Annotated in this window: 53 protein-coding genes, 1 tRNA gene and 1 pseudogene (1 of these 55 running past the window's edge); 34 read left to right on the plus strand and 21 right to left on the minus strand. The window is 64.5% G+C overall.

Annotation, left to right across the window (positions count from 1 at the left end; translation table 11 throughout):
- From C481_RS17555 to C481_RS17565, 3 genes and pseudogenes are all read left to right on the plus strand, one after another.
- Positions 1–484: pseudogene (locus C481_RS17555) on the plus strand (ATP-dependent sacrificial sulfur transferase LarE); the annotation flags it as partial.
- A 259-nt stretch (positions 485–743) separates the two neighbouring features.
- Complete coding sequence (locus C481_RS17560; RefSeq protein ID WP_006110667.1) at positions 744–1,100, plus strand: hypothetical protein; 357 nt, start codon at positions 744–746, stop codon at positions 1,098–1,100.
- A gap of 157 nt (positions 1,101–1,257) precedes the next feature.
- Entirely contained in the window at positions 1,258–1,638 is a 381-nt protein-coding gene (locus C481_RS17565) for a hypothetical protein (RefSeq protein WP_006110668.1), read from the plus strand.
- A gap of 82 nt (positions 1,639–1,720) precedes the next feature.
- Here C481_RS17565 and C481_RS17570 read toward each other — a convergent pair whose 3' ends face one another.
- The 3 genes from C481_RS17570 to tatC form a co-directional block, all read right to left on the minus strand.
- Positions 1,721–3,505: a nitrite/sulfite reductase gene (locus C481_RS17570; RefSeq protein ID WP_049904746.1), complete on the minus strand. Its 1,785-nt coding sequence runs from the start codon at positions 3,503–3,505 to the stop codon at positions 1,721–1,723.
- A 376-nt stretch (positions 3,506–3,881) separates the two neighbouring features.
- Entirely contained in the window at positions 3,882–6,026 is a 2,145-nt protein-coding gene (nasA, locus tag C481_RS17575) for an assimilatory nitrate reductase NasA (protein ID WP_241434714.1), read from the minus strand.
- Between the two features lie 377 nt (positions 6,027–6,403).
- Entirely contained in the window at positions 6,404–7,396 is a 993-nt protein-coding gene (tatC, locus tag C481_RS17580; protein ID WP_006110671.1) for a twin-arginine translocase subunit TatC, read from the minus strand.
- A 175-nt stretch (positions 7,397–7,571) separates the two neighbouring features.
- Between tatC and C481_RS17585 the strand changes: the two genes are divergently transcribed.
- Both C481_RS17585 and C481_RS17590 read left to right on the plus strand, forming a co-directional pair.
- Positions 7,572–9,986: a twin-arginine translocase subunit TatC gene (locus tag C481_RS17585; RefSeq protein ID WP_006110672.1), complete on the plus strand. Its 2,415-nt coding sequence runs from the start codon at positions 7,572–7,574 to the stop codon at positions 9,984–9,986.
- Positions 9,987–10,036: 50 nt separating this feature from the next.
- Positions 10,037–10,213, plus strand: coding sequence for a ribbon-helix-helix domain-containing protein (locus tag C481_RS17590; protein ID WP_006110673.1), 177 nt, complete (start codon positions 10,037–10,039; stop codon positions 10,211–10,213).
- 58 nt (positions 10,214–10,271) lie between these two features.
- On the opposite strand, the gene C481_RS17595 is transcribed toward C481_RS17590, so the two are convergent.
- Positions 10,272–11,048, minus strand: coding sequence for a 23S rRNA (uridine(2552)-2'-O)-methyltransferase (locus tag C481_RS17595; RefSeq protein ID WP_006110674.1), 777 nt, complete (start codon positions 11,046–11,048; stop codon positions 10,272–10,274).
- 120 nt (positions 11,049–11,168) lie between these two features.
- Positions 11,169–12,077: a putative sodium/potassium/calcium exchanger gene (locus tag C481_RS17600; RefSeq protein WP_006110675.1), complete on the minus strand. Its 909-nt coding sequence runs from the start codon at positions 12,075–12,077 to the stop codon at positions 11,169–11,171.
- 177 nt (positions 12,078–12,254) lie between these two features.
- Here C481_RS17600 and C481_RS17605 point away from each other — a divergent pair, with 177 nt between their 5' ends.
- Entirely contained in the window at positions 12,255–12,998 is a 744-nt protein-coding gene (locus C481_RS17605) for a DNA polymerase sliding clamp (RefSeq protein WP_006110676.1), read from the plus strand.
- A gap of 206 nt (positions 12,999–13,204) precedes the next feature.
- Complete coding sequence (locus C481_RS17610) at positions 13,205–13,585, plus strand: HalOD1 output domain-containing protein (RefSeq protein WP_006110677.1); 381 nt, start codon at positions 13,205–13,207, stop codon at positions 13,583–13,585.
- Here the strand turns inward: C481_RS17610 and C481_RS17615 are convergent.
- A complete protein-coding gene (locus tag C481_RS17615; protein WP_049904747.1) occupies positions 13,582–14,565 on the minus strand; it encodes an alpha/beta fold hydrolase in 984 nt (327 codons plus the stop codon). The genes C481_RS17610 and C481_RS17615 overlap by 4 nt on opposite strands.
- A 257-nt stretch (positions 14,566–14,822) precedes the next feature.
- Here C481_RS17615 and priL point away from each other — a divergent pair, with 257 nt between their 5' ends.
- On the plus strand, positions 14,823–16,016 hold the full coding sequence (gene priL / locus C481_RS17620; RefSeq protein WP_006110679.1) for a DNA primase regulatory subunit PriL: 1,194 nt from the start codon (positions 14,823–14,825) through the stop codon (positions 16,014–16,016).
- 26 nt (positions 16,017–16,042) lie between these two features.
- On the opposite strand, the gene C481_RS17625 is transcribed toward priL, so the two are convergent.
- Both C481_RS17625 and htpX read right to left on the minus strand, forming a co-directional pair.
- A complete protein-coding gene (locus tag C481_RS17625; protein WP_006110680.1) occupies positions 16,043–16,303 on the minus strand; it encodes a DUF7472 family protein in 261 nt (86 codons plus the stop codon).
- A gap of 97 nt (positions 16,304–16,400) precedes the next feature.
- Entirely contained in the window at positions 16,401–17,288 is an 888-nt protein-coding gene (gene htpX / locus C481_RS17630; RefSeq protein ID WP_006110681.1) for a zinc metalloprotease HtpX, read from the minus strand.
- 422 nt (positions 17,289–17,710) lie between these two features.
- Here htpX and C481_RS17635 point away from each other — a divergent pair, with 422 nt between their 5' ends.
- The 5 genes from C481_RS17635 to C481_RS17655 all read left to right on the plus strand — a co-directional run bounded on the left by C481_RS17635 (position 17,711) and on the right by C481_RS17655 (position 26,587).
- A complete protein-coding gene (locus C481_RS17635) occupies positions 17,711–19,327 on the plus strand; it encodes an outer membrane protein assembly factor BamB family protein (RefSeq protein ID WP_006110682.1) in 1,617 nt (538 codons plus the stop codon).
- A 196-nt stretch (positions 19,328–19,523) separates the two neighbouring features.
- Entirely contained in the window at positions 19,524–20,672 is a 1,149-nt protein-coding gene (locus C481_RS17640; RefSeq protein WP_006110683.1) for a 60S ribosomal export protein NMD3, read from the plus strand.
- Complete coding sequence (locus C481_RS17645; RefSeq protein WP_006110684.1) at positions 20,669–21,964, plus strand: class I SAM-dependent methyltransferase; 1,296 nt, start codon at positions 20,669–20,671, stop codon at positions 21,962–21,964. Before C481_RS17640 ends, C481_RS17645 begins: the two co-directional genes overlap by 4 nt.
- Before the next feature lie 342 nt (positions 21,965–22,306).
- A complete protein-coding gene (locus tag C481_RS17650; RefSeq protein WP_006110685.1) occupies positions 22,307–25,480 on the plus strand; it encodes a S8 family serine peptidase in 3,174 nt (1,057 codons plus the stop codon).
- A 132-nt stretch (positions 25,481–25,612) separates the two neighbouring features.
- Entirely contained in the window at positions 25,613–26,587 is a 975-nt protein-coding gene (locus C481_RS17655) for a cohesin domain-containing protein (RefSeq protein WP_006110686.1), read from the plus strand.
- Positions 26,588–27,082: 495 nt separating this feature from the next.
- Here the strand turns inward: C481_RS17655 and C481_RS17660 are convergent, their stop codons facing one another.
- Positions 27,083–28,942 carry a helicase C-terminal domain-containing protein gene (locus C481_RS17660; RefSeq protein ID WP_006110687.1) on the minus strand — a complete coding sequence of 620 codons (1,860 nt, stop codon included), beginning with the start codon at positions 28,940–28,942 and terminating at the stop codon, positions 27,083–27,085.
- A gap of 180 nt (positions 28,943–29,122) precedes the next feature.
- Here C481_RS17660 and C481_RS17665 point away from each other — a divergent pair.
- Positions 29,123–29,222: transfer RNA gene (locus tag C481_RS17665), tRNA-Gly, on the plus strand.
- 242 nt (positions 29,223–29,464) lie between these two features.
- Here the strand turns inward: C481_RS17665 and C481_RS17670 are convergent.
- Positions 29,465–29,734, minus strand: coding sequence for a DUF7561 family protein (locus C481_RS17670; protein WP_006110688.1), 270 nt, complete (start codon positions 29,732–29,734; stop codon positions 29,465–29,467).
- 111 nt (positions 29,735–29,845) lie between these two features.
- Between C481_RS17670 and C481_RS17675 the strand changes: the two genes are divergently transcribed.
- The gene (locus tag C481_RS17675) at positions 29,846–30,895 is read left to right on the plus strand and encodes a YkgJ family cysteine cluster protein (RefSeq protein ID WP_006110689.1); all 1,050 of its coding nucleotides are present in this window, start codon (positions 29,846–29,848) and stop codon (positions 30,893–30,895) included.
- Positions 30,896–31,045: 150 nt separating this feature from the next.
- On the opposite strand, the gene C481_RS22315 is transcribed toward C481_RS17675, so the two are convergent.
- Complete coding sequence (locus tag C481_RS22315) at positions 31,046–31,219, minus strand: DUF5786 family protein (RefSeq protein WP_006110690.1); 174 nt, start codon at positions 31,217–31,219, stop codon at positions 31,046–31,048.
- A gap of 130 nt (positions 31,220–31,349) precedes the next feature.
- Here C481_RS22315 and C481_RS17680 point away from each other — a divergent pair, with 130 nt between their 5' ends.
- Complete coding sequence (locus C481_RS17680) at positions 31,350–32,357, plus strand: DUF5784 family protein (protein ID WP_083860933.1); 1,008 nt, start codon at positions 31,350–31,352, stop codon at positions 32,355–32,357.
- Between the two features lie 5 nt (positions 32,358–32,362).
- Here C481_RS17680 and hisG read toward each other — a convergent pair whose 3' ends face one another.
- Positions 32,363–33,217: an ATP phosphoribosyltransferase gene (gene hisG / locus C481_RS17685; protein ID WP_006110692.1), complete on the minus strand. Its 855-nt coding sequence runs from the start codon at positions 33,215–33,217 to the stop codon at positions 32,363–32,365.
- Positions 33,218–33,284: 67 nt separating this feature from the next.
- The gene (locus tag C481_RS17690) at positions 33,285–34,133 is read right to left on the minus strand and encodes a stage II sporulation protein M (RefSeq protein WP_241434707.1); all 849 of its coding nucleotides are present in this window, start codon (positions 34,131–34,133) and stop codon (positions 33,285–33,287) included.
- Positions 34,134–34,308: 175 nt separating this feature from the next.
- Between C481_RS17690 and C481_RS17695 the strand changes: the two genes are divergently transcribed.
- The 7 genes from C481_RS17695 to hjc all read left to right on the plus strand — a co-directional run bounded on the left by C481_RS17695 (position 34,309) and on the right by hjc (position 41,495).
- The gene (locus C481_RS17695) at positions 34,309–34,734 is read left to right on the plus strand and encodes a hypothetical protein (protein ID WP_241434708.1); all 426 of its coding nucleotides are present in this window, start codon (positions 34,309–34,311) and stop codon (positions 34,732–34,734) included.
- A 381-nt stretch (positions 34,735–35,115) separates the two neighbouring features.
- Entirely contained in the window at positions 35,116–36,414 is a 1,299-nt protein-coding gene (locus C481_RS17700; RefSeq protein WP_006110695.1) for an amidohydrolase, read from the plus strand.
- Positions 36,415–36,574: 160 nt separating this feature from the next.
- Complete coding sequence (locus tag C481_RS17705; RefSeq protein ID WP_049904770.1) at positions 36,575–37,330, plus strand: hypothetical protein; 756 nt, start codon at positions 36,575–36,577, stop codon at positions 37,328–37,330.
- A gap of 251 nt (positions 37,331–37,581) precedes the next feature.
- Positions 37,582–38,865 (plus strand): adenosylhomocysteinase, encoded by a 1,284-nt coding sequence (locus C481_RS17710; protein WP_006110697.1) that lies wholly within the window; start codon positions 37,582–37,584, stop codon positions 38,863–38,865.
- Positions 38,866–38,965: 100 nt separating this feature from the next.
- Positions 38,966–40,018 carry a hypothetical protein gene (locus tag C481_RS17715; RefSeq protein ID WP_241434709.1) on the plus strand — a complete coding sequence of 351 codons (1,053 nt, stop codon included), beginning with the start codon at positions 38,966–38,968 and terminating at the stop codon, positions 40,016–40,018.
- Positions 40,019–40,088: 70 nt separating this feature from the next.
- The gene (locus tag C481_RS17720) at positions 40,089–40,916 is read left to right on the plus strand and encodes a CPBP family intramembrane glutamic endopeptidase (RefSeq protein ID WP_006110699.1); all 828 of its coding nucleotides are present in this window, start codon (positions 40,089–40,091) and stop codon (positions 40,914–40,916) included.
- A gap of 57 nt (positions 40,917–40,973) precedes the next feature.
- Positions 40,974–41,495, plus strand: a complete 522-nt coding sequence (hjc, locus tag C481_RS17725; protein ID WP_006110700.1) for a Holliday junction resolvase Hjc — start codon at positions 40,974–40,976, stop codon at positions 41,493–41,495.
- A gap of 9 nt (positions 41,496–41,504) precedes the next feature.
- On the opposite strand, the gene C481_RS17730 is transcribed toward hjc, so the two are convergent.
- Both C481_RS17730 and C481_RS17735 read right to left on the minus strand, forming a co-directional pair.
- Positions 41,505–43,337, minus strand: coding sequence for an acyl-CoA dehydrogenase family protein (locus tag C481_RS17730; protein ID WP_006110701.1), 1,833 nt, complete (start codon positions 43,335–43,337; stop codon positions 41,505–41,507).
- A gap of 89 nt (positions 43,338–43,426) precedes the next feature.
- The gene (locus tag C481_RS17735) at positions 43,427–44,059 is read right to left on the minus strand and encodes an SWIM zinc finger family protein (protein ID WP_006110702.1); all 633 of its coding nucleotides are present in this window, start codon (positions 44,057–44,059) and stop codon (positions 43,427–43,429) included.
- 233 nt (positions 44,060–44,292) lie between these two features.
- Here C481_RS17735 and pspAB point away from each other — a divergent pair, with 233 nt between their 5' ends.
- From pspAB to sufU, 5 genes are all read left to right on the plus strand, one after another.
- Complete coding sequence (gene pspAB, locus C481_RS17740; protein ID WP_006110703.1) at positions 44,293–44,898, plus strand: PspA-associated protein PspAB; 606 nt, start codon at positions 44,293–44,295, stop codon at positions 44,896–44,898.
- A gap of 432 nt (positions 44,899–45,330) precedes the next feature.
- Positions 45,331–46,572 (plus strand): aminotransferase class V-fold PLP-dependent enzyme, encoded by a 1,242-nt coding sequence (locus C481_RS17745; RefSeq protein WP_006110704.1) that lies wholly within the window; start codon positions 45,331–45,333, stop codon positions 46,570–46,572.
- Between the two features lie 189 nt (positions 46,573–46,761).
- The gene (locus C481_RS17750) at positions 46,762–47,406 is read left to right on the plus strand and encodes an HD domain-containing protein (RefSeq protein WP_006110705.1); all 645 of its coding nucleotides are present in this window, start codon (positions 46,762–46,764) and stop codon (positions 47,404–47,406) included.
- A gap of 105 nt (positions 47,407–47,511) precedes the next feature.
- Positions 47,512–47,760, plus strand: coding sequence for a hypothetical protein (locus C481_RS17755; protein WP_006110706.1), 249 nt, complete (start codon positions 47,512–47,514; stop codon positions 47,758–47,760).
- A gap of 117 nt (positions 47,761–47,877) precedes the next feature.
- Positions 47,878–48,297, plus strand: coding sequence for a Fe-S cluster assembly sulfur transfer protein SufU (gene sufU, locus C481_RS17760; protein WP_006110707.1), 420 nt, complete (start codon positions 47,878–47,880; stop codon positions 48,295–48,297).
- 247 nt (positions 48,298–48,544) lie between these two features.
- Here the strand turns inward: sufU and radA are convergent, their stop codons facing one another.
- The 5 genes from radA to C481_RS17785 form a co-directional block, all read right to left on the minus strand.
- Positions 48,545–49,576: a DNA repair and recombination protein RadA gene (radA, locus tag C481_RS17765; protein ID WP_006110708.1), complete on the minus strand. Its 1,032-nt coding sequence runs from the start codon at positions 49,574–49,576 to the stop codon at positions 48,545–48,547.
- Positions 49,577–49,707: 131 nt separating this feature from the next.
- Positions 49,708–50,910 (minus strand): outer membrane protein assembly factor BamB family protein, encoded by a 1,203-nt coding sequence (locus tag C481_RS17770; RefSeq protein ID WP_006110709.1) that lies wholly within the window; start codon positions 50,908–50,910, stop codon positions 49,708–49,710.
- A gap of 77 nt (positions 50,911–50,987) precedes the next feature.
- The gene (locus C481_RS17775) at positions 50,988–51,866 is read right to left on the minus strand and encodes a hypothetical protein (RefSeq protein WP_006110710.1); all 879 of its coding nucleotides are present in this window, start codon (positions 51,864–51,866) and stop codon (positions 50,988–50,990) included.
- Between the two features lie 109 nt (positions 51,867–51,975).
- Positions 51,976–52,269, minus strand: coding sequence for a DUF424 domain-containing protein (locus C481_RS17780; protein ID WP_006110711.1), 294 nt, complete (start codon positions 52,267–52,269; stop codon positions 51,976–51,978).
- A 116-nt stretch (positions 52,270–52,385) separates the two neighbouring features.
- Positions 52,386–53,225 (minus strand): tetratricopeptide repeat protein, encoded by an 840-nt coding sequence (locus C481_RS17785; protein WP_006110712.1) that lies wholly within the window; start codon positions 53,223–53,225, stop codon positions 52,386–52,388.
- 176 nt (positions 53,226–53,401) lie between these two features.
- Here C481_RS17785 and thpR point away from each other — a divergent pair, with 176 nt between their 5' ends.
- From thpR to C481_RS17810, 5 genes are all read left to right on the plus strand, one after another.
- Positions 53,402–53,962 carry an RNA 2',3'-cyclic phosphodiesterase gene (gene thpR / locus C481_RS17790; protein ID WP_006110713.1) on the plus strand — a complete coding sequence of 187 codons (561 nt, stop codon included), beginning with the start codon at positions 53,402–53,404 and terminating at the stop codon, positions 53,960–53,962.
- Positions 53,963–54,112: 150 nt separating this feature from the next.
- Positions 54,113–55,162, plus strand: coding sequence for a hypothetical protein (locus C481_RS17795; RefSeq protein WP_006110714.1), 1,050 nt, complete (start codon positions 54,113–54,115; stop codon positions 55,160–55,162).
- Between the two features lie 109 nt (positions 55,163–55,271).
- A complete protein-coding gene (locus C481_RS17800) occupies positions 55,272–55,424 on the plus strand; it encodes a 50S ribosomal protein L39e (RefSeq protein ID WP_004267621.1) in 153 nt (50 codons plus the stop codon).
- 4 nt (positions 55,425–55,428) lie between these two features.
- Positions 55,429–55,707, plus strand: a complete 279-nt coding sequence (locus C481_RS17805) for a 50S ribosomal protein L31e (RefSeq protein WP_006110715.1) — start codon at positions 55,429–55,431, stop codon at positions 55,705–55,707.
- Between the two features lie 9 nt (positions 55,708–55,716).
- Positions 55,717–56,382, plus strand: a complete 666-nt coding sequence (locus tag C481_RS17810; RefSeq protein ID WP_006110716.1) for a translation initiation factor IF-6 — start codon at positions 55,717–55,719, stop codon at positions 56,380–56,382.
- Between the two features lie 386 nt (positions 56,383–56,768).
- On the opposite strand, the gene C481_RS17815 is transcribed toward C481_RS17810, so the two are convergent.
- Positions 56,769–57,080: an ASCH domain-containing protein gene (locus C481_RS17815; RefSeq protein WP_049904749.1), complete on the minus strand. Its 312-nt coding sequence runs from the start codon at positions 57,078–57,080 to the stop codon at positions 56,769–56,771.
- A gap of 105 nt (positions 57,081–57,185) precedes the next feature.
- Between C481_RS17815 and C481_RS17820 the strand changes: the two genes are divergently transcribed.
- Positions 57,186–57,671, plus strand: partial view of a DUF6159 family protein gene (locus C481_RS17820; protein WP_006110718.1) — the 5' portion only. It continues 465 nt past the right edge of the window; only the first 486 of its 951 coding nucleotides appear in the window; its start codon is at positions 57,186–57,188; its stop codon lies beyond the right edge, outside the window.

The raw sequence follows: 57,671 nt of genomic DNA on the forward strand, positions 1-57,671 counted from the left end.
CTCAGAGATGTGTATAAGAGACAGCCCAGGTGCCGGCCACCGCCCCGGCCTGCAGGCCGTCGACGAACTCGACGTGCACTCGCCGCTGCTCGCCCACGACATCGCGAAGGACGAGGTTCGAACGATCGCCGAACACTACGACCTCTCGGTCGCCGACAAACCCTCGATGGCGTGTCTCTCCTCGCGCATCCCGACCGGGCTCGAAGTCACCGACGACCGACTCACGCGCGTCGAACAAGCCGAAGCCCTGCTTCGACAGTGGGGCTTTGACCAGTTCCGCGTGCGCGATCACGACGGCCTCGCCCGCATCGAGGTCGCCCCGGACGAACTCGACCGTGCGCTCGAGCGCGAGTTCGTCGAAACGGTACGCGACGCGCTCTCGGACCTGGGTTTCGAACACGTCACGCTCGACCTCCACGGCTACCGAACCGGGAGCGTGAGTCCGGCGACGGACGCCGCTGCCACGACCGAATCCGACGACTGACTCCCCGTCTCGGACGATCTGCCGTACTGGTTTCCCGGCCAACCGCAGACGGCCGCGGGTGCGCCGGAACCGACCGCCAGCGGTCCGTCTCGGACGAGATTACTGATCTGACGAATCGAGCGAGGACAATCGCACGTTCGACCACAATATAATCCGATTCTCTCTCCGTAATACACCAATAGTACAGATACTGCGAGAGGGACAGACAATATTGCACAATACGATACGAACGTAGCATCTCCCCGAGTATCACGGATCGATGGCTGCCGACGTACCGCCCGACTGGACCGTCCACGTCTCCCGGACGTACACGCCCGCCGACACCGACCGAGAATTAGAATACCGTATCTACCGCCACGAATCGGACGACCTGCGGGTAAAGGTCGCCCCCGCCTCCCTCGACGGCGACGACCGGCCGGGATACGCACTGACGGCCACGAGCTACCCCGAACTCGAGTTCAGCGAGACACACCGGATCAGGACCGTCCTGACGTTCGAACGCTGCGCTGAACTCGCGCGGGATTTCATGGTGCTGTTTTCGACCAGTTACGACGGGGCGGGGTCGCTCGAGACGGCGCGAGAGTATGCGGCCGAGCGGACGCGGTCGCATCGTTGAGATCCCGCTCGGGGAGGGATCGACGGCGATTCCTGACGGTCAATCGCCAGTGGTAGTGCCGGATCGGAGACAACCACGAGCGCGCAATTGTCCCGTGTGCGAACGGTTCGCAACACCGAGAGACTTTTTACTCATAACCGAGTAAGCGATTACGATGATGGAAATGATGTGGCAAGATCTGGTCTTTCTCGCAGGGAGCGTTCTCTCGATCATCTTCCTCGCACCGACAGTCAAAGATACCTCCGCACGCGTCCCGCTCGGATCAAGCATTCCGTCGATGACGATCGGCGCGATCTACGCGCTTACGTACGGTACGATGGGGATGACGTTCTCGGCCGCTGGTTCGTTCGGCGTCGCCACCATGTGGTCGCTGGTCGCGTGCTATCGCTCGCCCGGCGAGCAGAAAGGCGTCCTGAACATCCTGCGGTTTGCTCGAACGATGACCCGGCGCCTTCGCGATCTCGTGGGCACCGCCGTCCCCGGACTCGAAGGCGGACGGAGCAACGCGCAGTCGGGCCACCAGCAATCCGCTGACTGACGCTCGTTGCACGTTACGATCTTTTCCCTTCGAACTCGCGAATCGATCGCGCGTTCGAACTCTCGACGGTATCCCGACGACGTTAATCGTCCGACGATACCGGGGTTTCACTCGCCGCGGATGACCCCGCCTCCGCGAACGGATACCACGCCTGTTTCCCGTCCGTCATATAGGGAGCCTCGAAGTCGGTCTCCTCGGGCTCGCAGAACTCGACGAGTTGTTCCTCGGCCGTCGCGTCGACCCACTGGCGGAACGTCTGTCCCCGAGCGGTTTCCGTTTGCGAACTCTGTTCGCGATGAGCCGCGTAGGCCTCGAGCAGGTTCCGGATCGCGCCGGGAGCCTCGTCGGCCGGCACGCGTTGACGCACCCAGTCGATGAAGGACGGATCTTCGCCGACACCGCCGCCGACGCCGATGTCGAAGGCCTCGACCATCTCGCCGTTCTTCCGGGCGCGCATCCCCTGGAGTCCGATGTCGGCGGTCATCGCCTGTCCGCAGTCGGCGGTACAGCCGGAGTAGTGTATCTTGATTTTACCGACGTCGTCGGGGAGGTCGACGGTCTTGTTGAACCAGCGCAGCATCCGCGCCATCCGCCCCTTCGTCTCGGTCAGCGCGATCGAACAGAACTCGGTGCCGGTACAGGCCATCGCACCGCGCTCGAACGGACTCGGCTCGGCGGGGTACGCCTCGAGCAGCGGTTCTGCGAGCAGCCCCTCGAGTTCGTCGTCGGCCACGTCGACGATGACGGGGTTCTGCCGGCGGGTGAGCCGTACCTCTCCGGAACCGTACTCGGCGGCGAGGTCGGCCAGTTCGACGGCATCGTCGGCCGGCAGGCGACCGACGGGGACGCTCAAGCCGACGTAGTTGCGGCCGTCCCGCTGGTCGCCGACGCCGACGTGGTCGTGCTGGCCGTCTTCGACGGGGCGACCGGCGTTGTAAGTGTACCCCGTCCGGAAGTCCTCGCCCGCGGTGTGCATCTCGAAGCCGACGTACTCGTCCTGAAGCGTCTCGCGGATCTTCTCCATACCCCAGTCCTCGGCGAAGAACCGGGCGCGGTTCTTCGAGCGGTTCTGGCGACCGCCGTACTCGTGGTAGAGTTCGACGAAGCCGCGGCCGACCGCGTAGGCGTTTTCGGGTCGGACGAACACGTCGAGCGGGGTCGCCGCGCGGGGCTGACGACCGCCGAGACCGCCGCCGATGCGGACGTTGAACCCGCGGACCCGCTCGCCGTCTAACTCCTTGATCGCTGGCTCGAACCCGATATCGTTGATCGAATCCTGTGCGCAACCGACCGTACACCCCGACACGCTGATGTTGAACTTTCGGGGCATGTTCGCGAGTTCGTCGTCGCCGCGCAGTTCCTCCTCGAAGCGCTCGAGGAGGGGCCCCGACTCGACGAACTCCTCGGCCTTGCCGTGGAGCGGACAGCCGGAAATGTTGCGCATCGTGTCCCCGCCCGAAGAGCGCGTGTGGACGCCCACCGACTCGAGCGTCTCCCAGATTTCGGGGACGTCTTCCAGATCGATCCAGTGCAACTGGACGGACTGGCGCGTCGTCAGGTCGAGCCACCCGTTGCCGAACTCGGGGTTCTCGACCGGGCCCGTCGCGTAGTCGCGGGCGACCTCGGCGATCGCGCGCAACTGTCCCGGTTCGAGGACGCCGCTCGCGTTGGTCAGGCGCATCATGAAGTACGATTCCTGGCCGTCGCGCTGGTGGAACAGCCCCCAGAACTTGAAGCGGGTGAACCACTCCTCGCGCTCGTCCGCTGGAATCGCCTCGAAGCCGCCGTTTGCGGCGAACTCGAGGATGTGCTCGCGGACCTCGTCGCCGTAGCATCCCTCCTTGATTCCCTCCTTCTTATGCGCCATCGCAAACCACCGCCGGAGGAATTGAACGATCGAACCCGACGACACGGGATTTGTCACCAAACATATTTCGAGTCACGGTAGAACGACACGATAGTGAGGAATATAATGCTAATCGTTGACATACATCTCTTTTTCGCCCCGTTTAATCGAATAGCGCAGATGTTCAATCGAATATGGTCTGTATTAGGGTGTATATCCGAAGGAAGTGGCCCACTCTTTTGGGATTGGGCAGCACTCGCCACGTGGCGAATACGCCTCGTTGGACGGAGAACGCGACACCTATCGACGGAAAGATCCACTCACGAGAACGGTCGGTTCGGAAGCGACAGTGGAGACACGTCCCCGTCGAAAACCGGCCCGCAGTAACGGACGATCGCTATCGTGAACTCGGCGTCGCAACCGGCCTGTTCTCGCGAGTTCGCGCTGGTTCGAGTCGCACCGCACACTGTTTGAAGTGGGGTTCCTTCGAGCGCGGATCGACGACCGGCAGCGTGAGGTCGTTGACCGCCGGGTGATGAATAGGAAGCCAGACGACACCGTCGGGAATCGACTCGTCGGGTTCGAGTCTGACGCGGACCGACGCACGCCGCGAGACGACGCGGCCGTCCTGAGCGGAGAGAACCGCGTCGTCCGCGGTCGTTGCGTCGGCTTCCGTCGAGGCTTGTCCCTCCTCCCCGAGTTCAGTCGCGAACGCGAGCGCCGTCGCGGGACTGACGCGGGCGACGGGGGCGTCCGCGTCGGACGAACGGGTGCGAACGCCGGTGTTGTACGCGTCGGGCTGCCGGCCCGTCGTCAGCGTGAGCGGGAATTCTTCATCGGGCGGCTCTGGAACGGGAGCAGTCTGGCCAGCCGAAAATCGTGCGCGTCCAGACGGCGTCGGGAACGACCACGATTCCGCGACACCGTCCCGGTCATTGGCCGACAACTCGGATTCGTAGTACCGATAGCCACCCGCCGCGTCCGTCTCGGGCGCGGGCCAGCGGACCGCCACGTCTCGCTCGAGGCGCTCGTAGCAGATCCCCGAGAGATCGGCGTCGGTTCCCGCGGTCAGTGCCGCGAGTTCGTCGAAGACCGTTTCGGGTGTCGGCGACTCGTCGAACAGGCCGGGCGCGAGTCGCGACGCGAGCGTGCCGATCAGGTCGAGATCGGATTTGACGCCGGCGGGCGTCTCCGTTGCGGCGCGGACGCGAGAGACGGTCCGTTCCATGTTCATCGTCGTCCCCTCGGACTCGCCCCAGGTCGCCGCCGGCAACACGACATCTGCGAGTTCGACCGTCTCGCTGCGGAAGGCGTCCTGAACGAGGAGGAACGACTCTGCAAGCCGCTCGCGAACGCCCGTCGCGTCGGGCATCCCCGCGGCGGGGTTCGTCGCAACGGCGTAAACGGCCGACACATCCTCGCCGATCGCATCGGCGATGCCGACGGGCCCCGGCCCGGGATCGTCCGGGAGTCGCGAGAGGGGAACGTCCCAGGCGTCGGCGACGAACTCGCGGTGCTCGGGCGCGTCGAACGGCCGGTGGCCGGGCCAGGACCCTTTCGACGAACACACGCGCGTTCCCATCGAGTTCGCCTGGCCGGTGAGCGAGAACGGACCCGACCCGGGCCGGAGGTTCCCCGTCGCGAGACAGCAATCGATCAGCGCGCCCGCGGTCGCGGTGCCGTTGACGCTCTGGTTGACGCCCATCCCCCAGTAGACGAGCGTCGACGCGTCGAACGCCGCCGCGAGTCGATCCACGTCGGCCGTCGAGACGCCCGCGCGCTCGGCTGCCGCGGACGCATCGGGAAGGCGCTCGCGGAGCTCCTCGAATCCCGCCGTCGCCCTCTCGATGAACTCGTCGTCGAGGCGATCAGTTTCGACGAGTCGCACGAGAACTGCGCGAGCGAGGGCGAGATCGCCGCCGGGGTCGGGTGCGACGTGGCAGTCGGCAACGTCGGTCGTCTCGCTTGCGACCGGATCGACGACGAGCAGTTCGGAGTCGTCCTCGTCGACCGATTGCTGAATCCAACGAAACAGAACCGGGTGCGCAGCAGCGGGGTTTGCGCCCCAGACGAGGTGCGTCTGAGCTGCCGGGACGTCGTCGTACGTCGGCGGCGGCGCGTCGCTGCCGAAAGCGTCGTAGTAGGCGGTGACGGCCGAGGCCATACACAGGGTCGTGTTGGCGTCGTAGTATCGGGTTCCGAAGCCGCCGCGGGCGAGTTTCCCGAGCGCGTAGGCGGCTTCGTTGGTCTGTTGCCCGCTGCCGAGGACCGCGACGCTGGCGGCGTCGTTTTCGAGCGCTTGGCCGAGTCCGGCCGTCGCGCGCTCGAGGGCGGTCTCCCAGGTGGTCGGGACGAGTTCACCGTCGCGGCGGACGAGCGGGCGGGTGAGCCACTGGCCGTCGGGATCGGCAGTCTCGCGGATGCCGCGCTGGCAGGCGAGGCCGCGGTTGACCGGGTGAGCCGGATCGCCGCGGACGATATCGAGTCCGTAGCCCTGTTCGACCGGTTGCTGGACGTGTCCACAGCCGACGGCACAGCGCATACAGGTGGTTGGAACCGGGTCGGTCACGCCGCCCACCTCGCGGGGCGACGAGGCGTTCGTCCGCGTCCCGAAAGGGGAGACGCGGAGTACCCCCGTCGGTTCACAATCTCGTACATAGGAACGGAAAGATAGTATAGACACAACACCTAAACGGTATTCGTTTACAAATGATTGGTTTTGGTGCTATAAGACACATATCCATCGATATAGAAACGGATACCGAGAATATAAGGGGCGAAATCAGACGAAGGCTGCCGATGACTGACCGAACGGGTACCAGCGGGCGCGTGGGCTGGCGAGAAGAACGTAGAGAAGATGTAGCGTAGGCGCGACTAAACGTCGACTGAAAGGCGGAAAAACGGGACGACCGACCGATCTCACTCGGTCCCGACCCACTTCAGGATGAACAGCGTTCCCTCGAACAGGAGGATCATCGTGATCCCGACGATAATGGGGGCCATCCCCGTCGGGTCGAACGTGAACATGAACGCCAGTCCGAAGAAGGCCGCCCAGAAGTACAGCCGCTTGCTGACGAGCCAGCGACGGGTCGTCACGCCCATCATAATCGCGAGCATTATAAAGAGCGGAATCTGGAAGACGACGGCGAGAAAGCCGATTAGCGTGATTATCAGGTCGAACGTATCACCGAGTGCATAAGCGATCTCTGCACTGCCTTCCGCGTAGAACGTGAAGTACTCGAAGAGCACCGGCAACACCAGCACGTAGGAGAACAACATCCCGACGCCGGCAAGAACCACGCTCGTCGGGACAGCCGCGAGGTAGTACTTGCGCTCGTGCGGATACAGCCCCGGTTTCATGAAGCGATAACACTGGTAGACGAACATCGGCAGCGCTGCCATGATCCCGAGCAGCGTAGAGACCTTAATTCGTGTCAACCACAGTTCGAGCGGCTGGTAAATATGGGGTAACGGCACCTCCTCTGCCGCGTACGGGAACACGTTGTACCAGATGTGCTCGATCGCCCACGAGGCACCCAGTAACCCGATCGCCGTCCCCGCAGAACCGAAGAGCAGGACCACGGCAAATCGGAGCACCATCTCCTCGATGTGGTCCGCAAGCGGCATTTCCTCGTCGTCCGGGGGCGTCGAGATTCCGCCGACATCGTCGTCCGGATCAGGGTACTCGGGGTTCCCCGTTCCCGATCCGGTCCCCGTCCCCGAGTCGTGGCCACCGCCGACGACTCCCTCACCGTCGGTTTCGACCGGCGGATTGGCATCGGTCCCGGTCGACGCCTCGGGTGAACTCGAAGGCGACGCTTCCGATGGCGGGTGCTCCTCGTCGGACCCGCCGTCTTCACGTGGTTCGTCGGGGTCCACACCGTCCCCCGTCTCCGCCGACTCGTCCGGCATCTATCGGGATATAGATAGGCGGGCGGTTATAGGCCTTTTTCTTGTGTGCACTGGGTCATGGTACCAATAGGCACATTTATCAGCGTCGGTCGCCGTCGAATACGGTGAACGAGCACGACGCGCGGTAGGAGACTCGAAAGGTTGATAACTGGATGTCAGTTACCCATGGTAGTAAATGAGTTCTGCCGTCGACGAGGATACCGCCCGTGCGATCAATACCGGGCGCGAAACTCTTGGTGCGATGCTCTCGAGCGTGCAGACACACCTTCAGAAGGTGTTTATCGTCTTCGTTATCGGCTTTATTGGCTCGTTCTACGCGTTGCGCGTCTTCATCTGGGACTTTCTCAAACAGACTGCAAAGGCGGAAATGTCGCCGTACATCGCCGATTCGACGGAGCTTATTACGCGGACTCCGTTCGAGGTTATCCTCTTGCAGGCCAAGATCGGGATGCTCGTCGGTATTGTCATGGCGATTCCCGCGTTACTGTACTTCTCGAGGGATAAGTTGCGCGAACGCGGCTACGACACCATCGTGCCCATCTCTCGGAGCTATATTGTGGGCTTCGTCCTGACCGCGATCACGTTGTTCTGCCTCGGGGTCGTCTACGCCTATGCGGTGTTCTTTCCGTATACGTTCGACTTTCTCGCCGGAAACGCCGTCAGCGCCCACGTCAAACCGAGCTTCGGAATCACCGAGTTCACCGAGTTCATCGCGCTGTTGACGCTCTCGTTCGGACTGGCGGCCCAGTTGCCGCTGTTCATGGGTGTCCTCTCGTATACCGAGATCGTCCCCTACGAGACGTTTCGGGACAAGTGGCGGCACGCGATCGTCGGGATTACCGTCTTCGGCGCATTGTTCTCGCCGCCGGACCCGTTCACACAGATCATGTGGGCGACGCCGATGGTCGGTCTCTACATCATCAGTCTCAGCCTCGCAAAGGTAGTTGCAAACATCCGCCGGCACGGTGCGGCCGAGAGCGACGGGACCGGGGCCGATCATATGAAACGAGTCGTCCTCCGATTCGTCGGCGTTCTGGCTGTCGTCGCCATCGGAACCGGCGCGTTCGTGAATCGGGGTGGATTCGACTACCTCGGGGAAGCGGTCTACCCCGGCCTGCCGGCGTGGCTTCAACCCGGTCCCGAGGGCCCGTTCGGACTCGAATCGCTCGCTGCCGAGTACGGACTCCTCGGTGAGGCCGCTGTTGGCCTTACCATCGCTGCAGGTGTCGGCGTGCTCATCCTGTTCGCCTATACGATCAAAGTGCTCCAGGCTCCGATCTACCCGCGGGAGGGAGCCATTCGAACGGCCGAATCGCCCGACGATGTCGACTTCGAGATGCTCACCGCCGAGGACGTCGAGGAAGTGCCAGCGTCCGTCTTCCTCCAGATGGAAGAGGAACAGGCGCTCGAGGTTTCTCGACGGGCGATGTACGACGACAACCGGGAGAAGGCTCAGGCGATCTTGAACCGGTTCGACTCGCTGCAAGAACAACGGGCCGAGGCGGCCCAGAACGACGGCGCAACCGGCGACGGCGAGAGTTCAGCACTCACCCAGACCGATGCCGGTGGCGCTGCCGAGGAGGAGGAAGGTAGCTTCCTCGCGGGCACGGCCGCCGGGATGCTCGATCCCTTCACCGAGGAAGAGACGACCGAGGACGACATCGGTGGCTACGCCTACGACATCGCCTTCATCCTCAACAGTCTCACCTCGAAGATGTTCCGCATCGTCGGCGTGTTTATGCTCGTCATGGGCGGAGCCTTCTTCTGGCTTTACCAGGGTGGGATCGGCCAGGTTCTCACGACGTTCCTCCATCGCGTCCCCGAACCGATCCTCCACGAGGTGGCCGTCCGTAACGGGGTCGACCCGGCCGGGATGACGCTCCAGGAGCTCATCACGGAGATGGACATCGTCATCGCGCTCCATCCCGTCGAAGTGCTCATCTTCGAGGTCAAAGTGAGCGTCATCGCGGGGATCATCGCCGCGCTCCCGCTGGTGCTGTACTACGGGTGGCCCGCGATGAAAGAGCGCGGACTGGTCCGGGGCGACCGCCGCATCTTCGTCGTCTGGGGAGGGTCGCTGCTGGGTGGGTTCGCGTTCGGAACCTACCTCGGCTTCTTCTGGGTCGCACCGGCGGTCATCTCCTATCTCGTCTCCGACGCGATCGCCAACGGGATGGTCGTCTCCTACCGGATTAGTAGCTTCTTCTGGATGGTCATCTTCACGACCCTCGGCATCGGCTTCCTGTTCAACATCATCGTCACGATGGCGCTGTTCCACGTTGGCGGCATCCTCAACTACCGGACGATGCTCCGGCGCTGGCGGCCGGCCGTCGTCGGCATCTTCACCGTCGCGGCCATCGCCAGTCCGAAGGGCGTTCTCACCATGCTGATGGTCGCCATTCCGATCGCCCTGACCTACATGCTCGGCCTCGGCGTCCTGTATATACTCACCGGCGGCGGGCGGCTATTTGGCGGCAGCGGTGGCGGTGGCGGTGGGAGTGGCGAACCAAACGATGCAGACGCCGCCGGTACCGCTGCCACTACTGAGGGCGATACCGGCTCCGGACCCCAACCCGACCCGACCACGTAGCGAACTCGTCCGACGGCTTAAGATGGGAGGCATGCGAACGCGTCCCTACGATGCCAAAGATCAGCGTCGAAATCCCGCAGGAACTACTCGAGGACTTAGACGACCACGTCGGCGACGACGGCAAATTCGTCAACCGAAGCGATGCGATCCGGGCCTCGATCCGAAAAACGCTCGACATTCTCGACGAAATCGACGACCGACACGATCGACTCGATTCCGACGAATAAGTCCGTATTCACCCGGAAACACGACCGACTAGCAACAGGTCGTTACACGACGTACCGCTCAGTCTCGATCGATCCGTTGTGCGAAGCCGAAATTCGGCTTCACGTCCTCGACTCGAACCGTCACAACATCTCCCGCCTCCGTCGCCGGAACGAACAGCCTGTAGCCATCGACCGATGCGATACCGTCACCCTCGTTCCCGACATCGGTGATCTCGACCTCGAGTTCATCGCCCGGTCGCACCGATGCGGTGAGTCGTCCCTTTCCGATAAAGTAGAGTTCGGAGGATTCGTCCCGTGAAGCCTTCGGACTCGTGGCGCGAACGTACTGAAACTCCTCTTCGACGTCCGCTCTGAACTCGTCGACGTCGGGGCCTTCGAAGATCTTCACGACGAAATCGCCGTCGGTGTCGAGGAGTTCGAGTGCGGTTTCGAAGGCCTGGCGCGCGAGGTGGAGCGAGCGGGCCTGGTCGAGCGAGTACTCGCCGGACATGTTGGGGGCCATGTCGGACAGAACAGCGTCGACCTCGCCGCCCGCGGCGTCGATGACCCGGTCGCGCGTTCGTTCTTCGGTCATGTCTCCGCGGATGGTTTCGATGGTGTCGTGGTCCTCGATATCTTTGATGCGCTGAAGGTCGACGCCGATCACCTGCCCGTCGGGGCCGACGGCTTCGGCGGCGACTTCGAGCCAACCGCCGGGCGCGGCACCGAGGTCGACGACGGTATCGCCGCGCGAGAGGACGTTCTCGAGTTCGTCGAGCTGCTTGAGCTTGTAGGCGGCTCGGCTCCGGTAGCCTTCCTGCTTTGCCTTGTTGTAATAATGGTCCTTTCGTGCCATCTCGGATAGTCAGTTGGCTGTGGTACACGGCGAAGACGGATAGGTGTCGCGAAGAGGAGTCACGCGTTGTGCGCGTGAAGTCGTTGCGTCGGACTTGCGGAGGCGTCCGGACGAGGCGCGTTATCGGGACTCCGAGTCGCCGTCCGCTGTGTCGGTATCGTCATCGTCGGCTGCGTGCTCGGCGCTCGGATCCGCATCCTCGGTACGCTCTCGTTCCTCGAGATCGGTCTCCTCGTCGACGCCGGCACCCGCTCCGACCTCGGAGTCGATCCGCTCCGGATCGACGGCCGCGTCGTCCCGTCGGCGTTCGTCGATGTTTCCGGGGGCGAGTTCGGCGTCCGAGCGCTCATCGAGTTCCATCTCGGGTTCGACTTCGGCGTCCGTGCGTTGGCCGACATCCTCGTCCGGGTCGAGTTCAGCGTCGGGATCGCGGCCGGTCAGTTCGGAGGGGTCGACCTCGAGCCCGCGGCCGGCTTCTTCCTCGATCGTGTCCGTTTCGTCGGCCGCGGTATCGGCGGTCGGTTCCGTCTCGTCCGGTTGCTCGTCCGGGTCGATCCGTGGTTCGTCCTCGAGGTCGTCGTAGAACTCGTCGTCGAGCATCGGCTCCGAGCGGTCGCGCGCCGTCGATCCGGGGCCTTTTTCGGTCCCGTCGACGCCGGTTTCGGATTCGGTGCTGGTTCCCGTGACTGGGTCGCCAGGGGTGTAGTTGGCGTCTCGTGGGTGTGACTTGCCCGTCGCGTCTGACTGCCCGCCCACGCGTGCCTCGTCGCTCGCGAGACTTTCTTCGGGGAACGCCGTCTCGAGTCGAATCGTCTCGTCGGTGATTTCGGTGACGGCGTCGTCGGTGAGTGGCACGGGCTCCTCGGTCTCGTTGCCCCAGTCGAGCGTCGCTTTGATCGAATCGGTAACGCCGGGATCGGGGTCGACGTACACGGTTTCTGGCTCGACGGAAACGACGACACCGAGCGGGGCACCGTTCGAACTTTCGACGGTCTTGCCGGCATCGTCGGCGGTGAACGTGGGACACATGGATGGGCGTAGCGGCGACGGCGGGAAGCCACTCGTGCCTGCACACCACGGCAGAAAGAATCGAGACGGTCGAGTAGATATCGGGACCGACGGGAGGACAATCGACTCCACGAGCAGCCACCGAAGACCGATCGTAAAGGGTGCCTTTTTATGCCAACCGTTCGTACCCCGACGCATATGTTCAAGGCCATCGTGAGCGCGGAAACGCTCACCAGCGCGCTCGATTCGATCAGCGTGCTGGTCGACGAGTGTAAGATCCACCTGGAGGAAGACGGACTCGAAATTCGAGCCGTCGACCCCGCCAACGTCGGGATGGTCGACCTCTCGCTCGACGCGGCTGCCTTCGAATCTTACGAAGCCGACGGCGGGCTGATCGGCGTCGACCTTTCTCGACTCGAGGACATCGCAGGTATGGCCGAATCCGGCCAGCTCATCCAGTTCGAACTCGACGAGGAGACCCGCAAGCTCCACATCCAGATCGACGGGCTCGAGTACACGCTCGCGCTCATCGACCCCGATAGCATCCGACAGGAGCCGGACATTCCGGATCTGGATCTGCCCGCTGAGGTCGTTCTCGAAGGCAAGGATGTCAACCGCTCAGTTACCGCTGCAGATATGGTCTCGGACCACATCGCACTCGGCGTTAACGAAGGCGACGACGCGTTCTACGTCAATGCAGAGGGCGACACCGACGACGTTCACCTCGAACTCACCCAGGAGGATCTGATCGATCTGCAGCCCGGTCCCGCTCGCTCGCTTTTCAGTCTGGACTACCTGAAGGACATGAACAAGGCGATCCCCTCGAACACCGAAGTTACGCTCCACCTCGGCGAGGAGTTCCCCGTGAAGATTTACTTCGGATTCGCGGAGGGCCAGGGACAGGTCACGTACATGCTCGCGCCACGGATTCAAAGCGACTGAGTCCCGGCCACCCTGGCTGGCGAACTGCAACGGATTCACGCCGATCGGCCGGCGTGTGGTGGGACTACAACGGCCCCTCTTTCCTCGACCGCAATCTTGCCAGTTTTGGCGAAACGTGTTGGGTGCCGAACACTCTCTCGAGTCGGAAATAAAGCCTGCACAGCGACAGGACAGTCATTACGTGGCCACTACTGGAGGACCGGAGTATGCCCTCCAACGATGATACGCCAGATAGCGCGATCGCTGCAGAGACCGACATCGCGGACGCACCGCACAGGAACGCCAGTTCGTCGCTGGACGACCTCGACTACACAACCACGTTCGACCCGACCGTCGACCGTGCAAGCGAAACGGTGATTATCACCGTCGCCGCCCTCACCGACTCGACGCCGGTCGATCTTCCGGCACTCGCACGCGTTATCGACCCCGATGCGCTCGATGCACTGCTCGATCGCGCGGCACGGGACGACGATCGTGGCGTTCAAGAACTCTGGTTTACGTACGCTGGGTTCGATATCGGGCTCCGAAGCAATGGCAAACTCAGAATAACGCGGGCGACTACGTCGACGAATACAACGACGGCTTAGGTATTGGTGCTAACCCGAGCGCGAGTCCGTGAACGGCTCCGAGTTCCGGTATCCTGCTCGGCGAGAAACGACACCAGCGCATCAGAGACGGCGTCGGCCTGTTCGATACACGCCAGGTGTGAGCCGCCCTCGATCAGTTCGAGTCGAGCATCGGGAATCGCCTCCTCGAGTAGCCGCGCGTTCGACGACGGAACCACCGCGTCGTCGGTTCCGTGGATCACCAGCGTCGGGACGCGAATGCGATCGAGTTCGGCGCTGGCGTCGAACGCGAGGGTCGCTCCGAGTTGGGCTTCGATCGCCGGTTCGGTCGCGTCTTGCTCGCGTCGCCACTCGATGATTCGATCCATCAGGTGCGGGTTCCGGTTGGTGAACGACTCGCCGAAGACGGGACGCATCCGGTGGCGGAGCGTTTCCCGTTCGTTCGCGCCCGAGGGCGTTTCGAGCAGCCGACCGGGAACGTCCGCGGGAATCGCCATCGCATCCGGACCGCCGTGGCTCGTCGCACACAGCGTCAGCGACGCCGCGCGGTCGTGCCGGATCGCGTACTGCTGGGCGACCATTCCGCCGAGACCGATCCCGACGAGGTGTGCACTTCGAACCCCAGCATCGTCGAGAACCGCCTCGAGATCGGCCGCCAATCCATCGACCGAGTAGCCGGCCGGCTTTCGAAGGAGCGGCGACCGAATCCGACCCGGAAGTCGCGGAACAAGCGGTGGAAGTCCGGCATCCGAGCGGCCGGTCCCCCGCATGTCCGGCGCGATCACGGGCGCGCCGAACTCGCGAGCGACGGCCTCGCGCTGCCAGCGCCACAGCCACCGCCCGTAGCCGACGTCCTGAAGGAAGACGACCGGCGTCTCGCTCGTGTGACTCTCATTTCCACCCTCTCCTCCATCCCCATCGGCCGGGTCGCGCGTATCGCGCTCGTCGCGCTCGTCGAACTCGTAGTAGATAGACACGCCATCCCGCATCGCCCGTGGCATACTCGACCCAACGGTCCGGTCCCTCTTGAAATCGAGCCTCCCGTTCCCGCACGTGCACCATCGGACGGGATGCCTGCGAACGATAGTCGCCGTTGAAAGTCAGTGCACAACTCTCGTACGAGAGCCGTGCAACCAGTGTACGCAGTTCCGGTCGGTACTGTCGCAACGGCGATAGGCGGTAATCATGTCTTATCGACACTATCGCACTCGATCGACAATCAGTGGACTTAATCCATCAGAGCAGCTTTCAATTACCGATGCAGCGACTGCACGCTCGGTACCCGTTTCTCGAAGCCGCCCGCGAAACCGTGGCGACGGAGACGGTCGATTTGGCAACCGTCGTCGAGCAGGAGCGGGCAGTCGTCGAGCGCGCACGGAAACGCGTGATTACCGCGCTCGAAGACGGCGAAATCGGCGAGCCACACCGCGATCCCCGTACCGAACTACTCTCTTACCCCGTCGCTCGCGTCCTCGTCTCGATGGTCGACGAACGCGTCCTCGTCCGCAAGTACGCCCGCGCCGAGGCGGCCACCGCTCACGAGCGGTTTACCGCCGACCTCGAATCGACGACCGAACTCAAAAGCGTCGAGTCGACCGGCCTCGAACTCGAGACCGTCCTTGACGAGTTCAGCCTACAGGAGGCGGTGACTCCCGCACCCGCGAGTGCTTCCCGCGGGGCTGGGACCGCCGCCGCGGCCGCCGACGGCGACGACGTCGATGACGTCGACGAGTTCAGGATCGATGTCGGCACCTACCTCCCGCTGGCTGCGGACCTCTGGGACGACGAGTGGGGGCTGGTCAATCAGCCGCTGACGAACGGCGAGGTCCCGGTCGCGCGAGACGACCTCCTCGTGCTGTTACGGGAGGCCATCCGCGACCGAATCGAAGAGGGTCTTCCCTTCGAGGTTCCCGACCCGATCGCGACGAGGCTCGAAGACGACGTCGCCGCCGTCCGGGACGTCCTCGCCGACCTCGATCTCACGCGCGACATCGATACCGTCGTTCCCGAACTCTTCCCGCCGTGTATGCAGGCGCTGTTGGATCAAATCCAGAAGGGCGAGCACCTCCCCCACCACTCGCGGTTTGCGATTACGGCCTTCCTGTCGAGCATCGGGATGACGACCGACGAGATCGTCGAACTCTATCGCGTGAACTCGTCGTTCGGGGAGGAGATGACCCGTTATCAAACCGATCACATCCGCGGCGAAACGTCGCCGACGGAGTACTCGCCGCCGTCGTGTGCGACGATGCAGTCCTACGGCGACTGCGTGAACAAGGACGACCTCTGCGAGCGCATTCCCCATCCGATGGCCTACTACGAGGAACGGATCGACGAGGCCGACGAGGACGAACTCGAAGACTGGCGCACGGAGGACGCAGAGGCGGACGCAGACGGGAGCGGGAAGCGCGAGGAGAGAAGCGAGGGGACGGGAACGGTCAACAGCGACTGAGAGCGGCCGGCCACCACCGCTCGTACTTAAATAGCGTTCTGTGTCTCGAAGTCGTTGTCGTCATCGCCGTCCTCGGGGTCGTTCAGCATGTAGGCGACGCCGAATCCCGCCGACGTAATCACGAGAATAAAGCCGACGATTGCACCGACGAGCAACTGTGCGCCGCTGGGGGAGAGAGTCCCATCATCACCGCCGTACATCATTCCGATGGCGATCATCGTACCGAGCAATAGCAAAACGGCGGAGACGGCAACGACCAGTTCGATGAGACGCTCACGCTCGAGCATTACTGCTACTTTTATCGGGGCCGTCAAAAGCGCTTCGAAGGGGCAACGGGGAGAGCGCGACGAGCGCCCGACCGGGTCGTGATTCGACGCGGATCGGTTACGCCGTTGCGACCGTTCGCTCGAGGTCGCGCAACTGTTCGATGCGGCGTTCCGTCGAGGGGTGAGTGCTGAACAGGCGACCGACGATGCCGGACTTTAGCGGGATGATAAAGAAGGCGTTCATCTCGGCTTCCTCGCGCAGGTCCTTGTCGGGAACGTTGTCGACCTCGCCCGAGATTTTCAGGAGTGCGGAGGCGAGGGCGGACGGATTGCCGGTGATCGCCGCAGCGCCGCGGTCGGCGGCGAACTCGCGGTAGCGCGAGAGCGCGCGGATGAGCAGGTAGCTGATGATCCAGACGACGAGCGAGACGAGGATGGCGACGAAAATGCCGCCACCGCCGCGGTTGCCGCCGCGGCCGCGACCGCCGCCGAAGAACGCGCCCCAGCGGACGATCATGAACGCGATGGTCGAGAGGAACGAGGCGATGGTCATGACCATCATGTCCCGGTTTTTCACGTGGGCGAGTTCGTGTGCGAGGACGCCGTCGAGTTCGTCGCGGTCGAGGGTGTTCAGGAGACCGGTCGTGACGGCGACGACGGCGTTGCGCTGGTTGCGACCGGTCGCGAAGGCGTTCGGAACGTTCGAATCGACGACGGCGACCGACGGTTTCGGGAGGTCGGCCTGTTGGGAGAGGCGTTCGACCGAGCCGTGGAGTTGCGGGTACTCGTCGGCCGAGACCTTCTTCGCACCCATACTCCGGAGTGTGAGCGTGTCGCTGAAGTAGTACTGGACGAGCGAGAAGCCGCCGAACAGCAGCGCGATCATCCACAATCCGCCGTCGATGTACAGCGTGAGTACGCCGGCGAAAACGATGTACAGTGCAAACAGCAGGAACATCGTCAGGAACATTCGAGCGCGAAGCCCCCAATCCGACTGCCAGTTCATAGCCTCCCCTAGGGGCTCTGACGAAATAAGTATCATGACCGTGATGGGCGGTTCGTCGGTCGAGTCGAACTAAACGTGTTACTGACAGGGCCGCGAAACGGACCGCCGCTGCAACCCCTTCGTTTCGCATGGAAACCCTGCGACGGAGGCCGTTCGATCCGAAGGGACCAGACGGCCGTCTGACGGGCGACTGACGCCGCACGTGAACTCGTCGAACCCCCTCGTTTCGTGTCGAGTTTTCACACCGTGAGATGCGATTCGGAAATTCCCAAAAGGAAAGACGGGGCGTCACAGTGGAGTGTACTGCAATCGTCGGTCGACAACGCTTGTGCCTACGCGAACGGAAGCCGCCGGCTGTTCGGGCAGAGAAACGGTACTACCGATCGGATAGAAAAGTGGCGACCCGTCCGAGAACGGGTCACATGGTCGAACATGATCGGCGGAACGTCCTGAAGTACGCCGGCCTTGCGATGACCGGCGGAGCGCTCGCAACTGGCGGTGCAGTTGCTGATACCACTGGGTCCGGGACCGGGGTTACCGGGACCGACGGACCGGCGGCTGAATCGCGCGGCTGGTCGTCGATCGGCGGGAACGCGGGCAACAACCCGGTCGTTTCGGCGGGCGATGCGCCCGAGACGCCGGTTACCGTCGCCTGGGAGTACGACCAGGGCGGGCCGACGGCGGTCGTCGACGGTACCGTCTACCTGACGACCGACGGCGAGGTCCACGCCCTCGACGCGGCCGACGGCGAGGTCGAGTGGCGGACGGACGCCATCGGCGCGAGCGGTACACCCGCCGTCGCGGACGGCACCGTCTACGTCGGCGGCGAGCGCCTCACGGTGATCGACGCCGCAAACGGCGACCTCTGCTGTCAACACGATCTGGGCTACGACGAGGACATCGCCTCGCCCGTCGTCGCGAACGGCCGCGTCCTCACCGTCGGGGACGGAACGCTGTACGCGCTCGACGCCGCCGAACGCGAACTCGCCTGGGAGTTCACACCCGACGGCGACCCGCTGTACGAGCAACCCGTCGCCGTCGGCGGCGACGCCGCGGTCGCCGTCAGCGAGTCCCGGGCGTTCGCACGTGAACTCGCGGACGGAACCGAGCGCTGGCGTCTCGACGAACCGGTCGGCGACGACGAACACGGTCGGTTCGCGAAGCCGAGCCATCGCCAGACGAGTTTCCCCGTCGCGACCGACGACGTGGTGGCGATCGGCAGCGCGGATACGGAGCCGGAAGCGATGTGGCCGCTCGGCTATACGACGCTGTACGACGTGGAAACGGGCGAGCGACGCGTGAGCAGCGAGCGTGCAGCGTTCGATCCGGCAGCGATCGCCGACGATGAACTCTACGCGCTTGAGTCGCACAACGTTCGGGGGCACGACCGAGAAACCGGTGACGAGAACTGGGACACGGCGGTCAGCACGTATCAGGTGTCCTCGCTGGCTATCGGCGACGGCACCGTCTATGCGGGCTTGACGATCGACGGAGAGGGATACGGTCCCGGCGAGGCACCCGAAGACGAAAACGGCGTGTACGCCTTCGACTCGGAGACCGGCGAGGTCGAGTGGAGCGTCGGAACAGACGAAATTCCGACGATCGCAGTCACCGACGGGACGATCTACGCCAGTTCCGGGACCCTGGTCGCCATCCGATCCGAGAACGACGGCCGCGACGCGGAGTCGGCCGACGAGGAAGGGAACGAAGACGAGACAAACGGCGAAAGCGACGGAGAGACGACCGATAACGGCACCGAATCCGGCGACTCTGGCTCCACCGGCGGAAACGATACCGACGAATCGGCGACCGGCGACTCGAACGAATCGGCGTCCGGAGCCGGGAACGGGAATGAAACCGGGGACGGAGGCGGAGATGGCAACTTGGGCGAAGGAAACGTCGAATCGGAAGCCGACTCGAACGAGGAGAGCGAGGGAATGCCCGGTTTCACCGCCGGTGCAGGTGTCGTCGGTGCCGCGGCGGGGATCGAAGCCCTCCGCCGCCGAACCGACGCGGACACGGACGACACGGACGCGTAATCCGAGACGCTGCTGCTATTTTCGGTTCCCCTCCCTCGTCCGCCGCTCAGTACTCACTGCCCGCCGCCCACCGCTTACCGCTCACTGCGTCGGCGGCTTGCTGGACAAACGGGTCGCCGAGTCGACGGCTCGAGGACTCGACCGTCCACACGTACAGAGCGCGCCGTTTAACTCTCCCAGCCACTAATCGGGGATAATGAGTGATTCTCGCGCGTTCTGTCCCCGATGTGGGGACCCCGTTCCCGAGCGATCGGCCGACGACGCCGACGCCGACGCCGCCGACCCACTCCGCCCCGGCAGCGAGGTCGATCTCTGTGATTCCTGCTATTTCGACGAGTTCGACTTCGTGGACGCGCCGGACCGAATCGACGTGCGCGTCTGCGCCCGTTGTGGGGCGGTCTACCAGGGGAACCGCTGGGTCGACGTGGGGGCACAGGACTACACGGATATCGCGATCGAACAGGTGAGCGACGCGCTCTCGGTGCACGTCGATGTCGACGATGTCGCCTGGCAGGTCGAACCCGAACAGGTCGACGAGAACACGATCCGAATGCACTGTTTTTTCACCGGTGTCGTGCGGGGAACGCCGGTCGAAGAGCAGGTCACGGTCCCGGTCAAGATCGCCCGCCAGACCTGCACCCGCTGCGGCCGGATCGCCGGCGACTACTACGCCAGCATCGTTCAGATCCGCGCTGAGGGACGCACTCCGACGAGCGAAGAAACCGAGCGAGCGGAGGAAATCGCCCACGACATCGTCGCCGACATGGAGGCGACGGGCGACCGCAACGCCTTCGTCACCGAAATCGGCGAGACCGACGACGGCCTGAACATCAAGGTCTCGACCAACAAGATCGGCAAGAAAATCTCGAACAAGATGGTCGAAGAGTTCGGCGGCACGATCAACGACGCCGAAACGCTCGTCACCGAAGACGAGGACGGCAACGAAGTCTACCGCGTCACCTTCGCCGTTCGCCTGCCGCCGTACACGCCGGGCGACGTTATCGAACTCGATGACGACGACGAGGGACCGGTCCTCGTCCGCAGCGCCCACGGGAACCTCAAGGGTATTCGGGTGACGACCGGCGAGCGCTACGAGGCCGATTACGAGGAGGGGGCTTCGCCCGACGCCCGCAAACTCGGGGAACACGAGGATGCCGCGGAGACGACCGTCGTCACCGTCGAAGACGAGAACGCCGTCCAGGTACTGGACCCCGAAACGTACCGGGCCACGACCGTCTCCCGGCCGGACTACTTCGATCCCGCCGCCGAGACGGTGCCCGTCCTGAAGAGCCGCGCCGGACTGCACATTCTGCCCGACGAGGGCGAGACGGAGGAGGCGACGTGACGGACGACACTCCCGACGGCGGCCCGCGGAACAGCGACGCCGACGAACTCCTCGACCGAATGACCGCCGACGCGCCGCTCGCCGCCATCGTCGAAAAGCCGCGTGCGGAGACTGCGATCGAATCACTGCGCGCCGAGGGCGTCTACGACGACTCGCGACGCGTTCGCGAGACCGATACCGAGAGAATCGCGCTGCCGATCACCGAGCCGCCCATCGAGACTGCCGTGCTCGATGTCGTCCGACAACTCGATCCCGACCCGCGCACGACCGACCTTTCCGACCTGCTCGCCGAGCGCGGCTGGAGCGAGGCCGAACTCGAGTCAGCTCCGAACTCGTGGGCCGTCATCGGCTCGGTGATCCAGGTCACGGTTCCGGAGGGGGTTCCGGACGACCAAGACGGAACGCGAGAGCGAGAACAGGGACGGGAACGGAAACGGGACCGAGAACGGGAACTCGGCGAAGCCCTCCTCGAACTCCACGGCGAGGCCGACAGCGTGATCGCAGACGAAGGCATCGCCACCGAGGGCGAGGCGGGCCGCGTGCGCGAACCGCGAACGCGACACCTCGCCGGCGAGCGCGATACGGAGACGATCCACACGGAACACGGCACGAAGTACGGTCTCGATCCGACGGCAGTCATGTTCTCGCCGGGCAACCAGGCCGAGCGCGTCCGGATGGGTGAACGCTGCGCACCTGGCGAGCGCGTCTTCGACATGTTCGCCGGGATCGGCTACTTCACGCTGCCGATGGCCCGCGCCGGCGCGCAGGTGACAGCAACCGAGATCAACCCCACCGCGTTTCGCTACCTGGTCGAGAACGCACTCTTGAACGACGTGAGCGAGCACGTCGACGCCTACATGACCGACTGCCGCGACCTGGCGGGCGAAATCGACGCCGACCGTGTCGTTATGGGCTACTACGGCAGCGGCGGCCATTCAGATGGGGGAACGAAAACGGGAACGGAAACGGAATCGGGAACGAACGCGGAATCCACCTCCGAACACGAACCCTATTTCGAATCCAAAGTCGAAGCCGAACCCGAACCCGAGTTCACCGCGAGAACAGACGCCGCCCACACGTTCCTCGACGACGCCCTCGACGCCCTCGTCTCCGGCGGGACCCTCCACTACCACGAAGCGACCCCCGAAACACTGCTCTGGGAGCGGCCACTCGAGCGCGTCGAAACCGCGATCGACGCCGCCGGCCGAACGCTCACTGAACTCGAGCGCCGCCGCGTCAAGAGCCACAGCGCCGGCGTCGACCACGTCGTTCTCGACGCGACCGTCGAGTGAGGGTCCCGCGGGACGTGCTGTCGCTTCTGGTGTAACGCTCGCTGCTGACCCTGAACGGTGCAGTGAGGCTCAGCTACATATCCGAAAACCGAGTTTCTAGAGACGGAGTAATGGCTTGAGCGAGATGAGCGGCTGAAAACGGGAGTAGGCGGTCAGTAACGCGAATTGTTCGCGCGTTTAACCTTATAGCACATATACTTTTTGGCCGATTTCTACCGCAGATAATGGTTATTACCATTTAACGAGATATTCATTGGAGTGTGACTGTGTCGCAAAAGGAAACGATGCGACACGAACAGAGACATGAGTCGACACACATCGAAATCAGCGGTAATACGGAGTATGGCAGTCGTCTTTGCCCTCCTCATGATCACGTCGGTCCCGGCGATGGCGGGGATCAGCGGATCGAACGGGGCAACGGAGACAACACAATCAGCACCAGCGGATGCTATCGAAGAGTCGCTCCGCACGGCGGACGGGACGACCGAGATGATCGTCCGGTTCGAGAGCGCTGACCCCGCCGCTGCGACGAGTTCAGCCGATGCCATCGAGATGATGCAATCGCAGGCGGACGAGTCGCAGACGAAAGCCCAGAAGTGGGCGGCAGAGACCGACGGCGTCGAGTTCGTCGAGAGCTTCTGGATCGCGAACGCGGCGCTCCTGGAGGTCGACACGGACGAAGTGTCGCCGAAGGAGGTGCTTCGGTACACCGGTGGCGAACGCCTTCACGAGAACTTCGAGCTGTCGCTCCCGGAGAGCCAGTCCGACGCTGACGAGAGCTACTCGCCGGCCAACGAGAGCGCCAACGTCACGTACGGACTCGACATGATCAACGCGACCGAGGTCTGGGACGAACACGGCACCCAGGGCGAGGGCGCTGGCGTCGCCGTGCTCGACACCGGCGTCGACGGCGACCACCCGGACATCGACATCGCCGACGAGAACTGGCAGGAGTTCGATAGCAACGGCGAGCCGGTCGACTCCGAGCCGAACGACGGCCAGGGTCACGGGACGCACGTGAGCGGCACGGTCTCCGGATCGGACGATCCGGCCGGTGACGTTCCCGCCTTCGGCGTCGCACCCGACGCTGAACTCTACCACGGGAAGGTGCTCGACGACAGCGGCGGCGGTACGTTCGCCCAGATCATCGCCGGGATGGAGTGGGCAGTCGACGACACCGACGCCGACGTGGTCTCGATGAGTCTCGGCGCGGCCGGCTACGACAGCCAGATGATGGAGCCGTCCGAGAACGCCCGCGACGCGGGCGTCGTGCTCGTGACGTCCGCCGGCAACTCCGGTGACGGCGTCAGTGGCACGCCCGGAAACATCTATCCGAACTTCGCCAGCGGTGCCGTCGACGCGGAGCACAACGTCGCCTCGTTCTCGAGCGGCGAAGAGATCGAGACGGCCGAAGCCTATCCCGACGCGCCCGAGTACTGGCCCGACAACTACACGGTACCGAACGCGGCAGCGCCCGGCGTCGACGTGCTGAGTTCGGTGCCCGGCGGCGGCTACGACGACACCTACTCGGGAACGTCGATGTCCGCACCGCACCACGCGGGAGCGTTCGCGCTGATGATCGCCGCCTCCGGCGGCGACGCCGACCGCGAGATGCTCTACGACGCGATGGAGGAGACCGCCTGGAAGCCCGCCGACTGGGACGAACCCGACGACGAGTACGACACCCGCTACGGCATGGGTATCATCGACGTCGCAGCCGCGACGAACATGGTCGCACTCGACAGCGGAATCGACGGCACCGTCACGGACGCCGCCGGTGAGCCGATCGACGGCGCAACCGTCGCCATCGAAGACGGTATCGAGACCGAAACCGACGCGAACGGTGAGTACAGCCTGGTCGCTCCGGCCGGCACCCACACCGTCACCGTCGACGGCTTCGGCTACGAGTCGACCGGCGCCGACGTGACCGTCACCGAAGAAAACACCACCGTCCAGGACTTCGAACTCGCCGACGCGCTCGACGCCGAACTGGCCGACGGCCAGCCCAACGGCGTCGAAGGCGGCGATGCGATCACCGTGACGACAACCGTTGCGAACGCCGAAACGGTTACCGTCGACCTCGCGGGCGACTACGACCCCGCGGACGCGACGCTGTACGTCGAGGGCGAGGAAGCCGCATTCGGCGAACCCGTCGACCTCGACGGACCGATCTCGGACGAGTTGACGATCACCGTCGAAACGACCGAAGATACCGCGGGTGAACTCTCGCTCGAGCAGACGATCGGCGGCATGGGCGACGAACTGACCGTAAGCACCGGTCCGACGATGGTCTTCGAGGAGTACGTTCCCGTCGCCGTCGTGGACGATGCCGGCGCCCAGGGAGAAGCCGTCGCCGACACGCTCGACGGCTCGCTTCCGGAAATGTACGACCCCGTCGTGACGACGTCCGACGAGGCGATGGACGGCTACGACGTGATCGTCGTTCAGAACATCGAGACGGCGAACGCCGACGAGTTCGTCAGCGCGACCGAAGGGGGCGACACCGGCGTCGTCTACCTCGATCAGTGGGGCGACGGAAGTAACGGCATTCCGGCCCACTCCAACGCGACCGGCGAGCCGGCATCCACGTTCGAGGACGACCTCGTCTCGCCGCCGCTCGGATACGAACTGACCGCCGACCACGAGATCTTCGAGGGCGTCGGTGAGGCCGGCGATACCGTCGACCTCCACACCGCGCTCTTCGGCGACCACACCTGGTTCGACGGCACCGAGTACGACGTGCTCGCGGAGACGACCGTTACTGGATCACCGGTCGGTTCCGGCTTCGCCGTCGACGACGAGAGTTCAACGATCCTGGCGTCGAACCTGGGATACACGACCTTCGTCACCGGCGGTGACTACACGGCCGACGCCGACGCGATTCTGGCGAACTCGGTCGAGTACCTTGTTTCGGGTACTGACGAACCGGAGAGCGCCCTCATGTTCGGCGAGGGCGACTATATGGGATCCATCGGCGAGACGACGACGGTCGAGATCAACACGACCGCCGAGGCCGTGGCCGGCTACGAGACGCAAGTCCACTTCGACCCCGACGTCGTGCAGGTCGAGGGCGTCGCCGGCGTCGACTTCGCGGACCCGGTCACGAGTATCGACAACGAGAACGGCACGGTCTCGCTCGCACAGGCCCAGAGCAGCACCGAAACGATGCCGACCCTCGCCGAGATCGACTTCGAGTTCATCGGGGAGAGCGACAACGAAACCGAACTCGTGTTCGACGCGGACAACACCTACCTCAACGACGAAGCGGGCGAGGTCAACGTCACGCTGGTCGACGGAACGATCGCATCGGCCTGGCCCGGTGACGTGAACGCCGACGGGGCGGTCAACCCGCTGGACGCGACGCTGACCCAGCAGTACCTCACCGGCGAGGAACCAACCGGCACCTTCCACGAGGAACTCGCCGACATGAACGACAACGGCGAAGTCGACGCCGGCGACGTGACGAACATCCTCGAGGAGATCGTCAGCACGCACGGCATCGAAGCGCTCGCGTAAGCAGCCGACAGCACAGGCTACGAGACACACCATCGAATCGCCACGCGGCGATTCCGTCTGTAACCGCGGGTCGAACTGGGACACGACCGCACGGCCGCAGACCGCAGGAAACTCACATTATTTCCAGATTCAATGACACGTACGAGACTGACGCCACGACTGTTCGTTCTCACACTGGTCGTCGTCCTTGCGACGACAGCGATGGCTGCGACGGCAGCGACGGCGGCGACACCCGTCTCCGAAACCGACGGACACGCACAGCCGACCGTTCACACGACCAGTAGTGACCAGGGCGCACTGCTCACGACCAATGCGGACGAGACGCTCACGCTCGAGGTCCTGGAGGAAACCGACGAAACCGTCACCGTCGCCATCTCCTCGACGGCCGCCGATACCGCCGGCTTCCAGGCGAACCTGAGCTACGATCCCGACGCGACGAGCGTCACCGACTTCGAGTTCGGGGACCTCGACGGAACTGCCGACGACAACGTCGATTCCGACACCGGACACCTCTTCCTGACCGAATCCGTCGTCGGAGCCGACAGCCTCGACGAACCGACCCTCGCAACGGTGACGTTTGCCGTCGGCGAGGACGGCCTGGACGAACTCGAGTTCGTCGACGACGACTCGCTCGTGAGCGATAGTAACGGCGATGTGATCAGCGGCGAAGACGATGGAGACGGTGGCGAGTCGCCACCCGCCGGCGGCGGCGGTGGCAGTAGCGGTGACGACGACGCCAGCGGCGGGAGCGGCGCTGGAACCGGTGATAACGGCGACGAAAACGGAGACGACACTGACGAGACCGACGGCGGCAACGAAACCGATGGCGGAGCGGCGGACGGAACGGGCGACAGCGACGGTGACGGAAGCGTCAGCGACGATGACGACGCTGGAACGACCGATGGCGACGGCGACGACGGCGACGCGGATAGCGATGGCGACGACGGCGGGGAAAGCGACGACGCGGACGGCGAAACGACCGACGACGGGAACAGTAGCGACGACGAGGGAAGTGACGGACTGCCGGGCTTCACCGGTGGCATCACGCTCGGCGTGCTGGTAGCCGTCCTGGCCGTTCTCGGTGCGGCGACGCGCCGGCGAGACTAACGGCTCCCGTCTGTGACGGTTTTCGTTGATTCTGCTACGTTGCATTTTCAACGGGTTCGCCTGGGTGACCAACGGATACAGATGGGGTCAGTGCGACGCGACGAGCGACGACGGGATCGTCGGCGAGACGGCGGACGTGACATTCATACGATCGGAGTGAATCAAGGGAACTATGAACCGAAACCAGATCATCGCGCTCGTCTTCGCGTTCCTCATGGTGACCTCGGTGTTCGCGGGCGTTCTCGCTGCATTTTAGCGCGGGTGCCGAGTCGGATTCGAAGGCGAAACGCGGACGCCGATCGGACGACGGACGGGATGAGACGCCCGCGCCGGGCAACGCAGGGCGCATCGCTGGCGGACAGCGATAGGTAGCACGAGAGGGAGCGTCGGCTCTCGGACGAACTGCTGGCAGTCAGTGCTGGCACAGCCACAACCCGTCCTGTGTCCCGCGGGTGCGCCGGGAAATCAGTACGGTAGTTCGTATCAGTGACCGGGTTACGAGCCGTCCGTCTCCCAGACGTCGGCGAGCGGACTCGACGACGAACTCGGTGAACTCGTCGAGTTCGGCGACCGGTCTGATCGGCGCGATCGGCTCCCGGAACGGCCGCGCCGATGCGCGTTCGTTTCCCCGTCCGTTGAACGCTCCGCACCGCTTCCGGCGCGGGCGGCCTGCGGATCGAACGCCGGAAGGTCGGGGCGGGTCATGCGATCGACCTGCGCGCTGAACCAGTCCGGCATGTCCGTGCGAGCGCGGTCGAACAGATCGAGGAGACTCGAGTCCGCGAGGTAGGTCGCGCCGTGGTCGTCGGGTGCGCGAACGACGCGCCCGCAGGCCTGGATGATGGTTCGTAACGCGGTGCGGTAGTACCAGGCCCACTGGCCCTCCTCGAGTCGGTGAGCGACCCGCGAATCGCCGGTGTTGAGATACGGCGCTTTGCAGAGGACCTGCCAGCGACAGAGATCGCCCTTCAGATCCAGCGCCTCCTCCATCTTCACCGAGAGAAAGACGTCGGGGCCGTCGCTTGCCTTCCACTCCTCCAGGTCGGCGTCGCGGCCGTCGCGATCGTGAACTCGGATGCGGTCGCCGACGCCGAAATCGCACAGGAGTTCGGCGAGCCGTTCCTGAATGTTATAGGAGTGAGCGTGAATCAGCCCCTTTTCGTCGGGGTGGCGCTGCATGAGACGGACGATGGTGCGGGCGATGTCCGGCGTCGTTTCGTCCCGGTGCTTGTAGGTCATCTTCCCCTGCGTCACGTCGTACAGCGGCCGGTTTTCGACGGGAAAGGTGTGGCCCACGTCGACCAACGCGACGGCCTCGGGGTCGAGTCCGACCTGCCGGCAGAAGGCCGCCTTATTGAGGATGGTCGCCGAGAGGAGGGCGAACTTGTTTCCGCGGTCCCAGACGGTGTGTGCGAGGTACTTCTCGGGGTTCATCGGTTTGATGGTCAGGGGGCCGCCCGGCGTCTCGTCGGTCCCGTCGTCCGTTTCGTCGCCGGTATCGCCCGCGTGCGGCTCGGATTGGTCGACCAGCCACGTCGTCGGACTCTGCGGGTCGCGGTAGTCCGAGACGAACCAGTCGAGTTCGCCGATGAGTTCCTGGAGGCGGTCGCGTTCGCGTACCTCGCGGGGCGACAGCGACTCCTGGGCGAGCAGGTCGTCCTTCCGGCGGGTGCAGGTCTGTTCGAGGTTTTCGGCGTAGCGGACGGCGCGTTCGATGCCGTCGATCTGCGGGACGCGCAGGTCGTCCCAGAAGGGGACGGTTCGTGGGCCGAGTTGGATCGTCGCGTACATTTCGGCCCACTCGGCGAGGCCGTGGGCTTCGTCGATGACGACGACGTCGCGCTTGCGAAAGACCTCGCTGCCGGCGGTCTGCATGAAGTACGCGAGCGTCATCGCCGCGATTTCTCGGTTCGAAGCGATGGCTCGGTCCGAGAAGTACGGACAGCGGTGTTTGACCGAGCAGTCGTAGCCGCGCTCGCGAACGCAGGGTGCCTGGTTGACCGGCGTGGTGCGTTCCTCGGGGAGGATGCAGGTGTAGTTCGATTTCCCGCGAATGACGTTCAGGTCGGCGAGCAGGTCGTCGGCCGCAACGTCGTCGAGTTGGGATACCTGCGGCGTCGTGTAGTAGGCTCCCGTGGCCTCGCTCGGATCGGCGTCCTCGACGGTCCGGGCACAGCCGGCGACGGCGCGGGCCAGAAGGGACTTGCCGCTGCCGGTCGGCGCGCGAACGAGCACCACGTCGTTGCCGGCCGCGAAGGCCTCGCGAATGTCGCGGAGGGCCTGCTCCTGGTTCCCGCGGTAACTGGGGGCTGGAAAGGCTTCGAAGAGCCGATCGGGATTCACCGTCTGACTCACGGACCGGCCGACTCCTAAAGGCTACGGAGCGTCGCTCGCGCTGAACCGTTCGGCTGCAGTGACCGAGTTCAGGCGAGCGACCGTGAACACGTCAGTGGGGGTCAAACCGGCGGTAGGCGGTGGATACTCGGGGGTAACTGACCGATTACAAATACGGATTCCGTCCTCGGATTGGCGTGCGGAAGGGTCGCTCAGCGGTAGAGCACCGCGGTGCCAGTCGACACTGTCCCTGGCCCGCGGCGGCAGCATGCCTCGTGGCGTTCAAATCCCACCCCTTCCGTGTCCGGTTGCGGGCAACATGACCGTTCCCGTTGCCATTGCCACCGCCCGACAGGTGGCTTGCGTGTCCATGGCTCGCGCTCGGTCTGGCTAACACGAGCGCGGGCGATGACTCATGTCTCTTCTGCGGATCGTTCGGTACCGAGCGGTGTTGCGTTGTACCTAACGTTCACGACGTCCACGTCCGCTTCTACCGCGTCTTCGTGCTCCCCTTCCTGCTCCGCCGTCGCACTCAGATCAAAGCTACGGGTGTTTCGAGGACGAACGCGACGCCGGAGCCACCCGCGAGTTCTCGTGGTCGACCCGTTCGAGCCGAGCGATATCGTCGGCAATCGGGTTGTCGGGAACGACGTCGAGACAGGGGTAACACAGCAGGTGGTCCGTCCCGTCCTGCAGTTCGAGCGTGATCGCCGAGCCGTCGCTGCCGTCGTTTTCGCCGAAGGTCCAGAGGTTGGCGACCCCGCCGGCAACGGTGACCGGTCGCCCGCAGCCGTCGCAGGCGTTCGGTGTCATATTCGACGGTTGTTCCGAGCGCTGAAAGTCGTTCCCCCCGACCCGTGGAGCGAACGTGGACGGTCTCCCCGCAGCCGGCGAGTTATACGGCTCGCAACGGTACCACCGACTATGGAGGTCCACTGTGACGGCTGTGCGGGCTGTTGTATGGACTGGACAGCGCTCCTCGAGCGCGACGGAGACGGGAGCGAGAACGGAGCCGAACTCGAGTGCAACACAGACGACGACAGTGACAGTTCCGAAGCGGCGCTCTCGGAATCGGGTCCGCGCGGGCGGTTCGGCGATGCGGACGCGATGAATCGAGCCCCGTTCGACGCGGACGCCAACTTCGTTCCGCTCACCCGCGAGGAGGTGCGAACCATGCTGGACCGGGGGCTTGCTGCCGCGATGACGCCCCGGTTCTGGCACGCCCGCGACGAGAGCGAAGCGGTCGAAATCGACGGTCACGCCGTCGCCGCAATCGCTGACCGCCCGGTCTTCTTCGTCGGCCTCCGAAAACCGCCGAAACCCGTCGCCCCCTTCGGCCGCGCGGACCCGACGTGGCTCCCCACCTGCGTCTTCCTCGATCCGACGACGCTCCAGTGTCGCATCCACGACGACGAGCACTTTCCGACCGAGTGCGGGGCCTATCCCGCCCACAATCTCGAACTCGACCAGGAAACCGAGTGCGAGCGCGTCGAAGCGACCTTCGGCGGCGACCGACTGGTCGACGACCGCGTCACCGACGACGAACTCGCAGACGGGCCGCTACTCGGCTCGCAGGCCATCGGCGAGAAACTCTTCTGTCATCCTCAGCCAACCGAACTCGAGGGCGTCATCGATCGTCTCTCGACCGGGACCCTCCGGCCGGCCGACCGCGCGGAGTGTCTCGCGGTGGCAAGCGCCTCGAGTTCAGGAACGCTGGCGATCTCCGAATCCCACTACGAACGGGGGAAAGTGCGGGCGCTCGAGACGATGGACGACGATACCGACGGTGACGCCGCGGCGGGCGAGTCGGAGACACACTCCTGGGTCGGCCCCGCCATCCGCGAGTGGACCCGGCGCTACCGCCACCACCAGCAGTCGACACCGGGAGACGACGCCCCGCCAGCCGAACTCGCAGTCGACATCGAGGAGACTCGCGGCGCTCCCGAGACGCCGGGCTGGGACGCACTCGAGTGACCGAGGGCCGTCGGGTGCGATCGTCGCTGAACTCGCTGCGGCGTCTCCGTGAACAGGCGAGTTCAGGAGCGCAGTATTACAGTGGAGTTCAGCGGGTAGCCGCGGCTCAGGGGCGCAATTGATGGGAAAACGGCGATGGATCGATCGCCACTAGTCCGACTTAATCTCCTCGAACTGGTCCAACAGATCCTCGGCGGATTCGCCGGCGTCGTACTCTACGCGGCCGTGATATATCGTTCGTTCGTCATCGAAGTCGGCATCGACTCTCGATGCCTGTTGTTCGCGGCGCTCGTGTTCGTCTTCGTCATAGGCACCCATTGACATGGCAAGTATACGCATAGTAGGGACGGTTCGCATATCAATGTAACGGTCGTTCATATCCGAAGTTAATCACGGGGTCGTGACGGTTAGCACGTCTCGCAAAACGTATGCACGGCCGGCCCGTAATACGGGTGTGGCAAAGCCGCTTCGCTTTCGCTATTCGCCCACATCGTGGAGCGATCAGCGAGTTCGACAGAAGATTCTCCACCCACTTCGATCGAATATCGGTGCACGTGCAGTGACGCCGCAGTTCGAGATCGGTGCCGACTGGGAAACACACCGCTTCGAGATGCAAAACGACGACGTCGCCCTCTTTGCGCGTACCGACGACGAAGCCTACTGGATGGGCAACACCGAGACGCCCTCTTCGCTGTGGCGGACGGACAAGTACGGTTGGAACGAGATTCCCTATCACGTCTCGCGGTGGGCCCAACGCGAACTCCTCGCGACGCTTCACGAGAGCGATCCGTGGCTCGCGGACTATCCGCACCTCTCGTGGTACTTTCTGCCGGTATTCATGTCGAAAGACGGGCGCGAATCGACGCGGGCGTTCTTCCGCCAGCACGCGGCGGGCTTTCCCGACGCGAGTCGGCGGGAGACGACGCGATTCTTCGAGGAGTTTCTCACGACCGGCGTTCTCGACGAGTATCGGCACGTCATGTCGGGAAAACTCGGCACCAGCACCCACGTCGACCGCGTTCGGATGAGCGCCGCGATGGGCGAGTTCATCGCCGCCAAAATCCTCGCCGACGCGGGCTATACGGTCACGCCCGAAATCGAGGTAACGACCGGCCACTCGCTGGATTTCCGTGCGGAGGACGAGGAGACGAACGTGCTCGTCGAGGTGACCCGTCCGCAGCCGCCGGGGAATCGAGCCGCATCCGGGCCGGTCGCAGCGGTCCGTGATACGGCGGAGACGAAGACCAACGGCCAACTCGCGGAACACGGCGGCGGCGCGGTGTTGTTCGTCGATTGTTCGAGTTTTCGCGACGACGCCTGGGCGGCGGTTCGCGGCGAGCAGCCGGACGTTCGCCACCGACCAGCCGTCGTCTATCGGACCCGTCCGAACGGCCGCGTCGAGGGCTATCGAAAGGGGTCGGTACCCCTCGAGTTCGGCGACGCACTCGAGTTCGGCGATTGAGCCGTCTACTCGACCAATCGCTCGATTTCCGTCACCAGAATATCGCTCGCACCCGCCTGTTTCACGTCCGTGATCGTCTCGAAGACGGCTCGCTCGTCGACGACCGCGTGGACGGCGACCTTCTCGCCGCCACCGTTTGCGATGTCCATCACCGTCGGCCCGCCCAATCCGGGAATCACGTCGCGGACGTCGTCCAGTCGGTCCTCCGGCACGTTCATCATCAGGTAGCGCTTGCCTTCGGCCTGCTTGACCGACGCCAGCGCGGTCCGCACCTCCCGGATCTTTGGCTCCTCGCGGACGTCCTCGCGGGCGAACAACCGCACCGAACTCGAGAGAACCTCCTCGATGATGCCGAGGCGGTTCATCTTCAGCGTCGTGCCGGTGCTCGTGATGTCGACGATGGCGTCCGAAATCTCGACGTGCGGCGTTAACTCCGTCGCGCCAGTGACCTCCACGACGTTCGGCTCGAGTCCCCGCTCCGCGAAGAACTCGCGGGTGACGTTCGGGAATTCGGTTGCAACGGTTCCGCCCGCCAGGTCGTCGACCGACGTGATCGAGCCGTCCTCCGGCGCAGCGAGGACGAGTCGACAGCGACCGAACTCGAGGTCGAGGAGTTCCGCCACGTCCGTAACCTGTGCCTCACGGACCTGGTCGTAGCCGGTGATTCCCATGTCCGCGGCCCCGTCGGCGACGTACTCCGGAATGTCGGCCGCGCGGGCGAAGAGCACGGAGACGTCGGGATCGACCGTATCGGCGTAGAGCTGGCGGTCCGCACCGTTCTCGAGGTGGAGCCCCGCCCGCTCTAACAGGTCGATCGTCGGCTCGTGCAGGCGGCCCTTGTTGGGAACGGCGATTCGCATTACCGGTCCCTTCGGTATCGGCAGCCAACTGTCTTTTCATCGAGGCGGGTTTCGCTGGCCGAGACGGTCACGGCGTCGTCGGGACGGGACCCGGCTGCTGGACTTGCTCCGCAAACAGCATCTCGAGCAGCGCCGGCGTCACGTAGGCTTCGACGACGGCGGCGAGGACCAGCAAGAGCCAGGCGAACCCGACGAGCGCGGCGGTCCGAGCGAGATACGGCCTGGTGAGAAACGCCTCGCGGGACCCGAGGACGCGCTCGCCGAACCGAGTCACGAGCCGAAAGCCGACGCCGGCGGCGATGAACAGCGCCGGCAGTTCGAAAATACCGTGGGGGACCAATCCCGCGACGATGAACTCGATCCCGACGAGTTCACCGACGGCGGCGCCGACGTTGCCGACGATAATGCCGTTGACGACCATGATGAAGGCTGTGAGCAGGCCGAGCGAAAGCGCGCCGCCGATGGCCAGGAGGAACGGAACGGAGTTGTTCTGGATGAAAAAGGAGGCCGTGAGGTCGAGTTCGAGTTGGCCCTGTCCGTTCCCCGGTCCGGATTCGGGGGCGAGCCCTTCCTGAAGCAGTTCGGCGAGCAGATCGAGTAAGTTGACGCCGGCGAGCAGGAGGCCGACGCCGAGGAGAACGCCGAACGCGAAGAGGCCGGTCGCAGCCCAGGTGGCGCGACGGTGTTCGTCCCACGCGGCGCTCAGGGCGTCGAACAGTCCCGGGACGGCGGTCCGCGAGACGACGGCGAGTGCCGCGAAGCCGAACCCGAGCGCCGTCGCGCCGATGACGGGGCTGTTATCGTGTTGCGTCCCGGCCGTTATCGCGGCCGACAGGAACGAAGCGAGCGCGAGTCCGAGAACGAGCGCCGTCCAGTTTCGCTGCGCGGTCGGACTGGCGGTGGGGCCGTCGGTCATAGCAGTACCGTCACGGAAATCGGGGATAAATCCGCCGACTGTGTCCGGGCGTCCGACCGCGGGGGCCGTCACGAGCGGTGCGGATCGTTGGTTTCGGTGGTGGTTCCCCGCGAGGCGTCGGCGTGTGCGATCGAAAACCAGAAGAAACATTGACAACTCGGTGGAACAGCATTACATGAGCGGTCGAGTTGGGCCGTCGATGTGGTTCCCGGACCGGCCCCCGACGCGGACGGATATCAGCATGATCGGGGTTGGAGTCGTGCTACTCCTCGTGAACGTGCCGTTTCACCAGCCGTTATCGTGGCGAGCAATCGCTGTCGGATTGGTCGCGGTTCTCTTCGTACTCGGCCCAGGAGCCAACACGCGACTCGCAGCGTCCATCGGTCAGTGGTTCCGAGAGATCGGAGCCGATGGCCGGATGGGCGTCATCCTCCTGTACTGCTGTGCGGTGGTCCTACTACTCGTAGTCGTTCCGATACGGCTCGCATTCCTCCCGCACGCCTTCATCGGTGGGATACTGGCGAACACGCTGTACGCCGTCGCTTACGTGGCGTGGGCCAAGAAGGGACGCGGATGGCGGATTAATCAGGGTACTAACTGAGAGGGGCAGTGGCTGCCATGGGAGTAGAAAGTGGTGTGACAGAGCACTCCCACCGACCGATTCGCGAGTTCACTGTACCGATCACTAGTGAGTGGAGTCGAGATTTGGGCCGAGACAGGCGACCTCCAAGGGGCGAGCGAAGCCGGCGAGCAGATCAGGGCCCACCGTGGAGACTGCTGAGACGGTGAGTGCCACGAGAGGAACCCGCCTCGAGTTCGCACTCAAATACGGCGGGAGTGGACCGGCGGTGCTCTCGAACGGGAACACCAGTTCCAGTGGAAATGAAGGGGCACAAGCGGCGGGACCAAACGCGACTGGCCACTACCGCGGCGGCGCACTCGTAACCGTTACGCTAACACGGCCGACCGCGAAACGATGCGTATGGCGACACTCGCGATTACCGGCGGACAACTCCTTCGCCCGGACGGCACGATTTCCCGCGCGGACGTCCTCGTCGATCAAGACGAGGGGACGATCCTCGAACTCGGCGACGACCTCGCCGGTACCGGCGATACGAACCTCGACGCCTCGAACGCGCTCGTCACGCCCGGCTTCGTCAACGGCCACTCCCACGTCGCGATGACCCTCCTCCGCGGCCACGCCGACGACAAGCCGCTCGACGCCTGGCTTCAGGAAGACATCTGGCCCGCCGAGGACGAACTGACGCCCGAGGACATCCGCGTCGGTGCCGAACTCGGCCTGCTCGAGATGATCAAATCCGGCACCACCGCGTTCGCGGACATGTACTTCGAAGTCCCCGAAATCGCGGCTGCGGTCGACACGGCGGGGCTTCGCGCCCGCCTCGGACACGGCGTCGTCACCGTCGCAGCCGACGAGGCGGCCGCCCGAGAGGACGCCCAGACGAGCATCGACGTCGCTCGTGAACTCGACGGCGCGGCGGACGGACGCATTTCGACGGCCTTCATGCCCCACTCGCTGACGACGGTCGGCGAGGAGTACTTAGACGAGTTCGTCCCGAAGGCTCGCGAGATCGGGGTGCCGATCCACTACCACGCAAACGAGACGACGGACGAGGTCGCGCCGATCGTCGAGGAGCGCGGGATGCGACCGCTCGCGTACGCGGCCGAGAAAGGGATGCTCGAACCCGAAGACTTCGTCGCACACGGCGTCCACGTCGACGAGAGCGAGATCGAACTGCTCGCCGAGGCGGGGACCGGCGTCATCCACTGTCCGGGCTCGAACATGAAACTGGCAAGCGGCATGGCTCCGGTTCAACGGCTGCTCGACGCGGGCGTCACGGTCGGCCTCGGCACCGACGGTGCGGCCTCGAACAACGACCTCTCCTTGCTCGACGAGGCGCGCGATGCGGCCATGGTCGGCAAACTCGAGACCGGCGACGCGAGCGCGGTTCCCGCCGGAGCCGTCGCCGAGTTCCTCACGCACGGCACCGCCGACGCGATCGGTCTCGATACCGGCCGACTGGAACCGGGTTCGGCCGCCGATCTGGCGGTGATCGACCTCGAGACGCCGCATCTGACGCCGCCCCACGACCTCGTGAGCCACCTCGCGTACGCGGCCGCCGCGGCCGACGTGAAACACACAATCTGTGACGGACAGGTGCTCATGCGCGACCGCGAGGTGCAGACGCTCGACGAGCGTGCAGTGTGCGATCGGGCGCGCGAACACGCTGTGGCACTGGTTGATCGCGCCGCGGAGTGAGGCGGCCGACCGTCTCGGCGTGAACGGAATCCGAACGCTCAGAGGAGCCCATAAACGGTATACTCGTCTTTTGGACGGTCTCGATGAGCCGAAAACCGACCGAACGACCCCGAACCGCCGGCGGGATTTATTCGTGATTCTCGAACTGTCACGGCTTGCAATGAGTCGCCACAACCGCGTTGCAATCGCAATCGCTGCACTGGTCGTCCTCTCCGTGGCCGCCTTCCCCGGCGCGGTCGCCGCGGACGAATCGACCAGCGAGTCAGCGCTCGAAATCGACGTTGCACAGGACGAGACGGTGACCGTCACCGTCACCGAAAACGACGCCGTCGTCGACGAGATGAACCTGACCGTCACCGCGGTCGACGACAACGAAACGTACGCGGACGCCGGCACCTACACCGGCGTCGACGGCGAGTTCACCCTTTCGCCTCCGGACGGAAACGAGTCGGTCGAACTCGCGTTCGGCGCGACGGTCGACAATGCGACGGTCGAAACGACCGAGACGATCGACGGAGCCGCCGCCGAGAACGAGACGCCCTTCGGCGCGCTCGTCTCGCAGTTCGTCGCGGACAACAAGAACGAAACCGACGGGCCGTTCGGCCTCGCGGTGGCCAACTTCGTCGTCGAGAACAATCCGGGTAACGCACCCGACCACGCCGGACCGCCCGCACACGCCGGTCCGGGCAATGACGGCGAGAACGCAACCGACCGACAGGGCCCGCCGGCTCACGCCGGACCGGGCGGCGATAATTCTGCCGACGGCGATGACGATAGCGAGAACTCGACGGCCGAACTCGACGGGGAAGATGCAGAGACGGTCGACGAGGAGCAAAACAGCGACGATGATACCGAAGACGAGTTCAACGGCGGCGGACCGCCGTCACACGCCGGAGCGAACGGCGCCAACCGCTAACGACGCCGGCCGTATGCAGTACCGTATCCGCCATCGGACGACGGCTCTCCGTTCAGAGGCACCACCCACCACATCGCTCGTCCCGTCGCCGATGCCGGTCTCGACCGCGGCGGTCATCGCCATCGGCCGTCCACGCCGCTGGCACACCGCCGACGTCCGCCGGCCTGAACTCGATCCGTATTCGCCGGCAGCGCTCGTTTTGGTTGGTTGCCTTCGGTAGCGTTTTGGCCCCCGTCGCACTTACTCGATGTATGAGCGACTATCAGCGGATCAGCGAACAGTTGGACGACGTCGCCGACGCTCGCGAGGAGGGGCGTCGGAAGATGGACTGGGCCGCCCAACACATGCCCATTCTCGAGCACGTTCGCGACGAGTTCACCGCGGACCGGCCGTTCGAGGGCGAACGGATCGGGATGGCGATGCACGTCGAGGCGAAGACGGCGATGCTGGTCGAGACGCTCGCCGAGGGCGGTGCGGAGGTAGCTATCACGGGCTGCAACCCGCTCTCGACGCACGACGACGTGAGCGCGGCCCTGGATAGCCACGAGAACATCACGAGCTACGCGAAACGCGGCGTCGACGACGAGGGGTACTACGCCGCCATCGAGGCCGTCATCGGCCACGAGCCAACCATCACCGTTGACGACGGCATGGACCTCGTCGCCGCCATCCACGAGGACTACCCCGAACTGATCGAGACCATCATCGGCGGGGCCGAGGAGACGACTACGGGCGTCCACCGCCTTCGCTCGATGGACGACGACGGCGCGCTCGAGTACCCGGTGTTCGCGGTCAACGACACGCCGATGAAGCGCCTGTTCGACAACGTCCACGGCACCGGCGAGTCCTCCCTCGCGAGCATCGCCATGACCACGAACCTCTCGTGGGCCGGCAAGAACGTCGTCGTCGCCGGCTACGGCTACTGCGGCAAGGGCGTCGCGAAGAAAGCCGCCGGCCAGAACGCGAACGTCATCGTCACCGAAGTCGAGCCACGGCGCGCCCTCGAGGCACACATGGAGGGATACGAGGTCATGCCGATGGCCGAAGCCGCCGAGGTCGGCGACGTCTTCCTCACGACGACCGGCAACCGCGACGTCATCGTCGACGAGCACTTCGAGAAGATGCAAGACGGCGTCCTGCTGGCCAACGCCGGCCACTTCGACATCGAGATCGACCTCGAGGCGCTCGCCGAGCGCTCCGTCGACCACTACGAAGCCCGCGACGGCGTCGACGCCTACGAGATGGCGGACGGCCGCCGACTGAACGTCATCGCCCAGGGCCGCCTCGTCAACCTCGCCGCCCCCGTCTCGCTCGGCCACCCCGTCGAAGTCATGGACCAGTCCTTCGGCGTCCAGGCCGCCTGCGTCCGTGAACTCGTCGACAACGGCGATCAGTACGACCCCGGCGTCCACGACGTGCCCGACGAACTCGATACGGAAATCGCCGAAATCAAACTCGAAGCCGAAGGCGTCGAGTTCGACTCGCTGACGGAGACCCAACGCGAGTACATGGACAGCTGGGACCAGGGGACATAACTGCCGAACACCGCGTTCGTTCGGAACAAGCGGGCCTGCGGATCGAGTGTTCTGGTATCCGAGTGTACCCGTTTGCTGCTGTTCGTTTGCTGCTGTTTCGATGTCCGATGTGGCGGCGTTCGTCCCACCTCTGTTGCTCTCGTTGCAGAGTCAGTCGAGCGTGACGGCCGTCACCCTGAACTTGGTCGGGTGTGAGGATCACCTATCGATGCCCGAGACCCCGTCAGCGCCCGATGAAAGAGCAACCGATTCTACCGGCACAACCGCTGCAGGGACCACGCGAAAGCGCGACGGCAGTCGCACGGATGGGAGAGGGGACGAGACGGGAACAGAGACGGCAGTGGGGACGGGGACAGTGGCAGGGGAAGGGGGACGGGCAGAAACGGAAACAGGGACGGGGAGCTCTAAAGCGAACGGGGACCCAACAGACGCCCGTTCCTACTCGATCGGCCCGCTACTCAAACGCTCACACATCGACTCGGACGGCCAGCTCGAGGTCAGTATCTACGTCGAAGGCAGTGGCTCACTCGACGACATCGACCTCGACGTTTTCCTCAAACGCTCCCGAATCGACCCCGGCGAGCGAATTGAACTCGGTATCTTCGTCTCGGGCTGTGGCTCCGTCGCCGAAGAGACGATCAGCGTCTTTCACGACCACGACGACGTGCTCGATCTGACCGATCCGGGAACGGTACGTCGGAACCGCGTCGATTCGGGCCGGACCGCAGACCCAACTGAGGCGGGATCGAGTTCAGCGTCGAGTTCGGTCGGAGCCGAAGACACGACTGCACCCGAAACGGCGGCCTCCCACTCGACGCTGTTTCAGTACGGAGCGGCAACCGACAACCGACAACTTCGACAAAAGCCGCTCGACGGCAACGGTCGGGACGACCCCGCCTACATCCTCGAGTTCAATACGCGAGCGCACGCGACGCCCGGCAGATATCGGCTGCCGGTCGTGCTCACGTATCGGTCCGAGGCGGGAATCAAACAGGAGAAACACGTCCGGACCGTTCGGGTGAATAACTGGCGCGAGCGGTGGGAGCCGTGGGTGACTCGCGGTGTGCTTCTGGGCGGTGTCCTCGGTGTCTGTAGCGCGTTTTATGCGAGCGGTCCTGTGCCGGTCCCTGGGGCGCTGGGCGCGGGAGTGTGAAGACGGCGGGCGCGACCGTGTGACAGACGAGAGAGGAACGCCCAAGGGGGCAGCCCGCAAACGTCCTGGTATGGAAACGTCCACACGACAGCGGACGGATGGGCCGGTCCGGTCGACGCTCGTCGGCATCGGGCTGGCAGTGCTCGGACTGGTCGCCTCGCAGTTCACGTCGCTTCCGGCCGCGCTTCTCGACTCGACGTTGCTCACCAACCCGGGTGGTGCATCAAATCTCGCGACGTTCGTCTTTCTCACCCTGAACTTCGCCGGCTTCGTCCTCGTCGGCGGGGCCTACCTCTGGTGGACGGATCGCGGCTGGGGATGGCTGGATCTCGAGGTGCCGACGCGGCGCGGCTGGGGCTACATCGGCCTCGGCATCGTCGCCAGTATCGCGTTCGTCATGGCCGTTAACGTGGTCGCGACGGTCCTCGAACTGCCGTCTTCCGAGAACCAAGTCGTCACGCTGGTCGGGGACGATCCGACCATGGTCCTGCTCATGATCGTCATCGTCTTTCTCTTTAACGCCCCCGCCGAAGAGTTCCTGTTCCGGAACGTAATTCAAAAGCGCCTGTACGCCGCGTTCAGCCGGATGGGCGCGGTCGTGGCGACGAGTCTCATCTTCGCGGTGCTTCACATCCCTTCGTACGCCATCGCGATGGACGGCACCTTCGCCCCGCCCGGCGCTATCGCCGTCTCGCTCGCCGTCGTCTTCGGCGGCGCGCTCATCTTCGGCACCCTCTACGCGAAGACCGACAACCTCTTGGTCCCGATCGCAGCCCACGCCACGTTCAATGCGATCCAGTTCGGCATCCTCTATCTCGTGCTTCGGTACGCCCCCGACGAACTCGAGACCGCGACAACTGTGTCGCTCGAAACCGGACTGGCAATCCTGCCACTGTAGGCCGTCGCCGACCGCGGTCCCGCCCCGTTTATTAGCTCCCGCCGGTGACCCTTCCGTATGTCTCAGGCGAAGGGCGACCGCCGCGAACGCGAACTCGTCAACGAACTCGACGAGGCTGGCTTCGCGGTGATGCGTGCGCCCGCGAGCGGCTCGGCGACGGAACGCGAACTTCCCGACGTACTCGCCGGCGATAGCGAACAGTTCTACGCGATCGAGGCCAAGTCGAGTTCGGGTGACCCGATCTATCTCACCGGGGAAGAGGTCGAGGCGCTGATCTACTTCGCGCAGAATTTCGGTGCGAAGCCCCGCATCGGAGTTCGATTCGACCGCGAAGACTGGTACTTCTTCCACCCGGCGGACCTCCACGTCACCGACGGGGGAAACTATCGGGTCAAAAAGGAGACGGCGCTGGCCGAGGGCACCGACTTCGCCGAGTTCGTCGGCGCGTCCGAGAAGGTGACCCTCGACGAGGTCGGCGCGGCGGAAGACGACGGACCGGACGAGGACGTGCTCCGGGTACTCAACGCGGTCGAGCAGGGCGTGATGGGAGTCGAGGAGGCGGCCGACGCGCTCGAGTAGGCGACGGTTCTATTCTGCCGTGATCTCGCGCACCCGGTCGGGATCGATCGGTTCGTAGCGAACGATCGGATCGTACGCTTCGAGCGCGAACCGGTCGCCGCTCGTGATGCCGCGCGCTTCACGGGCTTCGAGTTCGGTCGAGACGAATCGCTGTGCGACGAGCGCCGGTCGGCCGTTGCCCGCCTCGAGTTCTCGCTGGGCGTTCTCGAGCAACAGTGCCGCCGTGAAGACGTCGAACACGTAGTGCGCCAGTCGTTTGGCCGACAGTTGCGCGTACTCGGCGTCCTCGCCCGCCAGCGTCACCAGCGCGGTCTCGAGGTCGCGGAATTCGGCTTCGACCGTCTCCGCGGTGTCCGCAAGCGCCGGGTGCGAGACGCCATCGAGTCGCTTCTCGATCGCGTCCCGGAGCGGTTCGTGAGCCTCCTCGCGCTCGAGCGCCCGGAGCACGTCGAGCGAGAGGACGTTCTCGGTGCCCTCCCAGATCGGCAGGACCTGCGCGTCCCGGAGCAGACGGTTGGTGACGAAATCGTTCACGTAGCCGTTGCCGCCGTGGATCTCCATCCCGTAGGAGGCCGTCTCGACGGCCATCCGCGCGGTGCGGGCCTTGGCGATGGGGATCAACAGCCGCATGAGCCGATAGGCGTCGTCGGCCGTCTCACCCGCGCGCTCGGCTCGTTCGCGTTCGGAAAGCAGCCGTGCCGCCTCGAAGACGTAGGTCGTCGCGGCCTCGTGGGTGACGGCCATGTCGACGAGATCAGCCCGCATCAGCGGGTACCGATCGATCGTCTCGCCGAAGGCCTCGCGGTTCGCGGCGTAGATCTTGCTCTCGAGCAGCACCCGACCGATGATCCCGCAGGATGCCGCTGCGTTCGACAGGCGCTCGAGGTTGAGCATCTCGGCCATCTGTCGGAAGCCGTTCTCCGCCTCGCCCACGAGGAACGCCTTCGCGCCGGTGAACTCGACCTCGCCGGTCGGCACCGAGATGGTGCCGAGTTTGTCCTTCAGCCGCCGGTAGAGTTGATCGTTGACCGACTCGGGAGAGAGCGGACCATCCTCGAGTCGCTGTCCCTTGGTCAAGGGGCCGTCCTGACCCGAACGATCGGGGTCGGCGTGGGGAACGAGAAACATCGAGAGGCCCGCAGTCCCGTCGGGTGCGTCCGCGGTTCGGGCGAGCGCGAGCGTCCCTTCGGCGTCGATGTTCGAGCAGAACCACTTCTCGCCGAAGAGCCGCCAGCAACCCGCTCCGTCGTCCCACTCGGCGCGGGTTTCGTTCGCGCCGACGTCGCTGCCGCCCTGTTTCTCGGTGAGGAACATCGCCCCCTCGATCAGACCGCCGTACTCGCGGCTCGTCAGTGCCTCGTAGAACAGCGCGTGCTCGTCGCCGCCGAACTTCTCGAGGACGAGCGCGGCGCCGGCGGTCATCGCGACCGGGCAGTCGAATCCCGGATCGGCATACGAGAGCAGACACTGCATGGCGAGGTTGTGCGCCAGTCCCATCGGCTCGTCGCGCCCCGGCGGCGCTTCGAACGCGTCCGCGACGATTCCCCGCCCGTAGGCCAGCCGCTCGTTCTCGTACTGGCGTTCCGGATAGCGGACCAAGTTCTGTACCTCGCCGTCCCTGTCGTAGGGCTCGAGTTCAGGTCCGTGGTCGTCGATGTCGTCTGCGTTGGCCGCGATGGTGTGCCCGACGGTCCCGCCGAAGTCGGCGAGACGGGACTCGGCCCAGGTGAACTCGTCGTCGGTGTAGACCCGCCGAACTTCGCGTCTGAGCGTTCGGTCGAGGGTCCAGTAGTTGACGTCCCGCCCGTCGCTGAACTCGGCGTAGTCGATCCCTTCGTCCATACTCGCAATTGTTACCGTGACTCAATAAAATGAGTGTCACAAAACGGGGTGTGCGTTTCGCCGCGTTTTCGCTTGAGGGGGGCCGCTCGCTACTGGGATCGCTTCTCGAGGCGTGTTCGCGGGAAGACGTACACCTGTAGCGAGGAGGGGACGACGCCGTTCGCCTTCACACTCGCGTGTGGATAGATCGCGCCGACGACGGGGACGTCCGGGTCGTACGTCTCGTTCGTCCCGTACTCGGCGACGGTGCGGCCGGTCCTCTCGATCCGAACGGCATCGGCGCGTCGGTCGGAAACGTCGACGACGGTGAGCCGGTCGCCCGTTTCGCGGTCGACGACCGTGTCGCCCGGCCAGATCGCGTGGTCATCGCAGTAGACCGGACCGCTATCGACATCGTCTTCGTCGACGAAAACCGCGGTTTCGCAGTCGTGACACTGGACGGCGAGTTCACCCGGCGGCGGGGTGCGCCCGTCCGTAATCTCGATTGCAACGCGGCGGATGTGCTTACAGCGGACGCCGCGGAAGATGTGATCGGGGCAGGTGCATCGACCGCCGGTGAGATCGACGAGGTAGGTATGATCGCTGGCTGATTCGACCTCGTAGAGGCCGTCCCCGAGCGGGAGGACGGACATCGGCTCGGTTCGTGCGCGGCGCGAGCGCCGCTCGAGCGTGTCGGTGGACGGTGCTGGAAGTGTCGCTTTCGGTGACGCTGTTGTTTTCATGGGTGCGTCGAGAGTGGTGCTGATGGTCGGTTTGCTATTCAACGAGTGTAGGGGCTCGAGGCCTATAACGGGTGTGTTCGTTCGAATTGCTGACTTTCGAACGCGGCTGACCATCGAGGTTCGTGATAGTATTCGCGACTCTCCGCGGCCATAACTGACAACCGGGCGGCGCGAGCATCGACCGGCGGCGCACAATAGGTGAGTTCTAAGAGGATGGCACCGTTCTCCTCGATATGGGACTGCTGGACGGACTCCGTGCCGCCCTCGGATTGCGCGCCGAGACCGACGCCAGACGCGACGCCGACCCCGAAGACCTCTTCGGGATGAGCACTGCCTACCTGACGATGGAGGCGGAGTTGGGCTACCGGTCGCTCGATGTCGGCGCGCTCTGTTTCTCCGGCGTCGACTCGCGAAGCTTTCGCGACACCGTTTCGGAGGTCGAGTCCATTCTCGAGGCCGGCCGGGAGGACACCGGAACCGAGTTCACCGTCACGGATGACGATCACGGCTATCACTGGGTCGTGCTCAGGGACACCGATCCGGAGGATCTGATCACGAGTATGCACTTTGCGGCGGACACGTTCATCGAGCGTGATTACGGGTCGCGCCTGCTCGCAGCCGTGTTCGCGTACGAAAACGGCGACGGGCCGGCGTACTGGATCTACTCGTTCCGCCGCGGCGCGTACTATCCGTTCGCTCCACGCGCCGGCCGAGAGCGTGATTCGAGTACCGAGTTCAAACTCGAGTCGACGCTCGACGGCGAATTAGAGATCGAAGGCGAGAAGGAATACTGGTATCCGCTCTGGCCGAGCCAGCAGGGAACCCACCCCTGGGAATGACATCCTCCCCGGTGTTCACGCCGGGGTTTCCCGTACCGCGTTGGGATATCATGGTTCGCGGTCCACGACCTGTTCTCGCGGGGCGAAACGGCCCCCGCTACGATCGAACAGGCGAACCGCTGGCTGTGTCTCGCTGTTGAAAGAGAGGCGACCGGGTGGAACGCGGCCGCACCAAATATATTTGGCATCACGCACTTGCCGCACAAGCCCATAGGAAATGATACGGCAGGCTTGCCACATCATCCCCACCACACCACTTCACATCCGAACTGCGCCATACACAGTTCGTCGCCTGCCGCATACCACTTCCTTTCCATCCCCCTTCGACGCCCTGACTCGATAGTCAGTAGCGGCTCATCGCGCCGTCTCTTGTGACCGGTTCCCAATCGCGGACCGAAGGAGTGTTTTGCATCGAGGACTTCCTAGAGAGCAATGAGTCACCAACATCTCGAGGCGCTCGACGTCGCGGCTATCCGCGAGGAGTTTCCGATCCTCCAGCGCGAGTTCGACGGCCAGCAGGTCGTCTACCTCGACAACGCGGCGACGACCCAGACGCCGGACCCGGTCGTCGACGCGATGAGCGACTACTACCGCGAGTCCAACGCGAACGTCCATCGCGGCATCCACCACCTGAGCCAGGAAGCGTCGAACGCCTACGAGACGGCCCACGACCGCGTCGCCGAGTTCATCAACGCGGACGGCCGCGAGGAAGTCGTCTTCACCAAGAACACCACGGAAGGGGAGAACCTGCTCGCCTACGCCTGGGGCCTGAACGAACTCGGTCCCGAAGACGAGGTCGTCCTCACCGAGATGGAACACCACGCCTCGCTGGTCACCTGGCAGCAGATCGCCGAGCGGACCGGCGCGACGGTCCGGTACATTCGGATCGACGAGGACGGCCGCCTCGACATGGACCACGCCGCGGACCTGATCGCCGACGACACCGCCATCGTCTCGGCGGCCCACGTCTCGAACACGCTCGGCACGGTCAACCCCGTCGGCCAACTCACCGATCTCGCCCACGACCACGACGCCCTCTCCTTTATCGACGGCGCACAGGCCGTCCCGAACCGACCCGTCGACGTGAAAGCGATCGACGCGGACTTCTACGCCTTCTCGGGCCACAAGATGGCCGGCCCCACCGGCATCGGCGTCCTCTACGGGAAACGGGACCTGTTCGAAGAACTCGACCCGTTCCTCTACGGCGGCGGCATGATCCGCAAAGTTACCTTCGAGGACTCCACCTGGGGCGACCTCCCCTGGAAGTTCGAACCCGGCACGCCACAGATCGCCGAAGCCGTCGGCCTCCACGCCGCCGTCGACTGGCTCGAAGACATCGGACTGGAACGGATCCAGGCCCACGAGGAAGAACTCGCGGCGTACGCCTACGACCGGCTCGCGGCCGAGGATGACGTCGAACTCTACGGCCCCGACGGAAGCGACCGGGGCGGCCTCGTCAGTTTCAACCTCGACGGCGTTCACGCCCACGACCTGACCTCGATCATGAACGATCACACGATCGCCGTCCGCGCCGGCGACCACTGTACCCAGCCGCTGCACGACAAACTCGGCGTTCCGGCCTCGACTCGCGCCTCGTTCTACGTCTACAATACCCGCGAGGAGATCGACAAACTGGTCGACGCGCTGGACGACGCCCGGCAGTTGTTCGCCTGACGATCGCCGCTCCCACCGAACCGCCCGGTTCTATTCTGTTGATGAGAGTCACCGGCTATCGGATAGGCTGTTCTCAACGAGTGCACTACGCTGGCGATTGCGCGGGTCGGCTCTGCCATCGACCCGACCACGGCCGATCAGCATCCAGCAACGGAGCGCTTATCGGAGTCCCCCGAAAACGCGACCGATATGCTCGAACTCGAAACCGTCCGTAATCACGCCAAACCGTACTTCGAGGACGCGCCACCGGCTCACGACTGGCACCACGTCCAGCGCGTCGAGGAACTCGCGGCGACGCTCATCGAACGCCACCCCAAGCCGGAGACGGTCGACGAACGCGTCGTCTCCCTCGCCGTTCTCCTCCACGATATCGGCCGCGAGCGGGAGGACCGCGGCGAGATCGACGACCACGCGACCTGGGGCGCACGGGAAGCGGGCGAGATCCTCCGCGAGTTCAGCGCGACCGACGAGACGGTGTCGCGGGTCAAACACTGCATCCGCGCCCATCGGTACTCGAACGACATCGGCCCCGAGACGGTCGAAGCCGAACTCGTCTCCGACGCGGATAACCTCGATGCGCTCGGGGCGGTCGGCATCGGCCGCGTCTTCGCCCACGGTACCGCAATCGACGCGTCGATGTACGATCCGGCGGTACCGGTAGCCGACGACGAGACGACGGCCGGCACGACGCAGTACAACCACCTCCACAAGAAGATCCTCGATCTGCCGGCGCGCATGTACACCGACGCCGGACGCGAACTCGCGGCCGAGCGCGCGGCGTTCGTCCGCGAGTTCATCGCGCAGTTCGATGCAGAAGTCGCCGGCCAGCGGTAGCGTGATCGGTCGGGTCGTTCGCAGATCCTATCAGCCATCCCACTGGAACTGGCACAGCGTTTTTGCGTCTCACGCCAGTAGATTCTCCCGCCGAGGTGAGAACCAATGTACGAGAAACGTATCGGCAGTCCGCAACGCGATCCGTTCGATGCCCTGGTCGACGGTCTCGCCGCGGCCGATCGGTACGATTTCATCCTCGGGATCATTCCGATCGCATTCGCGGTTGCACTGGTCGTCGCGACCGTCGCGAACGTGCCGGTGACGAAGCCGCTCGCCGGCGCCGCGCTCGTCGGCATCGTCGCAATCGTCGATGCCTGTTATCGCAACCCGCCGACCGATCAGGGATCGACGTAACGACGCGGTATCGGCGGCCGACCGCCACCCATTTTCCAGCGCGCGGCCGCCGGTTTCGTCCCGGCGAGCGCCGCCCCGGAACCCTTTTACAGGGCACTGGCATATCCGTATACACCGATGGGACTGGGTTCGGATATGTACCGACAGCAGATCCTCGACCACTACAAGAACCCCCGCAACTACGGGGAACTCGAGGATCCAACGTTTACCCACATCGGTGAGAACCCGATGTGCGGCGACGAGATTCGTATGGATGTCAAACTCGATGACGACGAGGAAACCATCGAGCGAGTCGCCTTCTCCGGCGACGGCTGTGCCATCAGCCAGGCCTCCGCGAGCATGCTCTCGGGCAAACTTCACGGCAAAACCGTCGACGAACTCCTCGAAATGGACCGCGACGACGTCATCGACATGCTCGGCGTCGATATCTCGCCGATGCGCGTCAAATGTGCCGTCCTCGCGGAGAAAGTCGCCCAGGACGGCGCGGAAATCTACCAGGGTGAACTCGACGTGGAGAAGACGACGACCGAGGATTGAAGACCGAGAGCTTACCGCGACACACTTGTTCTACCGCCGTTTCGGTCTCGATTCGAATCGGGAACTGGAGAACTCGAGTTCAGTTCGCCACTCCCTGTCGCGTGGTCACGAGTCGGAAGTGCTGTGTAGCGAGTGCGCTCAATCGGTAATTTCGGACACTGGTGCGTCGCTGGCGGATACCGAAGCACGAAGCGCGACGCGACTGTAGTGAACGGAAAGAGATGGCAACGAGACGGCGGTACAGTAGCTACTCTTCTTTCAGCCCGCCGTCCTGGACGCGCATGACCGCCTCGCCGTCGGCCAGGTTCGGTGCGTCGACCAGGCGGACGATCCGCTTGTCACCTTTGGACTTGCGGAGGTACATTCGGAAGGTCGACTTGTGGCCGAGGATGTTGCCACCGATCGGCTGGGTCGGGTCGCCGAAGAACGAGTCCGGGTTCGAGGCAACCTGATTCGTCACGATGACGGCCGTGTTGTAGAGGTTGCCGACCTTGTCCAGGTCGTGGAGGTGCTTGTTGAGTTTCTGCTGGCGCTCTGCGAGTTCACCGCGGCCGACGTACTCGGCGCGGAAGTGGGCGGTCAGCGAGTCGACACAGAGGAGGCGAATCGGATACTCGGCCTCTTCGTGCTCGCTGGCCAGTTCCTTCGCCTTCTCGGCCAGCAGCATCTGGTGGTTGGAGTTGAACGCTTTCGCGACGTGAATCTTATCGAGGATGTCCTCGACGAGTTCGTCGACGGCGGCCTCGTCGGCGGCCGAGCCTTCGATGTCGCGGTCTTCGAGCGTCGCGTTGATAACGTCGTCCGAGAGACCGCGGACCATGTCGTCGATGCGCTCGGGGCGGAACGTGTCCTCCGAGTCGACGAACATCGCAGCGCCGTGGAGACCGCCGACCTCCTTGGGAAGCTGGACGTTGACGACCATCTGGTGGGTGACCTGGGATTTGCCCGCACCGAACTCGCCGTAGACTTCGGTGATCGACTGGGTTTCGATGCCGCCGCCGAGGAGTTCGTCGACCTCGTCGATCTGCCAGCTCAGTTTGCCGATTTTGTTCCGTCGTTCGAGCACCGTCGAGCCGGTTTCGAAGCCGCCAACGTCGGCGGCATCGCGAGCGGCGTTGACGATATCGGCTGCGGTGGAGTCGCCGACATCGGCGGTATTCGATAGTTCAGCGGGGGCGGCGACGGCGAGGCTCTGGAAGGAGTCAAAGCCCGCGTCGTGGAGTTTGTCTGCGGTTGCCGGTCCAACGCCGGGGAGTTCCTCGAGGTCTGCGTCTGCCATACTCCGTCGTTGTCCCGGCGACCCCATAAACCCTCGTTAACAGGGAAGTGAAAGTGAAAGTGTGAGCAAGCGGCGGGGGAGGCAACGATGTGACCAGAGGTTGAAGAGTGAAGGCGGCGAGAACGAGACGATCAACTCGTCGACGCGTCGTCGGATGGCCACTCGAAACAGGTAAGGCGGTCGTCACTGCCGACGTAGAGGCGCTGGTCGGCGAGTGCGGGCGCGTTTGTGATCGCGCCCTCGAGTGCAGCGTGCCAGCGGTGGCTCCAGTCGTCGGCGAGGTCGATACCGTAGAGCGACCCGGTCGTATCGCCGACGCAGAGGACGGTTCCGGCGATGACGGGACTCGCGCTGACGGTGCCGTCCAATGCGACGCCCTTTTTCGAGAACAGCCAGCCGCGGCGCTTTCGCCGGCCGACCGTCGTGTCGGTAACGTGGGCGTAGCCGTCGGCAGCGCCGACGATTGTCATCCCCTCCTCGGCGAGGACTGCGACGCCGGAGGTGAACTCGTCGGCGATGGAATAGCTGAACCAGGTTTGGCCGGTGTCGGCGTTCAACGCGAGGAGGGTGCCGCCGTCGTCGGCGACGTAGACGCGTCCGCCGGCGATCGTTGGACCGGCGGGAACGTCGCCGTTCGTGGGTGCAGACCAGATTACGGTCCCCGTTTCTGTCCCGAGACACTCGACCGTCCCACCCGCTGTAGCAGCGTAAAGACGGGGCCCGTCCCAGGTTCGTCGTTCCCGTTCCGAGTGCAACGAGCTGGTGTCCGCGTGGTTTCGGTCGAGTCGTTCCAGTCCGAGATCTCGTATTTGCTGGTCGCGTTCCAGCTCCCTGTCGTCGCCGATTGCGGGCGATCCCGTCGCGGCTGTTTCGGTCTCGGTAGTCCAGCGCTCCCCTCCCGAAGTACCGTCGAGAGCGGTGAGGCCGTTCTCGTGGCCGGCGTACAGGTCGCCGGTCGCGTCCGAATAGACGAGCGTAGCCGTGAGTGGGGCGGGTACCGCCGTCGCCCAGTACTGATCACCCGTCGCCGGGTCGAGGGCATAGATCGTGCCGTCGTCGGTGCCAAAATAGAGGCGATCGCGAGTAACGATTGGCGCCGTCTCGGTCGCCGCGGTCGTCTCGAAGACCCAGCGACGATGCCCCGTTTCGCGGTCGAACGCGTAGCAGTTGCCACGGCGCGTACCGACGAAGACGGCGTCGCGGTCGAGAACCGGTGAGCCGACGCGGCCGACGAGATCGGCCGTCCAGGCTGCGTCTATCTGGCGCGGGCCGGTTGCGTCGCGTCGAACGCCGGTGTGGCGATAATCACCGCTGAGCTGTGTCCACGAAGTCACTGCCAGTGACTACTGAGTGGACCGGGATAATGCATGTGGCCTGTTATCGCCCAGTTCGCCGCAGCGCAGACTCACCGCTACTGTCTCACCTCGAGAATCCGCGCATCACACTCGTTACAGGTGATCGCATAGACCTGATACGACCGACAGCAGGACTCGACCGTCTCTTCGTCCAGCGAAATCGTCCCGTTACAGCCGGGACACTGCTCGACGAACGCCCGAAGCCCGTTCGCCAACTGACTCCGTTGCTCGAGTGACAGCTGATCCCACTCCGGAACCTGCGTGGCAAGCGCCCGTGAACTCGCGAGATCGGCGACGAGCGCGGCGTCTGACTCCCACTGGGCGGCGACCCTGTCTTCCACGCGAGCGCGAACCGGCGACGTTGCGTCGTCGGGTTGGTCGATCGATACCGACGCCGGCTCTGTTTCGAGAAACGCCGCAACCTGACTCGCTCGCTCGCCGTTCTGAATCTCGTCGATCGCCTCCTGCCAGGTCGTCTCGAGGTCGTCCGCGAGACAGAGGTCTTCCTGCTCTTGCTCGCTATCGTCCGCCGCTCGCGTGCACGGAACGACGAGTTCGTGTTCGAGGAACCACTGTTCGGGTTCGATCGGTTCGCCGGCCGCGTGAGAGCGGGCGTCGGCCCCCGTTTCGGCGGCATCGGTTTCGAGCGTCGAACCGCCCGGTTCGGGTGCCTTGTCGAACTTCGCGAGGAGCCAGTCGGGGAAGTACTGTTTCGTTAGCGTCGGCGTTCCCGGAACGAGGTACCCGCGGAGGCCGATGGCAACAACGGAAAGAACGAACACGGCGACCGCAGCGATGGGTGATGCGATCGCGACCGCAACGGTCAGGGCACCTGCGATAACGAGATTGACTACGGTGCAGGGGATGCAGCGATTCTCACCGGTGTATTCGGGGTTGTGTACCTGATCGAGGATCGGAAGCTTCGTGAGTTCCATATTTCACCCATTGTATGAAATCACAAAAACGTTTTCCCGCCGGTAATTGCCGGTACTATATCGTGCTTACGATGGCACTCCCGCGGTATACGCAGTACACGCAGTACGCTCAATACAGCCGCAGCAACTGCGCGTGGCGCGTCTCCCCGACGTCGAGGACGTTCGCCTCGTCGATGAAGCCTTCCTCGATAGCGAGGGAAACGGCGCGGGTGCCGACGATGTTGGCCACGTCCGCCCGCGCGAGACTCTCGATGACCGTCTCTTCGTCGACCTCGTCGCCGCCGTAGAACTCGTCGGTGACAGTCAGCGAGAGTTCCTCGGCCTCGAACGTTTCACCGAGGATGTCACTGTCGCACACAGCGACGAGCAGTCCCTCCGGAGTCTGTCGTTCAGTCACGCGCATGATCTTGTCCGCATCTCGTACGTACTGTGGAGTCGTGACCGTATTTGTGTTTATGGGTGTCGTGCGGTCACGGGCGCTGGAGTTCGTTCGTCTCTCGGGTCACCGGGACGCCGTCGTCACTCGAGTTCCCACTCGCGATCCGGATCCGTTTCGCGGCCGGGTTCCGCGAGTTCGTCCGTACCGGTCGGCTGGCCCTCCATTTCCCGGCGGTCTTCCATGATCTCCTGTTCGGCCTGCTCGCGCATCTCGTTTGCCTCCTCGGCGATCTCCTCGGCCTCGTCGTACTCGCCGAGTTCTTCGAGAATCTCGGCCTTTTCTTCCAGGACCTTGGCGTTTCGCAGGCCGAGTCGGATCGCGTTGTCGATACACTGCAGGGCTTCTTCGGCCAGCCCGCGCTCCGAGAGGAAGAACGCGCGGTTGAACCAGCCCTCGGCGAAGCGCTCGTCTATCTCGATGGCGCGTTCGGCGTGCTCTAAGGCCTGGGCCGTCTCGCCGAACTCCCAGAGGGCGTAGGCGAGATTCGTCTCGGCCGTCGCGGCGTGTTCGCTCTGGTCGTCGATGTCGAGCGCCTCGCGGTGGGCACCGATCGCGGCGTCCCACTCCTCGAGTTCGGCGTGGGCGACGCCCTTGTTGACCCAGGCTTCCTGTTCGAGGCGATCGTCGTCGGCGAAGCGAGCGGTCCGCTCGAAGGCGTCGGTCGCCTGCTCGTAGCGGTTGATCTGCATGTAGTTCAGCCCGACGTCGAGCAACTCGCTGGCGTCGACATCGTCGCTCGCGATCTGCTGGCTATCGAGCGTATCGGTGACGACTCGAGAGTCCACCGGGTCGACCTTCGAGGGGTCGATATCCAGTTCCGGCGGATCGAGATCGAACTCGTCGTAGGGGTCGTCGAACCCCTCGCCTTCGGAGAAACGGTGGTCGCGGGGCTCGTCTCCGTCACCCTCTCGGTCAGTCATTACCCGAATTTGGCGTCGCGGACTGTTAAGGGCTGCGACCCGGCTACCGACGCCGCGCACGCTGGCGTCTGGACACCGTTCATCCGTCGCCATCACAACCGTGCGACCTCGCGACGAGTCGCCCGTTCGACGGATCGTCCGTTACCGTTGAATACCGCGGCCGCGAGTGCACACGTATGCGCCTCTTCGTCAGCGTCGACCTGCCCGACGACCTCGCGGAACCGGTCGCCGACCTCCAGGACGAGTTCAGCGACGCGAGCGGCCTCGACGTCACCGACCCCGAGCAGGCCCACGTGACGCTGAAATTCCTCGGCGACGTCGACGGCGAGCGGGTTCCCGACCTCGAATCCGAACTCGAGGGTGCGGTCGCCGACGCCGGCGTCGACCCCTTCACGGTTCGCTACGGCGGCCTGGGCGTCTTCCCGAGTCTCGAGTACATCAGCGTGGTCTGGTTCGGCACCGAAACCGGCGGCGACGAACTCACCGCGCTGCACGAGGCCATCGAGGAGCGAACGACGGAGATGGGATTCGAGGCGGAATCGCACGAGTTCACGCCGCACGTGACGCTCGCGCGGATGGAGCACGCGGGCGGGAAGGAGTTGGTGCAAGAACTCGTCCGCGAGCGAGACCCGACGATCGGCGAGACGCGCGTCGAGGCGGTTCGGTTGACCGAGAGCACGCTCACGGACGAGGGGCCGGTGTACTCGACGGTGGCGCGGTTCCCGCTCGACGAGTGACCGACTCCACGCCAGCTGCGGCCGCCAGTATGCGTCGTTACGAGTGCGCTATCGGTCGCCTACAGCCGCTGTAGCGCCCGCATACGGCACGATAGCCGAACGATACAGCACCGGGAGTGATAGGGGCCGATCCCGTAGCCGAACCGGTCGATGGGGAACTCGTCCACGGCGGATCACGGTCCCGATCACCGCGACCACCGCGACCGCACCACCGCGACCGCCCAGCGCCGCTCTCGCTTCGGGCGAACCGCTTCGGTCAGCCGCCGCGAGTTCATCGCCGCAGTCGGCGGCGTCGGCGCGGCCTCGCTCGTCAGTCCGAGCACGGACGCCGCCCAAACCGATACCGGGACGCTCCGCGTGAGCGTCTCTCCGGGACCCATTCCGCCGCCCGTCTGGTTCCGATACGGGATTTCGGGCCTGCGACGCGACTGGCCGGTCCCCTTTCGGGAGTGTTTCGCTGCGATCGAAGACGCCATGGCACAGCTCCAAACCTACGCCGTCTCCCACTCCGACCGCATCGACGCCGATTTCGACATTCGCGTCGAGCGCGGCCCATCCGTGCGTTTTCCCCCGCTTGCAACGCCGCGGCCGTCCGAACTCGTCCTTCCCTCGCTGTCGACCGTCCTCGACGTCTTTCGCGACCGGCTTCGGGACCGCGGTGAACTCGGCGGGCCGGCCTGTCACGTGCTGTTTTGCTGGTCCCCGCTCAACTACCGGGTCGGCTACGGCGGGACGATGTCGCCGAACGATCTGGTCGGTGCAACGGGTTCCAACGGAACCGCCGCGGAAGGCGCACAGACCGTCGCCAACGTCGGGGCGACCGAAGTCTGGGACTCGCGGGCGATCAGCCGGAACATCGCCATTCACGAGGTCTTCCACACGTTGCTCCCGCCCGAACTCGTCGAGGCAGTCGGTGGAACGGACTGTGACCACGACCTCGGAGCCGCGGCTCGAGTTCAGACCAGCGGAGACGAACGAGCGCTCCGCGTGACGCCGATGGCAACCGCCTACGCCGGCCCGGACGAACTCGGCGGCGGAACGCGCTTTCACGGCACCGGCTGCTACGACCACGACGAGTTCACCCGCCACGACGGCTACGAGGGCGTCGACCGATTCGAGTACACGACGACGCTGAGCGAAGCGACGCTCGCGGTGGCGACGCAGTATCTAGAACGAATCCGGGAGCGGCGGCGAGCGTGAGAGCGGAGAGACGACGAGGTGAACTCGTACCGACCACGGACCACCGGTCACCGACCGGTCCCGAAAGATGGACAAGATTTTAAGCCAGCACGGGCTACGTCCGGCTACTATGGGTAAGAAATCGAAGGGCAAGAAAAAGCGACTTGCCAAACTCGAGAACCAGAACAGCCGCGTTCCGGCCTGGGTCATGATGAAGACCGACATGGAAGTCCAGCGGAACCCGAAACGACGCAACTGGCGGCGCAACGACACTGACGAGTAATACAATGAGTGCAAGTGATTTCGAAGAACGCGTCGTAACCGTCCCGCTTCGGGACGTCAAGAAGGGAGCCAACCACGAGGCCGCGGATCTCGCTATGCGACTCGTCCGTGACCACCTTGCGAAGCACTTTGCGGTCGACGGGGACGCCATCCGACTGGACCCCTCGATCAACGAGGCAGTCTGGTCGAACGGGCGCTCGAATCCACCACGAAAACTTCGCGTCCGCGCGGCTCGTTTCGACGAAGAGGGTGACGCCGTCGTCGAAGCCGAGGTCGCCGACTAACCACTACACTTGCAACGCCTCGCCTTCGCCGGGTCGGCCTACGTCGGCGTCTTCGCCCGCGCGACCGACTCGTGCGTGCTCGTTCGTCCCGATGTCGACGACGACGCCGTCGCCGACCTGACCGACGAACTCGAGGTGCCCGCAATCGAAACGACCGTCGGTGGGTCCTCGACGGTCGGCGCCTTAGCGACCGGTAACGAAAACGGCCTGCTCGTCAGCTCTCGCGTCCTCGAGTACGAACGCGAGACGCTCGCCGAAGAGGTCGACGTGCCCGTCGCCGAACTGCCGGGCAGTATCAACGCCGCCGGGAACGTCGTCCTTGCGAACGATTACGGGGCCTACGTCCATCCGGATCTGCCTCGGGAGGCAACCCAGATCGTCAGGGAGACGCTCGACGTGCCCGTCGAACGCGGCGATCTCGCGGGCGTCCGAACCGTCGGTACCGCCGCCGTTGCGACGAACGACGGCGTCCTCTGTCACCCCAAGGCAACCGACGAAGAACTCGACGTCTTGGAGAACGTTCTCGATGTCCGTGCCGACGTCGGGACGATCAACTACGGCGCACCCCTCGTCGGCTCCGGCCTGCTGGCAAACGAGTCCGGCTACGTCGTCGGCCAGGATACGACCGGTCCTGAACTCGGCCGAATCGAAGATGCGCTCGGGTATCTCGACTGATCCGTCACGCCACGGCTCGAGTTGTTTGACGCGGACCCGGACCCGGACCCGGACACTGGACACTGGACACCGGACAGCTAGCATTCGTTTCTGATAGCGTTTCCGTGACTGTATCGCGTTCGTGATGTGACTCGCAGTGACGGGTAACTCGGTGCGTATCTGGCGAGGGAACGACTACTCGGTCTCAGCGCCGCGATTCCGGTCGCGCTTGCACTGTTCGGGTCGGTAGCTCGCGGCCTCCGGTGACCGCCGTCCGCGCTAATTGAGAGCGCTCGAACCGACGGAACTCGGCGTGCAGACGGTGGCGGGTGCTGGAGCAGACTCGATACCACGGGGACCGTCGGAGAACGGACGCAGCCGACTCGCGGGCAGCCGGAATCGCAACGCTACTGTCGTTCGAATCGGTGGCGGACGACTCCGCTGGCGTCGTCCCACTCGAAGTCGTCATGAGTGCGGGAGAGCAGTTGCCGATACGCCTCGAGATCGGCCATCCCCTCCGCTCGTGCGTCTTCGTCGGTCAGGTCGCCGAGCGTACGCTCGGTCACGTCGGTCACTTCGAACGTCGTCTCGCCGATGATAAACGTATCGCCCGTCGACGCGTACTGGTGGCCGCGGTGGATCTGGGTGACGTCGCCTTCGAGCACCTGCGTTTGCAGCCGGTTGCTGGGGAGTAACTCGCTCGGGTCGAGTTCGCTCATACCCGTGCGTACGCGGCCCCGGACGAAATCGGTTGGCACCGCAGCGGACATCTCGGGCGGTTCATATAATCAACATTTATACTGTCTTCCGACGAGACGTTTCGTATGGTCCTCCAATCGGTATTCGCCCGGTTTCGAACCGGGTTCGAGATCGCGAAGGCATCCTTCGGAGTCTTGCGGCGCGAGAAGTGGTTACTCGCGTTTCCAGTGTTGTACGGAGCGTCCTGGCTCGTCGGGTTGATCGGCCTCGTCGGCGGGATCGTCGCGGCGCTCTTCGGCGTTGGCTACGGGATGGAGCTCTTAGAGCAAGTCACGAATGTCGCTCCCGGAAGCGCCGATGCGGCTGTGACCGTCACGCTGGTCGCCGCCGCGGTCGGGTTCATGTTCGTCGCAACGTCGATTGCGACGTTTTTCAGCGCGGCGCTCGTCCACGCCGTCGGCACCCTCTTTACGGACGAACCGACGGGGATCCGGGCCGGACTCGGAGGTGCCTGGGAATCGCGCCGGACGATTCTCGCGTGGGGCGTCGTCGGCGCGGCGGTCGGCCTGCTCTTTCGGGCGCTCGAGAGTCAGGACGGACTGCCGGCCCAG

Origin of the sequence: Natrialba asiatica DSM 12278 (assembly GCF_000337555.1) — an archaeon.
GTDB lineage: Archaea > Halobacteriota > Halobacteria > Halobacteriales > Natrialbaceae > Natrialba > Natrialba asiatica.

Bases quoted from the DNA above. Each gene is read 5' to 3' on its own strand.
- C481_RS17560 (WP_006110667.1), top strand. From the start codon at position 744: ATGGCTGCCGACGTACCGCCCGACTGGACCGTCCACGTCTCCCGGACG.
- C481_RS17565 (WP_006110668.1), top strand. From the start codon at position 1,258: ATGGAAATGATGTGGCAAGATCTGGTCTTTCTCGCAGGGAGCGTTCTC.
- C481_RS17570 (WP_049904746.1), bottom strand. From the start codon at position 3,505: ATGGCGCATAAGAAGGAGGGAATCAAGGAGGGATGCTACGGCGACGAG.
- nasA (WP_241434714.1), bottom strand. From the start codon at position 6,026: ATGCGCTGTGCCGTCGGCTGTGGACACGTCCAGCAACCGGTCGAACAG.
- tatC (WP_006110671.1), bottom strand. From the start codon at position 7,396: ATGCCGGACGAGTCGGCGGAGACGGGGGACGGTGTGGACCCCGACGAA.
- C481_RS17585 (WP_006110672.1), top strand. From the start codon at position 7,572: ATGAGTTCTGCCGTCGACGAGGATACCGCCCGTGCGATCAATACCGGG.
- C481_RS17590 (WP_006110673.1), top strand. From the start codon at position 10,037: ATGCCAAAGATCAGCGTCGAAATCCCGCAGGAACTACTCGAGGACTTA.
- C481_RS17595 (WP_006110674.1), bottom strand. From the start codon at position 11,048: ATGGCACGAAAGGACCATTATTACAACAAGGCAAAGCAGGAAGGCTAC.
- C481_RS17600 (WP_006110675.1), bottom strand. From the start codon at position 12,077: ATGTGTCCCACGTTCACCGCCGACGATGCCGGCAAGACCGTCGAAAGT.
- C481_RS17605 (WP_006110676.1), top strand. From the start codon at position 12,255: ATGTTCAAGGCCATCGTGAGCGCGGAAACGCTCACCAGCGCGCTCGAT.
- C481_RS17610 (WP_006110677.1), top strand. From the start codon at position 13,205: ATGCCCTCCAACGATGATACGCCAGATAGCGCGATCGCTGCAGAGACC.
- C481_RS17615 (WP_049904747.1), bottom strand. From the start codon at position 14,565: ATGCCACGGGCGATGCGGGATGGCGTGTCTATCTACTACGAGTTCGAC.
- priL (WP_006110679.1), top strand. From the start codon at position 14,823: ATGCAGCGACTGCACGCTCGGTACCCGTTTCTCGAAGCCGCCCGCGAA.
- C481_RS17625 (WP_006110680.1), bottom strand. From the start codon at position 16,303: ATGCTCGAGCGTGAGCGTCTCATCGAACTGGTCGTTGCCGTCTCCGCC.
- htpX (WP_006110681.1), bottom strand. From the start codon at position 17,288: ATGAACTGGCAGTCGGATTGGGGGCTTCGCGCTCGAATGTTCCTGACG.
- C481_RS17635 (WP_006110682.1), top strand. From the start codon at position 17,711: ATGGTCGAACATGATCGGCGGAACGTCCTGAAGTACGCCGGCCTTGCG.
- C481_RS17640 (WP_006110683.1), top strand. From the start codon at position 19,524: ATGAGTGATTCTCGCGCGTTCTGTCCCCGATGTGGGGACCCCGTTCCC.
- C481_RS17650 (WP_006110685.1), top strand. From the start codon at position 22,307: ATGGCAGTCGTCTTTGCCCTCCTCATGATCACGTCGGTCCCGGCGATG.
- C481_RS17655 (WP_006110686.1), top strand. From the start codon at position 25,613: ATGACACGTACGAGACTGACGCCACGACTGTTCGTTCTCACACTGGTC.
- C481_RS17670 (WP_006110688.1), bottom strand. From the start codon at position 29,734: ATGACACCGAACGCCTGCGACGGCTGCGGGCGACCGGTCACCGTTGCC.
- C481_RS17675 (WP_006110689.1), top strand. From the start codon at position 29,846: ATGGAGGTCCACTGTGACGGCTGTGCGGGCTGTTGTATGGACTGGACA.
- C481_RS22315 (WP_006110690.1), bottom strand. From the start codon at position 31,219: ATGTCAATGGGTGCCTATGACGAAGACGAACACGAGCGCCGCGAACAA.
- hisG (WP_006110692.1), bottom strand. From the start codon at position 33,217: ATGCGAATCGCCGTTCCCAACAAGGGCCGCCTGCACGAGCCGACGATC.
- C481_RS17690 (WP_241434707.1), bottom strand. From the start codon at position 34,133: ATGACCGACGGCCCCACCGCCAGTCCGACCGCGCAGCGAAACTGGACG.
- C481_RS17695 (WP_241434708.1), top strand. From the start codon at position 34,309: ATGAGCGGTCGAGTTGGGCCGTCGATGTGGTTCCCGGACCGGCCCCCG.
- C481_RS17700 (WP_006110695.1), top strand. From the start codon at position 35,116: ATGGCGACACTCGCGATTACCGGCGGACAACTCCTTCGCCCGGACGGC.
- C481_RS17705 (WP_049904770.1), top strand. From the start codon at position 36,575: ATGAGTCGCCACAACCGCGTTGCAATCGCAATCGCTGCACTGGTCGTC.
- C481_RS17710 (WP_006110697.1), top strand. From the start codon at position 37,582: ATGAGCGACTATCAGCGGATCAGCGAACAGTTGGACGACGTCGCCGAC.
- C481_RS17715 (WP_241434709.1), top strand. From the start codon at position 38,966: ATGTCCGATGTGGCGGCGTTCGTCCCACCTCTGTTGCTCTCGTTGCAG.
- C481_RS17720 (WP_006110699.1), top strand. From the start codon at position 40,089: ATGGAAACGTCCACACGACAGCGGACGGATGGGCCGGTCCGGTCGACG.
- hjc (WP_006110700.1), top strand. From the start codon at position 40,974: ATGTCTCAGGCGAAGGGCGACCGCCGCGAACGCGAACTCGTCAACGAA.
- C481_RS17730 (WP_006110701.1), bottom strand. From the start codon at position 43,337: ATGGACGAAGGGATCGACTACGCCGAGTTCAGCGACGGGCGGGACGTC.
- C481_RS17735 (WP_006110702.1), bottom strand. From the start codon at position 44,059: ATGAAAACAACAGCGTCACCGAAAGCGACACTTCCAGCACCGTCCACC.
- pspAB (WP_006110703.1), top strand. From the start codon at position 44,293: ATGGGACTGCTGGACGGACTCCGTGCCGCCCTCGGATTGCGCGCCGAG.
- C481_RS17745 (WP_006110704.1), top strand. From the start codon at position 45,331: ATGAGTCACCAACATCTCGAGGCGCTCGACGTCGCGGCTATCCGCGAG.
- C481_RS17750 (WP_006110705.1), top strand. From the start codon at position 46,762: ATGCTCGAACTCGAAACCGTCCGTAATCACGCCAAACCGTACTTCGAG.
- C481_RS17755 (WP_006110706.1), top strand. From the start codon at position 47,512: ATGTACGAGAAACGTATCGGCAGTCCGCAACGCGATCCGTTCGATGCC.
- sufU (WP_006110707.1), top strand. From the start codon at position 47,878: ATGGGACTGGGTTCGGATATGTACCGACAGCAGATCCTCGACCACTAC.
- radA (WP_006110708.1), bottom strand. From the start codon at position 49,576: ATGGCAGACGCAGACCTCGAGGAACTCCCCGGCGTTGGACCGGCAACC.
- C481_RS17775 (WP_006110710.1), bottom strand. From the start codon at position 51,866: ATGGAACTCACGAAGCTTCCGATCCTCGATCAGGTACACAACCCCGAA.
- C481_RS17780 (WP_006110711.1), bottom strand. From the start codon at position 52,269: ATGCGCGTGACTGAACGACAGACTCCGGAGGGACTGCTCGTCGCTGTG.
- C481_RS17785 (WP_006110712.1), bottom strand. From the start codon at position 53,225: ATGACTGACCGAGAGGGTGACGGAGACGAGCCCCGCGACCACCGTTTC.
- thpR (WP_006110713.1), top strand. From the start codon at position 53,402: ATGCGCCTCTTCGTCAGCGTCGACCTGCCCGACGACCTCGCGGAACCG.
- C481_RS17795 (WP_006110714.1), top strand. From the start codon at position 54,113: ATGGGGAACTCGTCCACGGCGGATCACGGTCCCGATCACCGCGACCAC.
- C481_RS17800 (WP_004267621.1), top strand. From the start codon at position 55,272: ATGGGTAAGAAATCGAAGGGCAAGAAAAAGCGACTTGCCAAACTCGAG.
- C481_RS17805 (WP_006110715.1), top strand. From the start codon at position 55,429: ATGAGTGCAAGTGATTTCGAAGAACGCGTCGTAACCGTCCCGCTTCGG.
- C481_RS17815 (WP_049904749.1), bottom strand. From the start codon at position 57,080: ATGAGCGAACTCGACCCGAGCGAGTTACTCCCCAGCAACCGGCTGCAA.